Genomic DNA, 56,850 nt, shown 5'->3' with positions numbered 1-56,850 from the left:
GCCATCCAGGCGCCGATCAACCCGTTCAAGCCGCGCGAGCTGGACGAAGAGGGCATCCAGAAGCAGATCCAGGACTTCGTCACCTGCTCGGCCCTGGCCCAGCAGGCCGGCTACGACGGCGTCGAGATCATGGGTTCGGAAGGCTACTTCATCAACCAGTTCCTGGTCGCCCACACCAACCAGCGCACCGACCGCTGGGGCGGCAGCTACGAGAACCGCATGCGCCTGCCGGTGGAGATCGTCCGCCGCGTGCGCGAGGCGGTGGGGCCGAACTTCATCATCATCTACCGCCTGTCGATGCTCGACCTGGTGGAAGGCGGCAGCACCTGGGACGAGATCGTCCTGCTGGCCAAGGCCATCGAGCAGGCCGGCGCCACCCTGATCAACACCGGCATCGGCTGGCACGAGGCGCGCATCCCGACCATCGCCACCAAGGTGCCGCGCGCGGCCTTCACCAAGGTCACCGCCAAGCTGCGCGGCGAGGTGGGCATCCCGCTGGTCACCACCAACCGCATCAACACCCCGGAAGTGGCCGAGCAGGTGCTGGCCGAGGGCGACGCCGACATGGTCTCCATGGCCCGGCCGTTCCTCGCCGATCCGGACTTCGTCAACAAGGCCGCCGAAGGCCGCGCGGACGAGATCAACACCTGCATCGGCTGCAACCAGGCCTGCCTGGACCACACCTTCGGCGGCAAGCTGACCAGTTGCCTGGTCAACCCGCGCGCCTGCCACGAGACCGAGCTGAACTACATCCCCACCACCCACGTGAAGAAGGTCGCCGTGGTCGGCGCCGGCCCGGCCGGCCTGGCCGCCGCCACCGTGGCCGCCGAGCGTGGCCACCAGGTGACGCTGTTCGACGCCGGCGGCGAGATCGGCGGGCAGTTCAACGTGGCCAAGCGCGTGCCGGGCAAGGAAGAGTTCTACGAGACCCTGCGCTACTTCAAGCGCAAGCTGGAGACCACCGGCGTCGACCTGCGCCTGAACACCCGCGTGTCGGTCGACGACCTGGCCAAGGGCGGCTTCGACGAGATCCTCCTGGCCACCGGCATCGTCCCGCGCACCCCGGCCATCCCCGGCATCGACAGCCCGAAGGTGATCAGCTACCTGGACGCCATCCTCGAGCGCAAGCCGGTGGGGCAGAAAGTGGCGGTGATCGGCGCCGGCGGCATCGGCTTCGACGTCTCCGAGTACGTCACCCATGACGGCGAACCCACCAGCCTGGATCGCCACGCCTTCTGGAAGGAGTGGGGCATCGACGAGAACCTGGAGGCCCGCGGCGGCGTCGCCGGCATCCAGCCGCACCCGCATACCGCGGCGCGCCAGGTGTTCCTGCTGCAGCGCAAGAAGTCCAAGGTCGGCGACGGCCTGGGCAAGACCACCGGCTGGATCCACCGTACCGGGCTGAAGAACAAGCGGGTGCAGATGCTCAACAGCGTGGAGTACCTCAAGGTCGACGACGCCGGCCTGCATATCCGCATCGCCGAGGGCGAGCCGCAGGTGCTGCCGGTGGACACCGTGATCGTCTGCGCCGGCCAGGAGCCGCTGCGCGAGCTGCACGACGGCCTGGTCGCCGCCGGGCAGAATGTGCACCTGATCGGCGGCGCCGACGTGGCCGCCGAGCTGGACGCCAAGCGCGCCATCAACCAGGGCTCGCGCCTGGCCGCCGAACTCTGATCCCTTGCCTTTGCCGCCCGGATGCGCTGTCCGGGCGGCAAAGGGCGGAGCCCGTCACAGTTTTCCGTCTGTCGTACGTCGTTTTCTTACGAACGGCCGAGCGACTGCCAACCCAGTCACATTGCCTGCGACATCATTTCCCCTAGACTTGCCCCGGCACCGGTGCGCTCGAGGCCCGGCCGCCGGCCCCTGTGCGGGCCCAACCCTGTTCGCGACAGTCCAGAGGTCCCGTCATGAGCCTGCAGAAGAAGCCTCAGATGGTCGAGGCCGTGGCCTTCTTCGATGAGCGAGGCATCTGCAAGCAGATGCTCTATCCCGAATTCGAGGCCCTGCTCGACAACGTCGTGCAGATGCACGAGTTCGCCGACCGGCAGATGTGCCTGGCCTATGTGCTGATCAACGCGCGCCTGCAGGTCAAGGCCGCGGTGTTCTTCTACCTGGATTTCGACGAGAACGGCGAGGCCGACCGCGGCTGGAACCTGCCGCTGCGCCAGCTCGCCGACCGCGCCGGGCGCGGCCCGGACATGGGCGCCGGGCCCATCCGCCTGGCCTGCCGCAGCCAGTGCCCGGTGTCCTGGCACCAGATGCACCTGTGGGACCCGAGCCTGGTGACGGGCAACAACCACCTGGTGATGCTGCGCGACGCGATCCGGCGCAACCACCTCGGCCTGCTGGTCGAGGAGGAGCCCGTCGCCGTCGAGCCGCAGCGCCTGAAGGTCGCCGCCGAGCACCAGTGGTACGCGACGCCGGCGCAGGACCCGCAGGAGCAGGCCGAGAAGCTGGCCCAGGCGATGCTGGAAGAACACCGGCAGAAGACCGCCGAGCTGCTCGGCCAGCAGGCCTCGCGCCTGTCCACCCTGAGCCAGCAGCACGAGCAGGAGCTGCAGCGCCTGCGCCTGGGCGCCGAGGAACAGGTCAAGGTGCTGCAGGCCGAGCTGGCCGCGCTGCGCGAAGGGCTCAAGCGCGAGGAAGAGATCAATGCCGGCCTGCGCCGCGAGCTGGATGAGCGGGTGGACGGCTTCCAGCGCGGCCGTGAGGAACTGACCGCGCAACTGCGCAGCATCGAGCAGCAGGGGCGCGCGGAGCTGGAGGAACTGCGCACGCAGTTCGAGGGCGAGGCCGATGCGAAGGTCGCGGTGGTGATCGCCCAGTACAAGGAACAGCTGGCGCTGCGCGATGCCGAACTGAGCTACCGCAACGAACTGGACCGCCAGCTGCAGCAGGACAACGAGGCCCTGCGCCGCGAACTGGCCGCCCAGGCGGCGCGGGCGGAGAGCGATGCGCTGCTGGAGAAGTTGACCTCGCTCGGGGTGATCTTCGTGGTCTATCATCCCGGCGCCGGGCACCTGACCATTCCGCTGCAGGACATCCCGCGCTACCAGGAAAACCCCATGGCCTACGCCGCCGCCAAATGCTTCGTCTCCGAAGCCCAGTACTGCCAGTGGCTGGCCCATTACCAGCAGCCAACCTGCGACGGCCGCCTGTCCAACGGCGAACGCTGCGCGCTGCCGGTCGACCGCGTGGACACCCCGGGCCGCTTCGTCGACGGCGACAGCAACTGCTGTGCCCGGCACAAGACCAGCGGCGGCCTGCGTGGCGTGACCGCGGGCTAGGTGGCTGCCCTGCGATTCCCCGACTGGTGCCCGCTACCCCCTTTGCAACAGCTGCGCCTCGATTGGCTGGAACAAGCTGGCGTCGAGCTGGCGCTGTTGCGCCTGGACCTGGTCGATGAGCGGGTGTCCGGCAACAAGTGGTTCAAGCTGGCGCCCTACCTGCGCCAGGCCGCCGAACAGGGCCTGGAAGGCCTGATCAGCCTGGGCGGCGCCCATTCCAACCACCTGCACGCCCTGGCCGCCGCCGGCCAGCGCTTCGGCTTCGCCACCGTTGGCCTGCTGCGCGGAAACGAGCAGGACACGCCCACGGTGCGCGACCTGCGCGCCTGGGGCATGCAACTGCACTGGCTCGGCTACGCCGGCTACCGCGAGCGCCATGCCGAAGGTTTCTGGGCTCCCTGGCGCGAACGCTACCCGCGCCTGCTGGCGGTGGACGAGGGCGGCGGCGGTTTGCACGGCGCGCTGGGTTGCGCGCCGTTGGTGGAACAGTTGGGTGTGCAATTGCTGGGCATTGGCTGGAACGGTTACGACCAGCTCTGGGCTGCCTGTGGCACTGGCACCACCCTGGCCGGGCTGGTGCTGGGCGAGCAGGGCGCGCACCCGCTGATCGGCGCCCTGGCGGTACCTCCCGGCCATGGCGTGGAAGCCATGCTGCCGCGGCTGCTGGCCGAGGCGGGGCGTGAAGACGCCGGTTATCGCCTACTGGACGCCAGCCGCGGCGGTTTCGGCAAGGTGGATGCCGAGCTGGTGCGGTTCATGGCCGATTTCGAGGCGGCGACCGGTGTACCGCTGGAGCCGCTGTACACCGGCAAGCTGCTGCTGGTCCTGCATGATGAGGTAAGCGCCAGGCGGGTGCCCCGCGGCAGCCGCCTGGTTGCCGTGCACAGCGGCGGCCTGCAGGGTAGGCGGGCGATGGAAGAGCGCTTGGGGCGATTGCCGTAGGGCATTCGTTCGTGCCGGACGGATATATCGGCGCGGATCGCGGATGAGATCCGCTCCTACGACCCACCCACGTCATTCGCGCGCCCTGCGCGCGGAATCGCGGGCAGGGCCCGCTCCTACAGGTGTAGGCCGTACTCCACGGCGAACACGTAGGGCACGGATATAGGCGCGACTGTCTTGCCGACCGCGCCGCGGTGCTCTTCGTAGGAGCGAGCTTGCTCGCGAACAGATTCCCCAGCGGGGCTCATTCGCGAGCAAGCTCGCTCCTACGAGAAGCCATGCTCCTCTCAATGGGAATACCCGTTATGCACCCTTGGCCACTGGTCACCGACCAGGAACAGCCGTTCGGCCTCGTACCATTCCCCCTGCTGTTCCTCCAGACGCACCAGCAACTGCGGGAAAGCATCCGCCGGCAGTTGCGCCAACCAGGCATCGAAGCGTTCCGGCGTCCAGCTCTGCTCCGCGGCCTTGCGCGCCGGAGCCAGCCATTCGCTGCGCGGCAGCGGCTGCCAGCGCCCCGTGCCCTGGGCGCGGTACAGGGGCCAGTGGCGGCGGTGCAGCCAGGAGCCGCTCAGGTGCTCGGGGTTGGCGCCCTCCGGCGCCGCGCACTCGCCGGGCCAGGGGTAGAACAGGTAGCCGCCCAGCCAGAGCGCGGCTTGCACCGGGGCGCTGCTGAAACCGGCGATCAGGGCGCGGCCGCGTGGGGTGGAGGAGAGCGGCAACTGGTGCTCGCGCAGGTGGCGCAGCTTGTTCGCCAGGCGGTCCTCGGCGCCGGGGCCGAGCCAGTCGTCCGGGCCTTCGCGGCTGGGGCCCAGGTAGAGCTTGATGGCCAGTTCCAGGTGATGCAGGCCGTCGTCGTCCTCCAGCAGCAGGTCCAGCTCGCCCAGGGTGTGGCCGTTGTCGCGCACCGCCAGGTTGGCGCCGAGCAGGCGCAGGTCGGGGGCCTGCTGCAGGGCGAACTGCCAGAGGCGTTCGTAGTAGCGGCCCAGGCGTTGTTGCGGCGAACTCTGCAACCAGGCCTGCAACGCTTCGCTGTGCCTTTCCTGTTCGCGCAGCCAGTCGCCCAGAAGCCGCGGTTCGGCCAGCCAGCGGCTCGCCGCCAGCGGATGGCGCAGGGGCAGGGCGCCGGCATCCAGCAGGGGTTCGCCGAGCAGGGTCCAGGCGAGGTCGCGTACCGCGGGTTGGCGCAGTTCGGCTAGCAGCTCATCGAGCAGGTAGGCGGTCGACTTCATCCGTGCAGCCTAGCCGAACGCCCGCGCTGGTGCGCGGGTTTGCCGCTGTTCGGGGGTTTCCCCCATAATTCCGGGCACTACCCGCTCGCACCCGCCGCCTGGAGTCTCATGGAATCCTTTCGCAATATCGGCATCATCGGCCGCCTCGGCAGCACCCAGGTGCTGGAAACCATCCGCCGGCTGAAGCGCTTCCTGACCGAGCGGCACCTGCATGTGATCCTCGAGGACACCATCGCCGAAGTCCTGCCCGGCCACGGCCTGCAGACCTGCTCGCGGAAGATCATGGGCGAGATCTGCGACCTGGTCATCGTCGTCGGCGGCGACGGCAGCATGCTCGGCGCGGCGCGCGCGCTGGCCCGGCACAAGGTGCCGGTGCTGGGCATCAACCGCGGCAGCCTGGGCTTCCTCACCGACATCCGCCCGGACGAGCTGGAAACCAAGGTGGACGAGGTGCTCGGCGGCCAGTACATCGTCGAAAGCCGCTTCCTGCTCGACGCCCAGGTGCGCCGCCACGGCGAATCCATCGGCCAGGGCGACGCGCTCAACGACGTGGTGCTGCACCCCGGCAAGTCGACGCGGATGATCGAGTTCGAGCTGCACATCGACGGCCAGTTCGTCTGCAGCCAGAAGGCCGACGGCCTGATCGTCGCCACGCCCACCGGCTCCACCGCCTACTCGCTGTCCGCCGGCGGGCCGATCATGCATCCGAAGCTGGACGCCATCGTCATAGTGCCGATGTACCCGCACACCTTGTCCAGCCGGCCGATCGTGGTCGATGGCAACAGCGAGCTGAAGATCGTGGTGTCGCCGAACATGCAGATCTACCCGCAGGTCTCCTGCGACGGGCAGAACCACTTCACCTGCGCGCCGGGCGACATGGTCACGGTGAGCAAGAAGCCGCAGAAGCTGCGCCTGATCCACCCGATCGACCACAACTACTACGAGGTCTGCCGGACCAAGCTCGGCTGGGGCAGCCGGCTGGGGAGCAGCGAGTGAGCGAACTCGACCCGGGCCGTGGCTACGACCTGATCGGCGACGTCCACGGCTGCGCACACACCCTCGACCGCCTGCTGGAGCGGCTGGGCTACCAGCTGCACGGCGGCGTCTGGCGCCACCCGCGGCGCCAGGCGCTGTTCCTCGGCGACATCGTCGACCGCGGCCCGCGCATCCGCGAGGCCCTGCACCGGGTGCACGACATGGTCGCCGCCGGCGAGGCCCTGTGCATCATGGGCAACCACGAGTACAACCTGCTCGGCTGGTCCACCCCGGCGGCGCCGGGAAGCGGCCGCCAGTACCTGCGTGAGCACACCCCGCGGCACGCGCGGCTGATCCAGGAAACCCTCGACCAGTTCGAGGGCCACCCCGGCGACTGGCGCGACTTCCTCGGCTGGTTCCGGCGCCTGCCGCTGTTCCTCGACGCCGGGCGCTTCCGCATGGTCCACGCCTGCTGGGACAACGAGCTGATCGATTCGCTGCGCCGGCAGTTCCCCGACGGGCGCATCGACGAGGCCTTCCTGCAGTCCTCCGCCGAGCACGGCAGCTTCGCCTACCAGGTGTGCAACCGCCTGCTGCGCGGCACCGACATGCGCCTGCCCAACGGCATGACGCTGACCGGCAGCGACGGCTTCACCCGCGCGTTCTTCCGCACCAAGTTCTGGGAAGAGGACCGCGAGCCGGAGACCTACGGCGACATCGTCTTCCAGCCCGACGCGCTGCCCGACGAGGTGGCCGCCGAGCGCCTGAGCGCCGAGCAGAAGTCCAGCCTGCTGAGCTACGGCGCCGACGAGCCGATGCTGTTCGTCGGCCACTACTGGCGTCGCGGCACGCCGGCGCCGATCCGCCCGAACCTGGCCTGCCTGGACTACAGCGCGGTCATGTACGGCAAGCTGGTGGCCTACCGGCTGGACCAGGAAACGCGCCTGCAGCGCGACAAGTTCGTCTGGGTGGACGTGAAGCGTCCGGGAGAGGATGAGTGAGTGCAGTAGTGGCCATGCGCCTTCCCCTGGCGGCGGATCTCGCCGGTTTCGTCGGTCTGCTGCAACGCCTGAACGTGCCCTTCCGGGTCAGCGAGGAGGCCGGCGAACAGGTGCTCTGGGTGCCGGACGAAAGCCTGGCCGAGCAGGTGCGCGACCTCTACCGGCGCTACCCGCAGGGCGACCCCGAGCTGGCTTCCGCGGCCCAACCGCAGCGCCGCGGCCCGGGCTTCCTGGCCCAGGTGCGGGCCAGCAAGGTGACCGCCGCGGTGCTGCTGGTGACCTTCGCGGTCGCTGCTCTGACCCTGCTCGGCGGCAACCCGGACACCCTGCGCTGGTTCACCTTCCAGGACTTCCAACTGGTCGGCACCGACCGGGTGCTGTTCCAGCCGCTGGCCGAGGGCCTGGCGGCAGGGCAGTGGTGGCGCCTGTTCACGCCCATGCTGATCCACTTCGGCTGGCTGCACCTGGCGATGAACGCCATGTGGTACTGGGAACTGGGCCGGCGCATCGAATACCGCCAGGGCGGCGTCATGCTGCTGGGCCTGAGCCTGGGCTTCGGCCTGGTGTCCAACGTCGTGCAGTACCTGGCTTCCGGGCCGAGCCTGTTCGGCGGCCTGTCCGGCGTGCTCTACGGGCTGCTCGGGCACTGCTGGATCTTCCAGCTGCTGGCGCCGACCCCGGCCTACCGCCTGCCGAAGGGCGTGGTGGCGATGATGCTGATCTGGCTGCTGGTGTGCCTGTCCGGCGTCATCGACCTGCTGGGCTTCGGCTCCATCGCCAACGGTGCCCACGTCGGCGGGCTGGTGATCGGCTGCCTGACCGGCGCGCTGGGCGGCATGCTGGCGCGCGGGCGCGGCGCCTGATCCCACGCGCGCCGTAGGGCGTACAACCGTTCGCGGTTGTACGCCGTTACACCCGATTCGTCACCGGCGCCAGGGACGAACCGGGCCGACGGTTTCCCGCATGACCGCGAGCAGGCCGGCGGCCATGGCCAACCGGCGTATAACGCAGAGCGTTATACGCCCTACGTCCATGCCACCGTTTGACCTCTGTTCGTGCGCCAGGCCGCCCGGCCCGGTAGAATGCCGGTTTTGCCCCCAGCAGGATCCGGCCCCATGTCGTCCTTCGCCGAAACCATCGAGAACATCACCCCGGAAATCTACGAGAGCCTCAAGCTCGCCGTGGAGATCGGCAAATGGCCGGATGGCCGCAAGCTGAGCCTGGAGCAGAAGGAGCTGTGCCTGCAGGCGATGATCGCCTGGGAGCTGCAGAACCTGCCCGAGGACCAGCGCACCGGCTACATGGGCCCGCAGGAGTGCGAGTCCCACGCCGAGGCGATCCCCAACATCCTCTTCTCGTCCAATTCGCTGCACTGATGATCGAGCTAGGACGCGGCGCCCTGAGCAAGATGTCGGCGCGCCTTGAAAGCCCCGTGCAGTACGCCTTCCGCCTCGGCGAGGCGGAAGTGGCGGTCAACCCGCTGATCGGCAAGACCCTGCGCCTGGAGTACCTGGGTGCCATCCACTGCTGCCATTGCGGGCGCAAGACGAAGAAGAGCTTCAGCCAGGGCTACTGCTACCCCTGCTTCACCAAGCTGGCGCAGTGCGACAGCTGCATCGTCAGCCCGGAGAAGTGCCACTACGACGAGGGCACCTGCCGCGAGCCGGAGTGGGGCGAACGCTTCTGCATGACCGACCACGTGGTCTACCTGGCCAACTCCTCGGGCGTGAAGGTGGGCATCACCCGCGCCACCCAGGTGCCGACGCGCTGGATCGACCAGGGCGCGCGCCAGGCGCTGCCGATCCTGCGGGTGGCCACGCGCCAGCAGTCCGGGCTGGTGGAAGACCTGCTGCGCAGCCAGGTAGCCGACCGCACCAACTGGCGCGCCCTGCTCAAGGGCGAGGCCGAGCCGCTGGACCTGGCGGCCATCCGCGAGCGGCTGTTCGACCACTGCGCCGAGGGCCTGCGCGAGCTGCAGCAGCGCTTCGGCCTGCAGGCCATCCAGCCGGTGACCGACATCGAGCCGATCGAGATCCGCTACCCGGTGCAGGCCTACCTGGTCAAGATCACCAGCTTCGATCTGGACAAGACGCCGGTGGTGGAGGGTACCCTGCAAGGCATCAAGGGCCAGTACCTGATCTTCGACACCGGCGTCATCAATATCCGTAAGTACACAGCTTATCAGCTAGCCATCAGCTATAAGCCTCAAGCGGCAAGCTGAGCCGGCGAACCATGAACTTGCGGCTTGAAGCTCGAAGCTTGAAGCTGCCCGGAGGGCCACATGCGCACTGATCAACCGAAAGTCATCTACCTCAAGGACTACCAGGCGCCCGAGTACCTGATCGACGAGACCAACCTGACCTTCGAGCTGTACGAGGACCACACCCTGGTCCACGCGCAACTGGTCATGCGCCGCAACCCCGAGCGCGGCGAGGGCCTGCCGCCGCTGGTGCTCGACGGCCAGCAGCTGGAGCTGCAATGGGTGGCCCTGGACGACCGCGTGCTGGAAGAGGGCGACTACCAGCTGGACGAGAACCACCTGACCCTGCAGCCGACCGCGAAACAGTTCACCGTCGACAGCACCGTGCGCATCCACCCGGAGAAGAACACCGCGCTGGAAGGCCTGTACAAGTCCGGCAAGATGTTCTGCACCCAGTGCGAGGCCGAGGGCTTCCGCAAGATCACCTACTACCTCGACCGCCCGGACGTGATGAGCAGCTTCACCACCACCGTCTCGGCCGAGCAGCACAAGTACCCGGTGCTGCTGTCCAACGGCAACCCGGTGGCCAGCGGCTCGGAAGAGGACGGCCGCCACTGGGCCACCTGGCAGGACCCGTTCCGCAAGCCGGCCTACCTGTTCGCCCTGGTCGCCGGCGACCTCTGGGCGGTGGAAGACACCTACACCACCCTGAGCGAGCGCGAAGTCGCCCTGCGCATCTACGTCGAGCCGGAGAACATCGACAAGTGCCAGCACGCCATGGACAGCCTGAAGAAGGCCATGCGCTGGGACGAGAAGGTCTACGGCCGCGAGTACGACCTGGACATCTTCATGATCGTCGCGGTCAATGACTTCAACATGGGCGCCATGGAGAACAAGGGGCTCAACATCTTCAACTCCAGTTGCGTGCTGGCCAAGGCCGAGACCGCCACCGACGCCGCGCACCAGCGCGTCGAGGGCGTGGTGGCCCACGAATACTTCCACAACTGGTCGGGCAACCGCGTGACCTGCCGCGACTGGTTCCAGCTGTCGCTCAAGGAAGGCTTCACCGTGTTCCGCGACAGCGAGTTCTCCGCCGACATGAACTCGCGCACCGTCAAGCGCGTCGAGGACGTGGCCTTCCTGCGCACCAACCAGTTCGCCGAGGACGCCGGCCCCATGGCCCACCCGGTACGCCCGGACTCCTTCATCGAAATTTCCAACTTCTACACCCTGACCGTCTACGAGAAGGGTTCGGAAGTGGTGCGCATGATCCACACCCTGCTCGGCGCCGAGGGCTTCCGCAAGGGCACCGACCTGTACTTCGAGCGCCATGACGGCCAGGCGGTGACCTGCGACGACTTCGTCAAGGCCATGGAAGACGCCAACGGCGTCGACCTGACGCAATTCAAGCGCTGGTACAGCCAGTCCGGCACCCCGCGCCTGGCAGTGGAGGAAAGCTACGACGCCGCCGCCCAGAGCTACACCCTGACCTTCCGCCAGAGCTGCCCGCCGAGCCCGGGGCAGAAGAGCAAGCAGCCCTTCGTCATCCCGGTGGAAATGGGCCTGCTGGACAGCCTGGGCAACCCGCTGCCGCTGCGCCTGGCCGGCGAGGAACACGCCCACGGCAGCAACCGCGTGCTGCAGGTGACCGAGGCGGAGCAATCCTTCACCTTCGTCGGCCTGGCCGAGAAGCCGCTGCCGTCGCTGCTGCGCGGCTTCTCCGCGCCGGTGAAGCTGAGCTTCCCCTACGGCCGCGACCAACTGATGTTCCTCATGCAGTACGACGAGGACGGCTTCAACCGCTGGGAAGCCGGCCAGCAGCTGTCGGTGCAGGTGCTCCAGGAACTGATCGGCCAGCACCAGCGCGGCGAGCAGCTGGTGCTCGACGAGCGCCTGATCACTGCCTTCCACACCCTGCTGCAGGACAACGCCCTGGACCAGGCGATGGTCGCCGAGATGCTCTCGCTGCCCAGCGAGGCTTACCTCACCGAACTGAGCGAGGAAGCCGACGTCGAGGCCATCCACGCCGCCCGCGAGTTCGCCCGCAAGCGCATCGCCGAGGCCCTGCGCGAGCCGCTGTGGCAGCGTTACCAGGCCAACCGCGAGGCCTCGCGCAAGACGCCGTACGTGGCCGAGGCCGAGCACATCGCCCGGCGCAGCCTGCAGAACATCGCGCTGTCCTACCTGATGCTGGTGGGCGGCGACGAAGTGCTGGCGGCCTGCCTCGAGCAGTACGAGGCCTGCGACAACATGACCGAACGCCTCACCGCCCTGGCGGTGCTGGTCAACTCGCCGTACGACGACGAGAAGGCCAAGGGCCTGGAAATGTTCGCCGACTACTTCAAGGACAACCCGCTGGTGATGGACCAGTGGTTCAGCGTGCAGGCCGGCTGCACCCTGCCCGGCGGCCTGGAGCGCGTGCAGGCGCTGATGGGCCACCCGGCCTTCACCCTGAAGAACCCGAACAAGATCCGCGCCCTGATCGGCGCCTTCGCCAACCAGAACCTGGTCAACTTCCACCGCGCCGACGGGGCGGGCTACCGCTTCCTGGCCGACCAGGTGATCACCCTCAACGCGCTCAACCCGCAGATCGCCTCGCGCCTGCTGGCGCCGCTGACCCGCTGGCGCAAGTACGCCCCGGCGCGCCAGGCCCTGATGCGCGCCGAGCTGGAGCGCATCCTGGCCTCCGGCGAGCTGTCCAGCGACGTCTACGAGGTGGTCAGCAAGAGCCTCGCCTGACGCTGCTCCCGGCTGACGAAAAAAGGTGTTATCGGCCCTGCCGGTAACACCTTTTTTTCGCCTGTGGACTTGCGGGCGCAGCTGTCTCGCCAACAGCGCCGAGAGCTTTTCGTAGGATGGGTTGAGCCTGCGAAACCCATGCGGTGGTGGTGATGGGTATCGCTTCGCTCAACACCATCCTACGGCGGTGCTCCTCCTGCCATGCAGGCCGACAGCGCCCGTAGGAGCGAGCTTGCTCGCGAACCCGCCAGTCACTGGGTTATTCCCCTTCGGGCCAGCGCAAGCGCTGTTCGCGATGAAGCCGCGTCCCGCGTTCGCGGGAATGACGGGATATAGGACGGGATATAGATAGGCGTTTCAGGATGACTCTGGAGTTTCCGGCAACTCAGGACAGCCCCCTCTCCCGCTTGCGGGAGAGGGCTGGGGAGAGGGTGCTCTAAAGCCCAGCACCTAAAGTCCCCGGCAAACCCCATTCGCGAGCAAGCTCGCTCCTACGGGAAAGCACCCACGCGGCGAAAGCCACGCAGCAAATTCCCAAGTGTTCCCACGAGCACCTCCAGGTACCCGGAAATACCCGGAGTGTTACCGTCGGTATCTTTTTTCCTGTCCGCTGGAGGCCGCGTGGCTACTGGGCTGCAGCTTTCCATAGTCCTTTTGGATGACTCCCGCTGCGCTTAACAAAAGATAACGTGCCTTTAATTGTCAGGCTGCAGAAAGGCTGGCATATAACGACCACTCCCTATCCGCCTGCAATAAAAACAAAGAGGTAAGGCTATATGCGTGAGCATCTGCGGCACGCCACCGGCGAGCTGTCCGTGCGTTCGTCCGGGCTCTCGGTTTCCGCCACCCCGTCCCCCCTGCGCAAATCGCTTTCGCTGCTCGGCGCGTTCTCGCTGCTGTGGCTGGCGGCCGCCCCGTTGCATGCCGGTGCGAGCGAAGCGCCGGCCAGCGACACCGATGGCTACGCCATCGCCTCGGCCAAGGCCCCGAGCAGTCTGCTGCTGAGCGTCAGCCACGCCGGCAAGCGCCTGGTGGCGGTCGGCGACCGGGGGCACATCCTCTATTCCGACGACAACGGCAAGACCTGGGCCCAGGCCAAGGTGCCCACCCGCCAGCTGCTGACCGCGGTGTTCTTCGTCAACGACAAGAAGGGCTGGGCGGTCGGCCACGACGCGCAGATCCTCGCCAGCGAGGACGGCGGCGCCACCTGGACGCGCCAGTTCGAAGACCTCAAGCGCGAAGCGCCGCTGCTGGACGTGTGGTTCCAGGACGAGAGCCACGGCCTGGCCGTGGGCGCCTACGGCGCCATGCTGGAAACCCACGACGGCGGCAAGAACTGGGAAGACGTCAGCGAACGCCTGGACAACGAAGACCAGTTCCACCTCAACGGCATCGCCGCGGTGAAGGATTCCGGCCTGCTGGTGGTGGGCGAATCCGGCAGCCTGTTCCGCTCGAAGGACTGGGGCGCCACCTGGGAGAAACTGCAGGGCCCCTACGAGGGTTCGCTGTTCGGCGCCGTCGGCACCGCCCAGCCCGGCACCGTGCTGATCTACGGCCTGCGCGGGCACCTGTTCCGCTCCACCGATTTCGGCGACACCTGGCAACAGGTGGCGCTGCCCATCGCCGGTGACGGCACCCTGGAGTTCGGCCTGGCCGAAGGCTCGCTGCTGCCCGATGGCAGCATCGCCGTGGTCGGCAACAGCGGCAGCGTGCTGGTGAGCAAGGACGACGGCCGCACCTTCAACATCTTCAACCGGCCCGACCGCCTGGCGCTGGCCGGGGTCGGCGCGGCCGGCGACGGCAACCTGGTCCTGGTCGGCCAGGGCGGCATCCACCTGGCTTCGGCGACCGGCGCCGAGCTGACAGAACAACAATGAGCCGGGGAAGCCCTATGAACGCAGTCAACTCGCATCACCAGGACAAGGCGACCCTGCTCGAACGCCTGATCTTCAACAACCGCCCGGTCGTGATCGTCATCTGCCTGCTGGTGACCCTGTTCCTCGCCTTCCAGGCGACCCAGGTACGGCCGTCCACCAGCTTCGAGAAGATGATCCCGCTCAAGCACCCGTTCATCCAGAACATGCTGAGCCACATCAACGACCTCTCCAACCTCGGCAACACCGTGCGCATCTCGGTGGAAGCGGTGAACGGCGACATCTTCACCAAGGAATACATGGACACCCTGCGGCAGATCCATGACGAGGTGTTCTACATCCCCGGCGTCGACCGTTCCGGCCTGAAGTCGCTGTGGAGCCCCAGCGTGCGCTGGACCGAGGTGACGGAAGAGGGCTTCGCCGGCGGCGAGGTCATCCCGCAGACCTACGACGGCTCGGCCAAGGCCCTGGACAAGCTGCGCGACAACGTCCTCAAATCCGGCCAGATCGGCCGCCTGGTGGCGAACAACTTCAAGTCCAGCATCGTCGACGTGCCGCTGCTGGAGGTCTACCCCGACGCCCAGGACCAGAGCAAGCTGCTGAAGCTGGACTACCGCCAGTTCTCCCATGAGCTGGAAGAGAAGATCCGCGACAAGTACCAGGCGCAGAATCCGAACGTGAAGATCCACATCGTCGGCTTCGCCAAGAAGGTCGGCGACCTGATCGACGGCCTGGTCATGGTGGTGGGCTTCTTCGGCATCTGCTTCGTCATCACCCTGGTGCTGCTGCTGTGGTTCACCAAGTGCGTGCGCTCCACCATCGCCGTGCTCTCCACCACCCTGGTGGCGGTGATCTGGCAACTCGGCCTGCTGCACACCATCGGCTTCGGGCTGGACCCGTACTCGATGCTGGTGCCCTTCCTGATCTTCGCCATCGGTATTTCCCACGGGGTGCAGAAGATCAACGGCATCGCCCTGCAGTCCAGTGACGCGGAAACCCCGCTGCTGGCCGCTCGGCGCACCTTCCGCCAGCTGTTCCTGCCGGGCATGATCGCCATCCTCGCCGACGCCGTGGGCTTCATCACCCTGCTGGTGATCGATATCGGGGTGATCCGCGAACTGGCCATCGGCGCTTCCATCGGCGTGGCGGTGATCGTCTTCACCAACCTGATCCTGCTGCCGGTGGCGATCTCCTACATCGGCATCAGCAAGCGCGCCGTGGAGCGCAGCAAGAAGGACGCGGTGCGCGAGCATCCGTTCTGGCGCCTGCTGTCCAACTTCGCCAGCGCCAAGGTGGCGCCCATCTCCATCCTGATCGCCCTGGTGATGTTCGCCGGCGGCCTCTGGCAGGGCCACCACCTGAAGATCGGCGACCTCGACCAGGGCGCCCCGGAACTGCGTCCGGACTCGCGCTACAACCAGGACAACGACTTCATCATCCGCAACTACTCCACCAGCTCCGACGTGCTGGTGGTGATGGTCGAGTCGGCGGCCGAGGGCTGCTCCGCGCACCAGACGCTGCAGGCCATCGACGAGCTGTCGTGGAAGCTGGAGAACACCGAGGGCGTGCAGTCGGCCATCTCCCTGGTCACCGTGTCCAAGCAGGTGATCAAGGGCATGAACGAGGGCAACCTGAAGTGGGAGACCCTGTCGCGCAACAAGGACGTGCTGAACAACTCCATCAGCCGCGCCGACGGCCTGTACAACAGCGCCTGCTCGCTGGCGCCGCTGCTGGTGTTCCTCAACGACCACAAGGCCGAGACCCTCGACCGCGCCGTGCTCGCCGTGCAGGAGTTCGCCAAGGACCACGAGAAGGATGACCTGAAGTTCAAGCTGGCCGCGGGCAACGCCGGCATCGAGGCGGCCACCAACGAGGTGATCAAGCAGTCCGAGCTGATCATCCTGGTGCTGGTGTACATCTGCGTGGCGGTCATGTGCATGATCACCTTCCGCTCCTTCACCGCGACCCTCTGCATCGTCCTGCCGCTGATCCTCACCTCGGTGCTGGGCAACGCGCTGATGGCCACCCTCGGCATCGGCGTGAAGGTGGCGACGCTGCCGGTGATCGCCCTCGGCGTGGGCATCGGCGTGGACTACGGGATCTACATCTACACCCGCCTGGAGTCCTTCCTGCGCCAGGGCCTGTCGTTGCAGGAGGCCTACTACGAGACGCTGAAGTCCACCGGCAAGGCCGTGCTCTTCACCGGCCTGTGCCTGGCCATCGGCGTGGCCACCTGGATCTTCTCGGCGATCAAGTTCCAGGCCGACATGGGCCTGATGCTGACCTTCATGCTGCTGTGGAACATGTTCGGCGCGCTCTGGCTGCTGCCGGCCCTGGCCCGCTTCCTGATCAACCCGGAGAAGGTCCGGGCGAAGAAGGCCTCGATCCTGGTCCACTGATCCTGGCGTGACCCAGAAAACCGCGGCTTCGGCCGCGGTTTTTTTTGCCTGCCGGGGCGACGGCGGGCGGAGCCGCGGACGGGAAATATCCGAACGTGTAGGAGCGGGCCCTGCCCGCGAATCGCGCGCAGGGCGCGCTCCTACAAGGAAGCGCTGCCGAGGTGCTTTTCGTAGGAGCGAGCTTGCTCGCGAACGGGGTTTGCCGGTGGCGTAGGTGTTGGGCTCAAGAGCGCCCTCTCCCCAACCCTCTCCCGCAAGCGGGAGAGGGGGCTGTCCTGAGCGGCCGGAAAATCCGCAGCCATCCTGATACTCCTGGCTACGTCGCCACTCCCGCCGTTGGCCTTGGCAGCCCTCCGGGATTTCGTCGGAAATCCGCGCCACACCTGGCTCCGGCAAAGTTGGAACACTTCCTGCAAATACCCTGTCGGCGCCACTCTCGGCGTCAAAAGTTTGTTGTACCAGGGTAGGGGAGTTCGGGGTGGATCGTACGCAATTGATCGGAACAGTGCGCAGCAACCTGGCCGGCCTGGGCCGTGGCAACCTGGGTGTGCCGCTGCTGCTGCTGGCGATGCTGGGCATGATGACCCTGCCGATCCCGCCGTTCCTGCTGGACGTGCTGTTCACCTTCAACATCGCCCTGTCCATCGTCGTCCTGCTGGTCTGCGTGTACGCCCTGCGGCCGCTGGACTTCGCCGTGTTCCCGACCATCCTGCTGGTCGCCACCCTGCTGCGCCTGGCGCTGAACGTCGCTTCCACCCGCGTGGTGCTGCTCCACGGCCACGACGGCCATGCCGCCGCCGGCAAGGTGATCCAGGCCTTCGGCGAAGTGGTGATCGGCGGCAACTACGTGGTCGGCATCGTGGTCTTCGCCATCCTCATGATCATCAACTTCGTGGTGGTCACCAAGGGCGCCGGGCGTATCTCCGAGGTGAGCGCACGCTTCACCCTCGACGCCATGCCTGGCAAGCAGATGGCCATCGACGCCGACCTCAACGCCGGCCTCATCGAGCAGGCCGAGGCCAAGAAGCGCCGCGCCGAGGTGGCCCAGGAAGCCGACTTCTACGGCTCCATGGACGGTGCCTCGAAATTCGTCCGCGGCGACGCCGTCGCCGGCCTGCTGATCCTCTTCATCAACCTGATCGGCGGCGTCGCCATCGGCGTGATCCAGCACTCCATGTCGTTCGGCGACGCCGGCAAGGTCTATGCCCTGCTGACCATCGGCGACGGCCTGGTGGCGCAGCTGCCGTCGCTGCTGCTGTCCACCGCCGCGGCGATCATGGTGACCCGCGTGTCTTCCTCCGAGGACATGGGCCAGCAGGTCAACCGGCAGATGTTCGCCTCGCCCAAGGCGCTGGCCATCTCCGCCGCCATCCTCATCGCCATGGGCCTGGTCCCGGGCATGCCGCACGTGTCCTTCATCGGCCTCGGCGCCGTGGCCGCCGGCGGCGCCTGGATGATCGTCCAGCGCCAGCGCAAGGCGGCCCAGGCCGAGGTCCAGGAAGCCCAGCGCCAGCAGGAACTGCTGCCGGCCCAGCGCAGCCAGGAAACCAAGGAGCTGGGCTGGGACGATGTGACCCCGGTGGACATGGTCGGCCTGGAGGTCGGCTACCGGCTGATCCCCCTGGTGGACCGCAACCAGGGCGGCCAGCTGCTGGCGCGGATCAAGGGCGTGCGCAAGAAGCTGTCCCAGGACATGGGCTTCCTGATGCCCTCGGTGCACATCCGCGACAACCTCGACCTGCTACCCAACGCCTATCGTTTGACGCTCATGGGCGTCAGCGTGGCGGAAGCGGAGATCTACCCGGACCGGGAGCTGGCGATCAACCCCGGCCAGGTGTTCGGCACCCTCAACGGCATCGCCGGCAAGGACCCGGCCTTCGGCCTGGAAGCGGTGTGGATCGAGCCCGGCCAGCGCGACCAGGCGCAGTCCCTGGGCTACACCGTGGTGGACGCCAGCACCGTGGTCGCCACCCACCTCAACCAGGTGCTGCACAAGCATGCCCACGAGTTGCTCGGCCACGAGGAAGTCCAGCAACTGCTGCAACTGCTGGCCAAGACCTCGCCGAAGCTGGCGGAAGAACTGGTTCCGGGGCTGATTTCCCTGTCCACCCTGCTCAAGGTCCTGCAGAACCTGCTGCAGGAACAGGTGCCGGTGCGCGACATCCGCACCATTGCCGAGGCCATCGCCAACGTTGCCGCCAAGAGTCAAGATCCCGCCGCCATGGTGGCAGCGGTACGCGTGGCGCTGAGCCGCGCAATCGTCCAAGGCATTGTGGGACTAGAGCCGGAGCTGCCTGTGATCACCCTGGAACCCAGGTTGGAACAGATCTTGCTCAACAGTATGCAGAAGGCCGGGCAAGGTTCGGAAGACGGCATTCTGCTGGAGCCGGGCATGGCGGAAAAACTGCAACGCTCGCTGGTCGAGACCGCGCAGCGCCAGGAAATGCTCGGCAAGCCGGCGATCCTGCTGGTGGCCGGGCCGATCCGCGCGATGATGTCGCGTTTCGCGCGGATGGCGGTGCCGAGCATGAGCGTGCTGGCCTACCAGGAAATTCCGGATAACAAGCAAGTCACCATCGTCGCCACCGTTGGACAGAACTGAAGGACAGCGCCATGCAGGTTAAACGCTTCTTCGCCGCCGATATGCGTCAGGCCATGAAACTGGTCCGTGACGAGCTGGGCGCGGATGCCGCCATCATCGGCAACCGCCGGGTCGCCGGCGGTGTCGAGCTGACCGCGGCGCTGGACTATCAACCGCCGGCAGCGGCCAGCAAGCCGAACCCGGCGCTGGAGGCCGAGCTGCGCCAGACCCAGGCGCGCATCGCCCAGGCCCGCGCCGAGCTGGACAGCCCGGTGCGCGCCGCCGCCACCGCGCGCAAGGACCGTCAATTGTACGGCGCCGAGCCGGCCAAGCGCCCGAGCCTGGCCGAGGCCATGGCCGCCCCGGCGCCCGCCGCCGCGCCGGCCGCCGTCAGCCAGCAGGCGCTGGATGCCATGCGCTTCGAACTCAACGGCTTGCGCGAGCTGCTCGAAGTGCAGCTGGGCTCCATCGCCTGGGGCCAGCTGCAGCACCAGCGCCCGAAGCAGGCCGGCCTGTGGCGCCGCCTGCAGCGCATGGGCCTGCCGGCGGACCTGAGCCGCCAGCTGCTCGAACGCGTGGCCTCCATCGCCGAGCCCAAGCAGGCCTGGCGCATGCTCCTGGCCCACCTGGCGCGCTCGATCCGCACCCCCGAAGAAGACCTGCTGGAGCAGGGCGGGGTGATCGCCCTGGTCGGCCCGGCCGGCATGGGCAAGACCACCACCCTGGCCAAGCTGGCGGCGCGCTACGTCCTCAAGTACGGTGCGCACAACCTGGCGCTGGTCAGCATGGACAGCTTCCGCCTGGGCGCCCAGGAGCAGATCAAGTCCCTGGGCCGCATCCTCAACGTACCGGTGAGCCTGGTCGACCCTGGCCAGTCGCTGCTGCAGGCCATGGCGCCGCTGGCGGGCAAGCGCCTGGTGCTGATCGACACCGCCGGCCTGCCGGCCAGCGACCCGGCGCTGCGCATGCAGCTGGAAGCCCTGGCGGCGCAGAGCCTGAACGTGAAGAATTACCTGGTGCTGGCCGCGACCAGCCAGAGCCAGGTGCTCAAGGCTGCCTTGCACGCCTATCGCAGCTGCGGCCTGGCCGGTTGCATACTGACCAAGCTGGACGAGGCGGGCAGCCTGGGCGAGGCCCTGGCGCTGGCGATAGCACAACGCTTGCCGGTTGCCTATCTGGCGGACGGGCCGCGAATTCCGGATGATCTGCAGGTGGCGCGCGCGCACCAGCTGGTCAGCCGCGCGGTCAGCCTGCAGGCTCCTGAGGAGCCGTGCGAAGACACCATGGCCGGCATGTTCGCCGGCCTCTATCAGCAGCCGGCGCGACACGTCGGCTGACGGATTCCAGGGGCGCTCCCGCACGCGGGGGCGCCAGGCGGATACGGATGCTCGAGCAGATCCGTAAGCGCTGGTGGCGGGAGAGCACCGCGACCGGCAGACCCAGGCGCCAGCCGCGCCGGGGACGATGAAGAGACAAGGTAAGACTATGGGTATGCATCCCGTTCAGGTAATCGCGGTCACCGGTGGCAAGGGTGGCGTCGGCAAGACCAACGTCTCGGTGAACCTGGCGATGGCGCTGGCCGACCTCGGCCGCCGCGTCATGCTGCTGGACGCCGACCTCGGCCTGGCCAACGTCGACGTGCTGCTGGGGCTTTCGCCCAAGCGCACCCTGGCTGACGTCATCGAAGGCGAATGCGACCTGCGTGACGTCATCCTCCAGGGCCCCGGCGGCATCCGCATCGTCCCGGCGGCCTCGGGCACGCAGAGCATGGTGCAGCTCTCGCCCATGCAGCACGCCGGGCTGATCCAGGCCTTCAGCGACATCAGCGAGAACATCGACGTGCTGCTGGTGGACACTGCCGCCGGCATCGGCGATTCGGTGGTCAGCTTCGTCCGCGCGGCCCAGGAAGTGCTGCTGGTCGTCTGCGACGAACCGACCTCGATCACCGATGCCTATGCGCTGATCAAGCTGCTGAACCGCGACTATGGCATGACGCGTTTCCGCGTGCTGGCGAACATGGCGCACAGCCCGCAGGAAGGGCGCAACCTGTTCGCCAAGCTGACCAAGGTCACCGACCGCTTCCTCGACGTGGCGCTGCAGTACGTCGGCGCCATTCCCTACGACGAGTCGGTGCGCAAGGCCGTGCAGAAGCAGCGCTCGGTCTATGAAGCCTTCCCGCGCAGCAAGGCCTCGCTGGCCTTCCGCGCCATCGCCCAGAAAGTCGACAGCTGGCCGCTGCCGGCCAACCCGCGCGGGCACCTGGAGTTCTTCGTGGAGCGCCTGGTGCAGCATCCGACCACGGGTTCGACCGTATGATGAGCGGCTCCGGAGCGCTTATGTACAGCAAGACGCAGGCGCGCAATTCCCAGGAAGAGCTGATCCAGCGCTATGCGCCGCTGGTCAAGCGGATCGCCTACCACCTGCTGGGCCGGCTGCCGGCCAGCGTGCAGGTGGAAGACCTGATGCAGGCCGGGATGATCGGCCTGCTCGAGGCGGCGAAGAAGTACGACCAGGGCAAGGGCGCCAGCTTCGAGACGTACGCCGGCATCCGCATCCGCGGGGCCATGCTCGACGAGGTGCGCAAGGGCGACTGGGCGCCGCGTTCGGTGCACCGCAACACCCGCCTGGTGAGTGACGCCATCCGCACCATCGAGGCGCGGACCGGACGCGATGCTAAAGATCAGGAGGTCGCTGCCGAACTCAATATGAGTCTCGACGATTACTACGCGATCCTGAGCGACACCCAGGGCAGCCGCCTGTACAGCTTCGACGACCTGCTGCAGGAAGGCGCCCAGGGCCCGGCGGAAGACACCACGCACCTGGACAACGAGCCCTCCCACGGCCTGGAGGACGAGCGTTTCCAGCAGGCGCTGGCCGACGCCATCACCAAGCTGCCGGAGCGCGAGCGCCTGGTGCTGGCGCTGTACTACGACGAGGAACTGAACCTCAAGGAAATCGGCGAGGTGCTCGGGGTCAGCGAGTCGCGCGTCAGCCAGCTGCACAGCCAGTGCGCCGCGCGCCTGCGGGCCCGGCTTTCGGAGTGGCGGGCGCACTGAGCGACCGGTGGGCGCAAGGAAGTAACGGATTTTTCCGGCGGGGCGTATAGAATCCCGTCGGTTCGACACTGCTGGCCCTTTGCTATGAGGGCGGCGAAAAGGGCGGGGCATCCCGCCACCGACAAGCAACACGGCAGGCGCCGCCAAGGGCGCCCGCCCAAGGGTATTCAAGGCGCGCCCGCCACGGCGCGCCGGGACTGGACGGAGGCAGGTTTGGACAAGAACATGAAAATTCTCATCGTGGACGACTTCTCCACGATGAGGCGCATCATCAAGAACCTCCTGCGTGACCTGGGGTTCACCAACACCGCGGAAGCCGATGACGGCACCACCGCGCTGCCCATGCTGCACAGCGGCAACTTCGACTTCCTCGTCACCGACTGGAACATGCCCGGCATGACCGGCATCGACCTGTTGCGCGCGGTGCGTGCCGACGAGCGCCTGAAGCACCTGCCGGTGCTGATGGTCACCGCCGAGGCCAAGCGCGACCAGATCATCGAAGCGGCCCAGGCCGGGGTCAACGGCTACGTGGTCAAGCCTTTCACCGCCCAGGTGCTGAAAGAGAAGATCGAGAAGATATTCGAGCGGGTCGGCGGCTGAAGCCGACCAAGAGGGCGTCATGGATCTCGTCAACGAATCCAAGGGGGGCGACTTCGAGTCGACCCTGAAGAAACACGCGCGCGAATTGGTCGAGAGCCTGGAGCGCGGCGAAGTGCAGCAGGCCGTGCAGCTCATCCAGGAGCTCAACGAGGCCCGCGACCGCGGCCTCTACCAGGAGGTCGGCAAGCTCACCCGCGAACTGCACAACGCCATCGTCAATTTCCAGATCGACCCGCGCTCGCGCCACGCCGAGGAAATGTCGCAGATCGCCGACGCCACCGACCGCCTGTCGTACGTGGTGCAGATGACCGAGAAAGCGGCCAACCGCACCATGGACCTGGTGGAAGAGTGCACGCCGCTGGTCGGCCACATCGAGGGCGAGGCCAAGGAGCTGCAGGAACAGTGGTCGCGCTTCATGCGCCGCGAGCTGGGCCCGGAGGCCTTCCGCGAGCTGGCCAAGCGCGTCGAGGCCTTCCTCTACAGCAGCGCCCAGGACAGCCGCAAGCTCTCCGCGCACCTGAACGACATCCTGCTGGCGCAGGACTTCCAGGACCTCACCGGGCAGGTGATCAAGCGCGTCACCAGGCTGGTCACCGAGGTGGAGAGCAACCTGGTCAAGCTGGTCTGGATGGCCGGGCAGGTGGATCGCTACGCCGGCATCGAGCACGACCACGAGGGCCTGCGCACGGCCGTGGAAAAAGAAAGATCGTCCAAGGGTGAAGGTCCGCAGGTTGCTGCCGATAAGAGAGTGGACGTCGTATCCGGTCAGGACGATGTCGATGACCTGTTGTCCAGCCTTGGTTTTTGAGGTGTGTGAACACACCGTGGGGAGCACCGAATGAGCTTCGACGCCGATGATGAGATCCTCCAGGACTTTCTGGTGGAGGCCGGCGAGATTCTCGAGCAACTGTCCGAGCAACTCGTCGAGCTGGAAAGCCGGCCCGACGACATGGACCTGCTCAATGCCATCTTCCGTGGTTTCCACACCGTCAAGGGCGGCGCCGGCTTCCTCCAGCTGAACGCCCTGGTGGAGTGCTGCCACATCGCGGAGAACGTCTTCGACATCCTGCGCAAGGGCGAACGCCGCGTCACTTCCGAGCTGATGGACGTGGTCCTGCAGGCGCTGGACACGGTCAACGTCATGTTCGCCCAGGTCCGCGACCAGGAAGAGCCGACCCCGGCCACCCCGGAACTGCTCGCCGCGCTGGCGCGCCTGGCCGAGCCGGGCGACGACGACGCCGTCGAAGCCGCGTCCCAGGAAGAGGCCGCCGCGCCGGAGCCCGCCGCCGAGCCGGCCGCCTATGGCGACATCACCGACGCCGAGTTCGAGCAACTGCTCGACGCCCTGCAGCCGGGCAGCCAGGCCGCGCCGGCCGAACAGCCGCCGCAGGCTGAAGCGCCACAGGCCGAGGCCGCCGGCACCGGCGACGAGATCACCGACGACGAATTCGAGGCCCTGCTCGACCAGTTGCATGGCAAGGGCCAGTTCAGCGGCGCCAGCAGCCAGCCGGAAGAGCCGGCCGCCGCCGCGCCCGCTCCGGCCGAAGCGCCGGCCACTGGCGACGAGATCACCGACGACGAGTTCGAAGCCCTGCTCGACCAGTTGCACGGCAAGGGCAAGTTCGGCGGTGCGGCGGAAGAACCCGCTGCGCCGGCCGAAGCCGAGGCGCCCGCCGCCACCGGCGACAACATCACCGACGACGAATTCGAAGCGCTGCTCGACCAGTTGCACGGCAAAGGCAAGTTCAGTGCCGACGCTGCCGCCACGCCGACCCCGCAAGCCGTCCCCGCGCCGGCCAAGGCTGTCGAGCCGGCCGCCGTGGCCAAGCCCAAGCCCGCGCCCAAGCCGGCCGCCAAGCCCGCGGACAGCCCGCGCCCGGCCGCGGCTCCCGCGCCGGCCCACGAAAAGAGCGCCAGCGAGGCGGAAACCACGGTGCGCGTGGACACCGCGCGCCTGGACGAGATCATGAACATGGTCGGCGAGCTGGTGCTGGTGCGTAACCGCCTGGTGCGCCTGGGCAGCAACAGCGGCGACGAAGCCATGGCCAAGGCCGTGGCCAACCTCGACGTGGTCACCGCCGACCTGCAGATGTCGGTGATGAAGACGCGCATGCAGCCGATCAAGAAGGTCTTCGGACGCTTCCCGCGGCTGGTGCGCGACCTGGCGCGCAACCTGAAGAAAGAGATCAACCTGGAGCTGGTGGGCGAGGAAACCGACCTGGACAAGAACCTGGTCGAGGCCCTGGCCGACCCGCTGGTGCACCTGGTGCGCAACGCCGTGGACCACGGCATCGAGTCGCCCGAGGAGCGCGAGGCCTCTGGCAAGGCGCGTGGCGGCCGGGTGGTGCTGTCCGCCGAGCAGGAGGGCGACCACATCCTGCTGTCGATCTCCGACGACGGCAAGGGCATGGACCCGGACATCCTCCGCGCCAAGGCGGTGGAGAAGGGCCTGCTGGACAAGGACGCCGCCGAGCGCCTGAGCGAGTCCGACTGCTACAACCTGATCTTCGCCCCGGGCTTCTCGACCAAGACCGAGATTTCCGACGTGTCCGGCCGCGGTGTCGGCATGGACGTGGTGAAGACCAAGATTTCCCAGCTCAACGGCATCATCAACATCTACTCGGCCAAGGGCCAGGGCTCGAAGATCGTCATCAAGGTGCCGCTGACCCTGGCGATCATGCCGACGCTGATGGTGATGCTGGGCGACCAGGCCTTCGCCTTCCCGTTGGTCAACGTCAACGAGATCTTCCACCTCGACCTGTCGCGCACCAACGTGGTCGACGGCCAGGAGGTGGTGATCGTCCGCGACAAGGCCCTGCCGCTGTTCTACCTCAAGCGCTGGCTGGTGCCGGGCGCCGAGTGCGACGAATCCAGCGAGGGCCACGTGGTGATCATCTCGGTGGGCACCCAGCGCATCGGCTTCGTGGTCGACCAGCTGGTGGGCCAGGAAGAAGTGGTGATCAAGCCCCTGGGCAAGATGCTCCAGGGCACCCCCGGCATGGCCGGGGCGACCATCACCGGCGACGGGCGCATCGCGTTGATCCTCGATGTGCCGAGCATGCTCAAGCGCTACGCGCGGCGTATCTGATCCGGCGCGCGGGGACGCCCGCGCGCCCGCAAGGCTTTAATCAGGAGTGTTTATGGCTGTCAAAGTCCTGGTAGTGGACGATTCGGGATTCTTCCGCCGCCGCGTCTCGGAGATTCTTTCCGCCGACCCGCAGATCCAGGTGGTCGGCACGGCCACCAACGGCCGCGAGGCGATCGAGCAGGCGCTGGCGCTCAAGCCCGACGTCATCACCATGGACTACGAGATGCCGCTGATGGACGGCATCACCGCGGTGCGCAACATCATGCAGCGCTGCCCGACGCCGGTCCTGATGTTCTCCTCGCTGACCCACGAAGGCGCCCGCGTCACCCTCGACGCCCTGGATGCCGGCGCGGTGGACTACCTGCCGAAGAACTTCGAGGACATCTCGCGCACCCCCGAGAAGGTGCGCCAGCTGCTCTGCGAGAAGGTCCACAGCATCGCCCGCGCCAACCGCCGCTACGCGTCCTTCCTCAGCACGCCGAGCAGCAGCGCCAGCGCCCCGGCGCCGGCCAGCAGCGCGCCGCGAGCCTCCGCGCAGCCGGCGCCTGCCTCGGCCCCGGCGGCTTCCGCCGCGCCAAAGCGTAAGCCCTACCGGCTGGTCGCCATCGGTACTTCCACCGGTGGGCCGGTAGCCTTGCAGCGGGTGCTGACCCAGCTGCCGGCCAACTTCCCCGCGCCTCTGGTGCTCATCCAGCACATGCCGGCGGCCTTCACCAAGGCCTTCGCCGAGCGCCTGGACAAGCTCTGCAAGATCAGCGTCAAGGAAGCCGAGGACGGCGACCACCTGCGCCCCGGCCTGGCCCTGCTGGCGCCCGGCGGCAAGCAGATGATGATCGACTCGCGCGGGGTGGTGCGCATCCTCCCCGGCGACGAGCGACTGAACTACAAGCCCTGCGTCGACGTCACCTTCGGCTCGGCGTCCAAGGCCTACGGCGACAAGGTCCTGGCGGTGGTCCTCACCGGCATGGGCGCCGACGGCCGCGAGGGCGCGCGGATGCTCAAGCAGAGCGGCAGCCAGGTGTGGGCCCAGGACGAGGCCAGCTGCGTGATCTACGGCATGCCCATGGCCATCGCCAAGGCCGGCCTGGCCGACGCCGTGTACAGCCTCGACGACATCGGCCGGCACCTCTCCGAGGCCTGTGGCTGATGGATGTGCTGAGCCTCGTTGGCCTGATCCTCGCGCTGGTCGCCATCATCGGCGGCAACTTCCTCGAGGGTGGGCACATCAGCGCCCTGGCCAACGGTCCGGCGGCGCTCATCGTGGTCGGTGGCACCCTGGCCGCGGCCCTGGTGCAGACCCCGGTGCTGGTGCTCAAGCGCGCCCTGAGCCTGCTGCGCTGGATAGTGCTGCCGCCGAAGGTCGACCTGCCCGGCGGCATCAACCGCGTGGTGGGCTGGAGCATGACCGCGCGCAAGGAAGGCCTGCTGGGCCTGGAGACCATCGCTGACGCCGAGCCCGACCCCTACGCCCGCAAGGGCCTGCAGCTGCTGGTGGACGGCGTGGAGCCGGAGGCCATCCGCAGCATCCTCGAAGTCGACCTGTTCAACCAGGAAGGCCGCGACCTGCAGGCCGCCAAGGTGTTCGAAGCCATGGGCGGCTATGCGCCGACCATCGGCATCATCGGCGCGGTCATGGGCCTGATCCACGTGATGGGCAACCTGGCCGACCCCAGCCAGCTGGGCAACGGCATCGCCGTGGCCTTCGTCGCCACCATCTACGGCGTGGGCATGGCCAACCTGCTGCTGCTGCCGGTGGGCAACAAGCTCAAGAGCCTGGTGATGCGCCAGTCCAGCTACCGCGAGATGCTGATGGAAGGCCTGCTGTCCATCGCCGAGGGCGAGAACCCGCGCTCCATCGAACTGAAGCTGCAAGGCTTCGTCGGCTGAGGGGCGCTGCGCCATGGCCCGTCGACCGCCCCGCGAGGAGCACGAGAATCACGAGCGCTGGCTGGTGTCCTACGCGGACTTCATCACCCTGCTGTTCGCCTTCTTCGTGGTCATGTACTCCATCTCCTCGATCAACGAGGGCAAGTACAAGATCCTCTCCGAGACGCTGACCGGCGTGTTCAACCAGCCGGACCGTTCGATCAAGCCGATCCCGGTGGGCGACGACCGCCCGCGCACCACCCAGCAGCCCAACGACGCCATGCAGCAGGGCGGCGACGACAACGTCGACGGCGACCCGCTGACGCAGATCGCCGATGCCGTGCGTGAGCAGTTCGGCGACCTGATCGGCAGCGACCAGTTGAGCGTGCGCGGCAACGAGCTGTGGATCGAGATCACCCTCAACTCCAGCCTGCTGTTCCCCAGCGGCGACGCCATGCCGGCGGACGCCGCCTTCGGCATCGTCGAGAAGGTCGCCAGGATTCTGGCGCCCTACCAGAACCCCATCCACGTCGAGGGCTTCACCGACAACGTGCCCATCCACAACGCCCAGTACCCCACCAACTGGGAGTTGTCCACGGCGCGGGCAGCGAGCATAGTCCGCCTGCTGGCCCAGGACGGCGTCGCCCCCTCGCGCCTGGCCGCGGTGGGCTACGGCGAGTTCCAGCCGGTGGCGGACAACGCCAGCGCCGAGGGCCGCGCGCGCAACCGCCGGGTGGTGCTGGTGATCTCCCGCAACCTGGAAGTGCGCCGCAGCGTGAGCGGCGTGGGCAGCGCCAAGGCGCAGCCCGATGGCGCCCTGCGGCAGGCTGGCACGCAACCTGCACCGGTGGCTGCCAGTGGTGCGCCCGCGGCCGGAGGCGTCAATTCCCCGCCGCCGGCGCCGGCCCCTGGAAGCTGAGAAAGATGAAGTACATGAACCGAGCATACGGACCGGGGAGAGCAGCATGAAAGTCTGGGCGGTAGCCAACCAGAAGGGCGGCGTCGGCAAGACCACCTCGTCCATCGCCCTGGCCGGCCTGCTGGCCGACGCCGGCAAGCGCGTGGTGGTGGTCGACCTCGACCCCCACGGCTCCATGACCAGCTACTTCGGGCACGATCCGGACACCCTGGAGCACAGCGTCTTCGACCTGTTCCAGCACCAGGGCGCGGTGCCCGAGGGCCTGCCGCGGCAACTGCTGCTGCCCACCAGCCACGAGAAGATCGCCCTGCTGCCGTCGAGCACCGCCCTGGCCACCCTGGAGCGCCAGTCTCCCGGGCAGAACGGCCTGGGCCTGGTGATCTCCAAGGCCCTGGCGCAGCTGTGGCAGGACTTCGACCACGCCATCATCGACAGCCCGCCGCTGCTGGGCGTGCTGATGGTCAACGCCATGGCTGCCAGCCAGCACCTGGTGATCCCGGTGCAGACCGAATTCCTCGCCCTGAAGGGCCTGGAACGCATGGTCAACACCCTCAACATGGTCAACCGCTCGCGGCGCCAGGCGCTGCCCTTCACCATAGTGCCGACGCTGTTCGACCGCCGCACCCAGGCCTCCATCGGCGCCCTGCGCATGCTGCGCGACACCTACCCGGAGACCCTCTGGCCGGCGTTCATCCCGATCGACACCCGCCTGCGCGACGCCAGCCGCCACGGCGTGGTGCCGTCGCGCCACGATGCCAACAGCCGCGGGGTGATCGCCTACCGCGCGCTGCTCAAGCACCTGCTCGGCCAGGTGCCGGCGAGCCAGGTGGCCTGAGCGATGTTTTTCCGACGGCTGCCTTCAAGTCCGGGCCCGGTCCAGCCGATAGACTGGGTGAACCCTTTGCGCGGATTTTCTGCATGAGCCGTTCCGCTACCGCCACACGCCCCCAGCTCGCGCTGCAGTCCTACCTGGACGCGCTGCTGCAGGAGGCCACATTCGACGATTTCGAGGTCGAGGCGCCGGCCCCCGCGCCGGCCGCCCCGGTCCTGGCCGCCGTGCCGGCTCCCGCGCCGGCGCCGGTCGCCGAGCCCGTCAGCAGCGTCAGCCTCGACGAGTTCGAGGCCGCGGTGCTCGAGGAACAGGTGCGCGATGCCCACCGCGTCACCCGCGCCGCTGTCCCGCTGCCGGTGGCCGAGGCGCCGTTGCCCGTCGCGCCGGTGGTCGAAGCCGCTCAGCCGGTGGAGGCTGCCGACGAGGTGATCGACCTGCACCGCCCGGGCAGCGCGCAGATGCCCCCGGCGCCGCTGGCGCTGCTCGACGACGGCCGCCCGGAGTGGGCCGCCGAGCCCTTCGAGTGCCTGCTGTTCGACGTCGCCGGGCTGACCCTGGCGGTGCCGCTGGTGTGCCTGGGCTCCATCTACCCGCTGGCCGGCAAGGAACTGACGCCGCTGTTCGGCCAGCCGGACTGGTTCCTCGGCATCCTGCCCAGCCAGTCGGGCAACCTGAAGGTGCTGGACACCGCGCGCTGGGTGATGCCCGAGCGCTACCGCGACGACTACCGCGAGGGCCTGCAGTACGTGATTTCCGTGCAGGGCTACGAATGGGGCCTGGCGGTGCACCAGGTCAGCCGCTCGGTGCGCCTGGACCCGTCCGAGGTGAAATGGCGCAGCCAGCGCCAGCAACGCCCGTGGCTGGCCGGTACGGTGATCGAACAGATGTGCGCGCTGCTCGACGTCTCGGCCCTGGCCGGGCTGATCGACAGCGGCGCGCTCCGCAGCCAGGCCCGTCACTGACGGGCCGGCAACGCAATTGAACGACAACCGCCGCGCTACCCTTGAAGCGTGGCCGAACACGAGAGGCTAGGGATATGAACAAGACGTCTGCGCAAGGTGCCGAGGATCCGATCCTGCAGTGGGTCACCTTCCGTCTGGACAACGAGACCTACGGCATCAACGTGATGCAGGTCCAGGAAGTGCTGCGCTACACCGAGATCGCCCCGGTGCCGGGCGCGCCCAGCTACGTGCTGGGGATCATCAACCTGCGCGGCAACGTGGTCACCGTCATCGACACCCGTCAGCGCTTCGGCCTGGCTCCGGCGCCGGTCTCGGACAACACCCGCATCGTCATCATCGAGGCGGACAAGCAGGTGGTGGGCATCCTGGTCGACAGCGTCGCCGAGGTGGTCTACCTGCGCCAGTCGGAGATCGAGACCGCGCCCAACGTCGGCAACGACGAGTCGGCCAAGTTCATCCAGGGCGTGTGCAACAAGAACGGCGAGCTGCTGATCCTGGTCGAGCTGGACAAGATGATGACCGAGGAAGAGTGGTCGGAGCTGGAGAGCATCTGAGGTGCTCGAGCTCGTCATCCTGCTCGCCGTCGCCTGCCTTGGGCTGGGCGGCTTCTGCGCCTGGCTGCTGCAGGGGCAGCGCCGCCAGGCCGCGCAACTGGCCGAGCAGGCCACGCGCCAGGCCGCCCTGGAACAGCGCCTGAAGGAGCTGGCCAAGCGCAGCGAGGCCTACCAGCGCGTCAACGTGCGCATGGGCGAGGAACTGGGCGAGCTGCGCAAGCAGCTGGCCAACCTGCCCGAGCGCCTGGCGCGCCTGGAGCAGCGCGACCCCACCAGCCTGTCCTTCAGCCAGGCCGCGCGCCTGGCCGGGATGGGCGCCTCGGCCTCCGACCTGGCCCAGGCCTGCGGGCTGTCCCAGGCCGAGGCGGAGCTGATCACCCGCCTGCACAGCGGCCACAGGCCCGAGGAATGATGCCGGGCGGCCGCTCGGTATACCCTTAGGTGCTTTTCGGATTTGTCCGATCTCTTTCCTCGGAAGCTGTCTTTACAGTGGCTGCTGTCGCCATCTTCGAGGAAACCGCCATGTTGCCGCTGTCGCGCCGCACCCTGGTGTTCTGCCCGCATCCCGGCTGCCTGCAGCAGTACGGCATCCTGCTGAACCGCCTGGAAGTCTTCCACCTGAGCCTGTGCGTGAGCCTGGCCGAGGTGGACCAGGCGCTGTCCGGCGGGCAGCACTACAACCTGTTCATCTACGACAAGTTCAGCCTCTGCGAGGACGACCTCGCAACCCTGCTGCACCTGAGCCGCAACCCGCAGATCCAGCAGTTCCTGCTGGTCGGCAGCTTCAGCGACACGCAGCGCCGCGAACTGCTGGACTGGGCCTGGAACCAGCACGTGCCGCTGCTGCAGGTGCTGGAGCGGCCGTTCAGCCTCGGCCAACTGCGCGCGGTGGTCGCCAGCCTCGTCGACTATTCCGAAGCCGACCAGGGAAGCTTCCCGGGTGCCCATCCGCTGGTTCCCAGCGAAGCCCCGTCGCTGAAGCCGGTCCACGGCATGCCGGAGTGGCCGGCGCGCGGATAGGGCTGGCGTTCGCAAAGCCATGCCATCGATAGCGAAGGCACTTCACCCCGAAGTGCCTTCGTTGTTTCTCTAGGGCCGCAACATCAAGGCCTTCGCGGCGTCCTGCGGCGCTCGCGGCGGCGGGCTCTTGCCCTTGAGGTACCAGGCGAAGGCGATGATCTCCGCCAGGGTGCGGTACAACGGCTCGGGGATGGCGTCGCCCAGTTCCAGGCGGGCCAGCAGGCGCACCAGTTCGCCGTTCTCGTAGATCGGCACTTCGTGTTCGCGGGCGATGGCCAGGATGGCTTCGGCCAGTTCGGCGTCGCCCTTGGCGCTCAGCGTCGGGGTGTTCTGCCCGTCGTAGTTGAGGGCGATGGCCTGGCGCGGCGCGGTCTGTCTGTTCATGCCTTTTCGTCCACCCAGCGTTGTTCCAGTGCGGTGCGTGCGCCTTGTGGCGCGCGGCCTTTGTTGCAGCACAGCTCGCGCACGGTGAAGCCGGCGTCCTGCAGGCGCTGGCGCAGGTAGCCGAGTTCGCTTTCCATCAGGTTCGCGGTGCTTTCGCGTTCAGCCCAGAACTGGCTGCTCAGGCCCAGCGGCGCCAGGGTGGCCTGGACCTGCAGCGGCCCCAGCGGGTCGAGGTCGAAGGCCAGGTCGATGCGCCACAGGCTTTCCCGCGGCTGTTCCGGGTCGTTGGATTCGCGCCGGTCCTCGTGCTGGATGCGCACCTGCAGCGGTACCAGCGAATCCTCGGTGCGCATGGGCACCTCCATCTGCCAGGTGTGCAGTTGGCCGCCGCCACGCAGCGGCTCGCTCTGCACCAGGCTGCTCAGCTGGTGCGTCTGCAGCCGCGCCACGGCGGCCGCGGCCAGTTTCAGCAGCGACTCCAGGTCGTCTTCGTCTTCCAGCTTCTGCAGCATGCGCGAGGGCAGCGGGAAATCCGCCTGCTGCAGGCGCGGGCTGCCGTTCTGGTTGAGCGCGCCCAGGGCGTTGCGCACGAACGCCGGCAGGCTGCTGGCCAGGTTGGCGGCGGCGTTGTTGGCGAGGTTCGCCAGCAGGCCTGGCGTGGCGTTGCCCTGTTCGGCGGGCAGCAGTTGGCCGAGCAGGCGCAGCAGGTTGGCCTTGAAGTCGCCCGGCAGCGGCGCCAGTCCCTGGAGCAGGCGCGCCTCGAGGAAGCCGCCGCTCTGTTGCAGGGCCTGGGCCAGGCCCTTGGCGTCGCTCAACTGGCGCACGTCGGGCAGGCCGGCGAGCAGGCGCTCGACGGCGCCGCGCAGGGTCTCGGGCAACTGGTTGCCGGCCTTCAGCGCCAGCAAGTTGTCGAGCAGGCCCTCGGTCGAGGCCTGGCGGGCCTGCTGGGTGCCCAGCTGGCTGGTCAGTTCGAGGCGGTCGAGGCGCCCGGCCAGGGGCAGGAAGAGCAGGGCGCGGCTGTCCTGGACCTGAGCGCTGAGCAGGCTGCCGGCCTTCAGCGGGCGCGCCGAGTCGATGTCCAGCAGGCGGCCGGCCAGGGGGCCGCCGAGCAGGCTGAGCAGTACCCGGTAGCTGGCCGGCTGCGCCGGGGTGCCGCCCTGGGGCGTGCTGGACAGCACCTTGCCCTGCAGCAGGCTGCCCACCGGCAGTTGTTCCAGGTCGAGGCTGTCCAGCGGCGGCAGGTCGCCCAGCGCCTGCTGGGCGCTGGAGAGCAGGGTGGCGGCCAGGCTGGTAGCGCTCAGGGCGGAGATGTTCAGGGTGCTGCCCTGGGGCAGGGCCTGCGGGCTCTCGGCGGTGACCAGCGTCTGCTGGCCGCCGGCCAGGGTCAGGCGCAGCAGCAACTGGAAGTTGTAGGCCGCCTGCTTCACGCCCAGCACCTCGGCCTGGGCGCTCTGCCCGGGCGGCAGCAGGTCGCCCAGGCTGCGGGCGAGCGTGAGCGACAGCTGCGCGGCGTTCTGCACGGAGCGGCTGGCCGTGGCCATGGGGAGCGGGCGGGAAGCGCCAATCTCGCTCGGCATCTGCGTCCTTCAGGGCTTGCGGCGCATCGTCGCGGGGGCGGCGAATGCCTGAAAAGCCTTAACAAGCTGTCGAAATTGCCGGCGCCGGGGCCGGAAACAGGCGTGTATAATGCGCCGCCCGTGGCCACTATAGCGGCCTGCGCTGCACCGACTTTAGCCTGAATTCGATTTTCCCGATGGGTGCCGATGCCTTGACCAGCCCGCTTCTCGAAACCGTGGCGCTCGCCTGCGAGCGGGACTGGCGCATGCTCTTCGAGCGCCTGGACCTGCGCCTGGGCGCCGGCGAGATGCTGCAGGTGGTCGGCCCCAACGGCAGCGGCAAGACCAGCCTGCTGCGCCTGCTCTGCGGGCTGATGCAGCCCACTGCCGGGCAGGTGCGCCTGAACGGCCGGCCGCTGGAGGAACAGCGCGGCGAACTGGCGCGCAACCTGCTGTGGATCGGCCACGCCGCCGGCATCAAGGGCCTGCTCAGCGCCGAGGAGAACCTCGCCTGGCTCTGCGCCCTGCACCAGCCGGCGGACCACGCGGCGATCTGGCGCGCCCTGGAGGCGGTCGGCCTGCGCGGCTTCGAGGACGTGCCCTGCCACACCCTGTCGGCCGGCCAGCAGCGCCGCGTCGCCCTGGCGCGCCTGTACCTGGAGGCGCCGCCGCTGTGGATTCTCGACGAACCCTTCACCGCCCTCGACAGGCAGGGCGTCGCCCAGCTCGAGGAACACCTGGCGCGGCACTGCGAGGACGGCGGCCTGGTGGTGCTCACCACCCACCACACGTTGAGCCGCATGCCCGGCGGTTATCGTGACCTGGACCTCGGCCAGCACGCCCGCGAAACGGCCGGGGAGGGCGCATGAGCAACGTCTTCGGCCTGCTCCTGGCGCGCGAGGCGCGCCTGCAGTTCCGCCGCCCGGCGGAGCTGGCCAACCCGCTGGTGTTCTTCGCCATCGTCATCGCCCTGTTCCCCCTGGCCGTCGGCCCGGAAACCCGGATGCTGCAGGACCTCTCGCCCGGCCTGGTGTGGGTGGCGGCGCTGCTGGCGGTGCTGCTGTCGCTGGACGGCCTGTTCCGCAGCGATTTCGAGGACGGCTCCCTGGAGCAGTGGGTCCTTTCGTCGCACCCCCTACCTCTTCTGGTCCTGGCCAAGGTGCTGGCACACTGGCTGGTTTCGGGGCTGGCCCTGGTCCTGCTGTCGCCGCTGCTGGCCCTGATGCTGGGTTTGCCGGTACGCTGCCTGCCGGTGCTGCTGCTGTCGCTGTTGCTCGGCACCCCGGTGCTGAGCCTGCTCGGCGCGGTCGGCGCGGCGCTGACCGTGGGGCTCAAGCGCGGAGGGCTGCTGCTGGCGCTGCTGATCCTGCCGCTGTACATCCCCGTACTGATTCTCGGCAGCGGTGCCCTCCAGGCCTCGCTGCAGGGGCTGCCGACCGCCGGGCACCTGCTCTGGTTGGCCAGCCTGACGGCGTTAGCATTGACGCTGACGCCCTTCGCCATCGCTGCCGGCCTGAAGATCAGCGTGGGCGAATGACGCCTGCCGGTGCCGCTGGAGCGGCGCCGGCACTAGAAAAAAGTGCCCTGACACACAGAGCCTGATGATGAACTGGACTTGGTTTCACAAGCTTGGGTCGCCCAAGTGGTTCTACGAGATCAGCGGACGCTGGCTGCCCTGGTTCGCCGTCGCCGCGGCGTTGCTGATGGCCGTCGGCCTCATCTGGGGCCTGGCCTTCGCGCCGCCGGACTACCAGCAGGGCGACAGCTTCCGCATCATCTACATCCACGTGCCGGCGGCCTTCCTGGCGCAGTCCTGCTACGTGATGCTGGCGGTGGCCGGCGCCATCGGCCTGATCTGGAAGATGAAGATCGCCGACGTCGCCGTGCAGTGCGCCGCGCCCATCGGCGCCTGGATGACCTTCGTCGCCCTGGTCACCGGGGCCATCTGGGGCAAGCCGACCTGGGGCGCCTGGTGGGTGTGGGACGCGCGCCTGACCTCGATGCTGATCCTGCTGTTCCTCTATTTCGGCGTGATCGCCCTCGGCCAGGCCATCGGCAACCGCGACAGCGCGGCCAAGGCCAGCGCGGTGCTGGCCATCGTCGGGGTGGTCAACATCCCGATCATCAAGTTCTCCGTGGAGTGGTGGAACACCCTGCACCAGCCGGCCACCTTCACCCTCACCGAGAAGCCGCCGATGCCGCCGGAGATGTGGATCCCGCTGCTGCTGATGGTGCTCGGCTTCTACTGCTTCTTCGCCGCCGTGCTGCTGATGCGCATGCGCCTGGAAGTGCTCAAGCGCGAAGCCCGCGCGTCCTGGGTCAAGGCTGAGGTGGAGCGCGCGCTATGAGTTTCCATTCCTTCGGCGAATTCCTCGCCATGGGCCACCACGGCCCCTACGTGTGGTCGGCCTACGCCATCAGCCTGGTGGTGCTGGCGATCAACGTGGCCGCGCCCATCCTGGCGCGCAAGCGTTACCTGCAAGAAGAGGCGCGCCGTCTGCGCCGGGAGGCCAGCAAGTGAATCCGGTCCGCAAGAAGCGTCTGTACATCGTCCTCGCCATCGTCGCCGGCGTCGGTGTCGCCGTGGCCCTGGCGCTGTCGGCGCTGCAGCAGAACATCAACCTGTTCTACACGCCGACGCAGATCGCCAACGGCGAAGCGCCGCACGATACGCGCATCCGCGCCGGCGGCATGGTGGAGAAGGGCTCGCTGAAACGCTCGGCCGACTCCCTGGACGTGGAATTCGTGGTCACCGACTTCGCCAAGGAAGTCACGGTGAAATACCGCGGCATCCTCCCGGACCTGTTCCGCGAAGGGCAGGGCATCGTCGCCCTCGGCAAGCTCGACCAGAACGGCGTGCTGACCGCTGACGAGGTGCTGGCCAAGCACGACGAGAAATACATGCCGCCGGAAGTCACCAAGGCGCTGAAGGACAGCGGCAAGCTCGGTGAATACCAGCAGGGCGGCCAGCCCGGCGCCGCGGCCCAGGGGAGCAACTGACGATGATCCCGGAACTCGGCCACCTGTCGTTGATCCTGGCGCTGTGCATGGCGCTGGTGATGTCCTTCTTCCCGCTGGTCGGCGCCTGGCGCGGCGACCGCCAGTGGATGAGCCTGGCGCGCCCGGCGGCCTGGGGGCAGTTCGCCTTCCTGGCGTTCGCCTTCGCCTGCCTGGCCTGGGCCTTCCTGCATGACGACTTCTCCGTGGCCTACGTGGCCAGCAATTCCAACAGCGCGCTGCCCTGGTACTACAAGTTCAGCGCCGTGTGGGGCGCCCACGAGGGCTCGCTGCTGCTCTGGGCGCTGATCCTCGGCGGCTGGACCTTCGCCGTGTCGATCTTCTCCCGCGAGCTGCCCGAACCCATGCTGGCGCGGGTGCTGGCGGTGATGGGGATGATCAGCACCGGCTTCCTGCTGTTCCTGATCATCACCTCCAACCCCTTCAGCCGCCTGCTGCCGCAGGCGCCGGCCGACGGCAACGACCTCAACCCGCTGCTGCAGGACCCGGGCCTGATCATCCACCCGCCGATGCTCTACATGGGCTACGTCGGCTTCTCGGTGGCCTTCGCCTTCGCCATCGCCGCGCTGCTCGGCGGCCGCCTCGACGCGGCCTGGGCGCGCTGGTCGCGGCCCTGGACCCTGGTGGCCTGGACCTTCCTCGGTATCGGCATCGTGCTTGGCTCCTGGTGGGCCTACTACGAGTTGGGCTGGGGCGGCTGGTGGTTCTGGGACCCGGTGGAGAACGCCTCCTTCATGCCCTGGCTGGTGGGCACCGCGCTGATCCACTCGCTGGCGGTGACCGAGAAGCGCGGGGTGTTCAAGAGCTGGACGGTGCTGCTGGCCATCGCCGCCTTCTCCCTCAGCCTGCTGGGCACCTTCCTGGTCCGCTCCGGGGTGCTGACCTCGGTGCACGCCTTCGCCTCCGACCCGGAGCGCGGGGTGTTCATCCTGGCCTTCCTGCTGGTGGTGGTCGGCGGCTCGCTGACGCTGTTCGCTCTGCGCGCGCCGGTGGTCAAGAGCCAGGTCGGCTTCGCCCTGTGGTCGCGCGAGACCCTGCTGCTGCTGAACAACGTGGTGCTGGTGGTGACCGCCGCGATGATCCTGCTCGGCACCCTCTACCCGCTGGTGCTCGACGCCATCAGCGGCGCCAAGCTGTCGGTCGGCCCGCCGTACTTCAACGCGCTGTTCGTGCCGCTGATGACGGGGATGATGCTGGCCCTGACCGTGGGCGTGCTGGTGCGCTGGAAGGACACCCCGACGCAGTGGCTGCTGCGCATGCTGACGCCGGTGCTGATCGGCGCCGTGGTGCTCGGCGGCGTCGCCACCTTCCTCTACGGCGACCTGTACTGGCCGGTGCTGGCGGTGTTCCTGCTGGCCTTCTGGGTGATCCTCGGCGGGGTGCGCGACTTCCTCGACAAGGTCCGCCACAAGGGCCTGGTGGCCGGCGCCGCGAGCCTCAACCGCAGCTACTGGGGCATGCAGGTGGCGCACCTGGGCATCGCCGTGTGCGCCATCGGCATCGTCCTCACCAGCCAGTTCAGCGCCCAGCGCGACCTGCGCATGGCCCCGGGCGAGAGCGTGGAGCTGGGCGGCTACCAGTTCGCCTTCGAGGGCACCAGGCACTTCGAAGGCCCCAACTTCACCTCCGACAAGGGCACCATCCGCGTCACCCGCAACGGTAGCGAAGTGGCCGTGCTGCACCCGGAGAAGCGCCTGTACAGCGTGCAGCGCTCGATGATGACCGAGGCCGGCATCCACGGCAGCCTGACCCGCGATCTCTACGTCGCCCTGGGCGAGCCGCTGGACGACGGCGCCTGGGCCGTGCGCCTGCACATCAAGCCGTTCGTCCGCTTCATCTGGCTGGGCGGCCTGCTCACCGCCCTGGGCGGCGTGCTGGCGGCGTGCGACCGGCGCTACCGGCTGAAAGTGAAAACCAAGGTGCGCGAGGCGCTGGGCCTCGCCGCCGGACAGGGAGCCTGAGTGTGAAGCGTGCGATCCTGCTGTTGCCGCTGGCGATCTTCCTGGTCGTCGCGGTATTCCTGTTCCGCGGCCTGTGGCTCGACCCCAGCGAGCTGCCCTCGGCGTTGATCGACAAGCCGTTCCCGGCCTTCGCCCTGCCCGGCGTGCTGGAGCCGGGCAAGACCTACACCCAGGCCGACCTCAAGGGCCGCCCGGCGCTGGTCAACGTCTGGGGCACCTGGTGCCCGACCTGCCGCTTCGAGCACCCGGTGCTGGCCAAGCTGGCCGAGCAGGGCGTGGTGATCGTCGGCATCAACTACAAGGACGACAACGCCGCCGCGCAGAAGTGGCTGCAGGACCTGCACGACCCCTACGTGCTGAACATCGCCGATGCCCAGGGCACCCTGGGCCTGGACCTGGGCGTGTACGGCGCGCCGGAGACCTACGTGATCGACAAGGACGGCATCATCCGCCACAAGCTGGTCGGCGCCGTCGACGAGAAGGTCTGGCGCGAGCAGCTGGCGCCGATCTACCAGCGCCTGGTGGACGAGGCGGGGGGCAAATGAAGCGATTCCTCGCCGCGGCCCTGCTGGGCCTGAGTCTCGCCGGCGTGGCCCACGCCGCCATCGACACCTACGAATTCCCCAGCGAGGCCGAGCGCCAGCGCTTCCGCAGCCTGACCACCGAGCTGCGCTGCCCGAAGTGCCAGAACCAGGACATCGCCGACTCCAACGCGCCCATCGCCGCCGACCTGCGCAAGCAGATCTACGAGCAGCTGCAGCAGGGCAAGAGCGACGAGCAGATCGTCGACTACATGGTCGACCGCTACGGCGACTTCGTGCGTTACAAGCCGCCGGTCAACGCTCGCACCTGGCTGCTCTGGTTCGGCCCGGCGGCCCTGCTGGGCCTGGGTGTGCTGGTGGTGGGCGTGCTGGTGGCGCGCCGCCGCCGCAGCGCCGCCGGTCCGTCCGCCAGCCTGTCCGCCGAGGAACAGGCCCGCCTGAATCAATTGCTGGATAACCAAGACAAATGATCGACTTCTGGCTCGCCGCCGGCCTGCTTGCGCTGGTGGCCATGGCTTTCCTGCTGATTCCGCTGCTGCGTGGCCGCCGCGCCCAGGCCGAGGAAGACCGCACCGCCCTCAACGTCGCCCTGTACCAGGAACGCCTCGCCGAGCTGGACGCCCAGCACGCCGCCGGCACCCTGGACGACGCCCAGCTGCAGGCCGGGCGCGCCGAGGCCGCCCGCGAACTGCTGGCCGACACCGAAGGCGAGGGCGAGCGCCGCTCGCGCCTGGGCCGCGCCGCGCCGCTGCTGGCGGCCGTGCTGCTGCCGCTGCTGGGCCTGGGCCTGTACCTGCACTGGGGCGCCAGCGAGAAGCTGGCGCTGTCCCGCGAGTTCGCCGAGCCGCCGCACTCCATGGCGGAGATGACCGAGCGCCTGGAGAAGGCCGTGCAGGCCCAGCCGGATTCCGCCGAGGGCTGGTACTTCCTCGGCCGCACCTACATGACCCAGGAGCGCTTCGAGGATGCCGCTAAGGCCTTCGAGCGCGCCGCCAACCTGTCCGGGCGCCAGTCCGAAGTGCTCGGCCAGTGGGCCCAGGCGCTGTACTTCGCCAACGGCAAGAAGATGGCCGGCACCGCCCAGGCCCTGGCCGACGAGGCGCTCAAGCAGAACCCGGAGGAAGTCACCACCCTCGGCCTGATGGGCATTTCCGCCTTCGAAGACCAGCGCTACGCCGATGCCGTGGACTACTGGCAACGCCTGGTCGCCGCGCTGCCGGCCGACGACCCGTCGCGCGCGGCCATCCAGAGCGGCATTGAGCGCGCCCGTCAGCACCTGGTCGAGCGCGGCGAGAAGCTGCCGGAAGCGCCGGCCGCGGCAGCGACCGCCGGCGTGACACTGAAGGTGCGAGTGGACCTCAGCGACGCGGTGAAGGGCCAGGTCAAGCCGGACGACAGCGTGTTCGTCTTCGCCCGCGCGGTGAACGGCCCGCCGATGCCGCTGGCGGTCAAGCGCCTGAAGGTGGCCGACCTGCCGGACGAGGTGTCGCTCAGCGATGCCGACGCCATGATGCCGCAACTGAAGCTGTCGGCCTTCCCGAAGGTGGAGCTGGTGGCGCGGGTGTCGCGCGCCGGCAATGCCATCAGCGGCGAATGGATCGGACGCAGCCAGCCGTTGTCTACTGCCGGCGCGGGCGATCAGGCGGTGACCATCGACAGCCCGGACCAGCATTGACCGAACCCTTCCTGGAGGTGCGCCCGTGAAAGGCCGAATCCTCGCCCTCGCGGCCCTGCTCGCCCTGGCCGGTTGCGCCGGCCAGCAGCCCCACTCGCAAGCCCCGGCGCCGGCCCCGCAACCCGGCGCCAGCGGCCAGGTGCCGGCGGCCACGCCGTCGAACAAGCCGGCGCCGCGCACGGCCATCACGCCGAACCCGCAGAACCCCTCGAACAAGCCCCGCAGCACCCACACCCAGTTCGCCCCGCCGCCGGGCGGCAAGGGCCGCTGGGACCCGAACCTGGGCGTCTACGTGATCCAGGGGCAGCAGGACCTGTACTACCGCCAGCGCACCTACTACCACTGGGACGGCGCCTGGTACTGGGGCGTGAGCCCGCAGGGCCCCTGGACCGCCACCGACGCCAACGGCGTGCCGCCGGGGTTGAGCCGCCGCTACGCGCAGCCCTGAGGTTAGGGGATTTTCGTAGGAGCGAGCTTGCTCGCGAATGAATTTCCCGGCTGCTGCGACGTTTGGGGTTGACGCCGTACCCTCACCCCAGCCCTCTCCCAGAGGGAGAGGGGGCCGTTCGGAGCGAGCGGCGAATTCGGAGTCATCCTGAAACTCCCATCTATTTCCTCCATTCCCGCGTTCGCGGTTATGCGCCCTACGGGCTGGCAGTCCCAAAGCAAGAACTGGCACGGCTCTTCGTAGGAGCGAGCTTGCTCGCGAATGGTGTTTCCCGGCGGCATAGATGTTGGGTTCAAGAGCGCCCTCTCCCCAACCCTCTCCCTGAAGGGAGAGGGGGCTGTCCTGAGCGGCCTGGAAGTCAGGCGCGATCCTTCTCCCTCGTCATTTCCGTGAACGCGGGAATGGCGGGAATAGATGGGAGTGTCAGGATGACTCTGGATTCGCCGCTCGCTCCAAACGGCCCCCTCTCCCTCTGGGAGAGGGCTGGGGTGAGGGGGCGGAGTCAACCCCAAACACTGCAGCCACCGGGAAACGCTGTTCGCGAGCAAGCTCGCTCCTACACAAAAGCTCACTCCAACGTCCCATGGGGCGCTGCATCCATCACCTCCACCCGGTTGCGCCCGCTGGCCTTGGCCCGGTACAGGGCCTGGTCGGCCGTGCTGTAGAGCCTCTCGTAGGTGCTCGACACACCACTGGCCAGGCCGGCGATGCCGAAGCTGGCGGTGAGGTAGAGCAGGCCGTCCTTCATCGGCAGCGGGGTGTCTTCCAGCAGCTTGCGCAGCTTTTCGGCGATCACCCTGGCCTGGGGCGCGGCGGTGTCCGGCAGCAGCAGGAGGAACTCCTCGCCGCCCAGGCGCGCCACGCTGTCGCTGCTGCGGGTGTGCTTGCGCAGCAGGGTGGCGGTGTGGCGGATCACTTCGTCGCCCAGCGGGTGGCCGTAGCGGTCGTTGATGAACTTGAAGTGGTCCAGGTCGATCATCAGCAGGCTCACCGGCATCGGCTGGCGGTCGCAGCGCGCCAGTTCCTGCTTCACCAACTGGTCGAACTGGCGGCGGTTGAACAGCCCGGTCAGCGGGTCGTGGCCGGCCAGGTATTCCAGCTGCAGGTTCTTCTCTTCCAGCTCCTTGCGCTGCCGGCGCAGGTGCTGGCGCTGGCGCAGGTTGCGCAGGTGGCCGAACCAGAGGATCTGCGACAGCAGCAGGCCGATGCCGCAGATGGTCAGGCCGCCCATCTGGTTGGACAGGCGCAGCTGCGGGTCCGGCTGGGCCATTTCCATGGCCAGTTCGAAGGCGATGAACAGCACGACGTAGAGCAGCGTGGCGAACACCGGGCGCAGCAGCAGGATCAGCGCCGTGGCCACCGCGCCCATGAGGAAGGGCGTGATGCTGCTGGTCACCTCCTGGTCGAAGCAGGTGATGACCAGGCCGAAACCCAGCAGCACGCCGGCGCCCAGCAGCGCCAGCAGCTCGCAGTACCACGGCGGCGGCGCCTGCGGGCGCTGGCGGGCCTGCCAGGCGAGCAGGCCGAGGCCGAGCAGCAGCACGGCCACCACCGCGTGGGTGAGGATGATGTGCTGGCGCCAGCCGTCGAACTCCGGGAGGCTGCCCTGCAGGTTGAGCCAGAACACCAGGATGTGCACCAGGCCGAAGGGCACCGCCAGCAGCGCCAGCCAGGCCAGGCGCCTGAGGTTCTCGGTGGCCACCGGTCGCGCCAGGGAGCGGGCGAGCCGGAATTGCTGGCGAAGGCGTTGCGGGAACGGCTGGGACACGGGACTCGTCCTGTGCGCGATGGCATCCGGCTATGAGCATAGCCATATGCCGCCAGGCTGTCCCGCCGCCTGCCGGGGGAGCGCGGCTTTTCGCTTGCAGCCTGGCGTGGCGGCTGGGCATAGTCCGCTACCTGTCAGGCAGCACGGCGAGAGGAGTAGGACATGGGCGAACGGGTATTGCGGTTTTCCGCGCAAGACGGCCTGGATGCCGAACGCGCCGCCCTGGACCAGGTGTTCAGCGGCCAGGCCGACAGCCGCCTGCTATTCTGGCGCCCGCTGCAGCAGGCGCTGGTGATGCCGCGCCGGCTCAGCCGCCTGGCCGGTTTCGCCGAGGCCGAGGCGCGCTGCGCCGAACTCGGCTGGCCGATCGCCCTGCGCGACACCGGCGGCGAGCCGGTGCCGCAGTCGCCGGCGGTACTCAACGTCGCCCTGTGCTACGCGGTGCCCGACGGCGACAACGAGCAGACGCGCATCGACACCGCCTACCTGCGCCTGTGCCAGCCGCTCTGCGACTGGCTCGCGGCCATGGGCCTGGACGCCGGCGTGGGCGAGGTCGACGGCGCCTTCTGCGACGGCCGCTACAACGTCAACATCGGCGGCCGCAAGCTGGTCGGCACCGCCCAGCGCTGGCGCCGCCGGCAGAGCGACGGGCGCTACGTGGTGCTGGCCCACGGCGCCATCCTCATGGAGAACCAGCGCGAGGCCATGGCCGAGGTGGTCAACGCCTTCTACCGCGCCGTCGAATTGCCGGCCGACATCCGTGGCACCAGCCACGTCGCGCTGGACGAACGGCACTCGCAGCCCTGGCAGCAGGTCGAAGCACTCGCCGGGCAGTTCCAGCGCCACCTGATCAGCCAGGGCCTGCCGCCGGTCTGATCGACACCCTTTCCGTTCCACCCGCCCGGCCGCGCGCCGGGCCCCATCCTGCCAAGGAGCGTTCCGGCATGGAGCATGGTTCCAACTATCTGCAATCGGCGGTGGTCTTCCTCATCGCCACCGTCTTCATGGTGCCGCTGGCCAAGCGCCTGCAACTGGGCGCGGTGCTCGGCTACCTGTTGGCCGGGGTGCTGATCGGGCCTTCGGTGCTGCGCCTGATCGATGATCCGGAAAGCGTCTCCAGCCTGTCCGAGCTGGGCGTGGTGCTGCTGCTGTTCATCATCGGCCTGGAACTGTCGCCCAAGCGCCTGTGGGTGATGCGCAAGGCGGTGTTTGGCATCGGCCTGGCCCAGGTGCTGCTCACCGCGCTGGTGATCGGCGTGCTGGCGCACCTGGCCTTCGAGCTGCCGCTGAACACCTCGGTGGTGCTCGGCGGCGGCCTGGCGCTGTCGTCCACCGCCTTCGGCCTGCAGATCCTCGCCGAGCGCAAGGAGCTGGCCAGCCCCCACGGCCGCCTGGCCTTCGCCATCCTGCTGTTCCAGGACATCGCCGCCATCCCGCTGATCGCCGCCGTGTCGTTGCTCGGCGCGCGGGCCGACGAGGCCGCGCCGGGCGGCGACTGGCGCCACTTCCTCGAAGTGGTGGGGAGCATCGCCGTGGTGGTGGTCGGCGGGCGCTACCTGCTGCGCCCGGTGTTCCGCACGGTGGCGCGCACCGGCATGGCCGACCTGTCCACCGCCACCGCGCTGCTGGTGGTCGTCGGCACCGCCTGGCTGATGGAGCTGGCCGGGGTGTCCATGGGCCTGGGCGCCTTCCTCGCCGGCCTGCTGCTGGCCGACTCGGAGTACCGCCACGAGCTGGAGTCGCAGATCGAGCCGTTCAAGGGCCTGCTGCTGGGGCTGTTCTTCATCAGCGTGGGGATGAGCGCCGACCTCGGCCTGCTGTTGCATTCGCCGCTGCTGGTGCTGGGCCTGACGCTGCTGCTGATCGGCCTGAAGCTGCCGCTGCTGTACCTGCTCGGGCGCCTCACCGGCGGCCTCGACGGCCACTCGGCGCTGCGCCTGGGCATCGTCCTGGCGGCCGGCGGCGAATTCGCCTTCGTGGTGTTCAAGCTGGCCCGCGCCGAAGGGCTGCTGGACGCCAACCTGCACAGCCTGCTGGTGCTGTGCATCACCCTGTCGATGGCGGTGACGCCGCTGCTGGTGCTGCTGGCCGCGCGCCTGATGAAGCCCGAGCCCGTGCCGGTGCGCGAGGCGCCGGAGGAGTACAAGCGCATCGAGGGCGACGCGCCGCGGGTGGTGATCGCCGGCATGGGCCGCATGGGCCAGGTGGTCGCGCGGATCATGCGCGCCCAGCGCGTGCCCTTCATCGCCCTGGACACCTCGGTGGACACCATCGAGCTGAGCCGCAGCTATGGCAGCATCCCGATCTTCTACGGCGACCCGCTGCGCCCGGAAATCCTCCGCGCGGCCCAGGTGGACAAGGCCGAGTTCTTCGTCGTCGCCACCGACGACCCGCAGACCAACATCGACACCGCGCGCCTGGTGCGCAAGCTCTATCCGCACGTGAAGATCATCGCCCGCGCGCGCAACCGCCAGCACGTCTACCACCTGCTCGACGCCGGGGCCAGCCCGGTGCGCGAGCTGTTCCACTCCAGCCTGGAGATGAGCCGGCGGGTGCTGGTGGAAATGGGCCTTTCCGAGGAGCAGGCGCTGGCGCGCATCCGCCGCTTCCGCCGCCACGACGAGGAAGTGCTGATGGCCCAGTACAAGGTCTACGACGACGCCTCGGCGGTGATCCAGACCGCCCGCGAGGCGCGCCAGGAACTGGAGACGCTGTTCGAGGGCGACCAGTTGGAAGACCGCGGCGTGGGCAAGCCCTGAGCGGGCCGGCCGCGCTTCAGCCGCGGATGCGGCGGCGCGGCGGTTCGTCGATGCGGATGGGCTCGCCGGGCGAGCGCAGGGTGAACACGCCGATGGCGGCCAGCAGCAGGGTCGCGGCCAGGCCGATGGCCGCCAGCGCGACGTAGAGCAGCAGCTCCGCCAGGGAACCGATGATGAGCAGAAAATCCAGCGCGGCCTGCATGGTGCGTTCCTCCTCCTTCAGCCTCGTGGTCAGCGGGGCGTTCCGGGGAGTGCACGCTCAGGCCGCCTCGCGGCCCCGGGGTTCGCGGGGCCATGGGCTCATGCTCGCGTCCGCGCGCGGCGAAGGGAATTGAATCCGCCTGCTGGTGACTATCGACGCTATCGATGCCCCGGCGGCAGGGGCGCCAGCAGTTGCATGGGGCGCACCGGCATACCGTCGCTCCAGTTGCCCATGGACAGTTGCGCGCGGGTGCCGCCCAGGGCCCAGTCGCGGTTGCGGCCGGCGAAGGCGGCGTCGCACAGCGCATCGAACAGCTTCCAGGGGCCGTACCAGTCCAGGGCGTCGGTATCCAGGGCGTTGTGGTTCGTCGACGCGCGGCCTTCGGCCTGGCGCCGTTGCTGGCGCTCCTGCACCCGTTGCAGCAGCCAGCTGCCGGAGTCCGAAGGCGGGTAGCGCGGGTCGAAGCGCGGCGCGGTGGGCCCCGCATGGTTGGCCAGCAGCGGCGGGCTGCCGTGGCGGTCGCTGCGCAGTAGCAGGAGGTTCTTGTCGGCGCCGTCGACCTGGGTGCTCTCGCTGTAGATGCGCCGGGCGTCGTCGCAACCCACGCGCTCGTCCTCGTCGCCGCACAGGGCCAGCAGCAGGGTGCCCGGCGGGATGCCGGACAGCGGCTCCAGCGGCACCTGGCGCCAGCGCGGGCCCTGGCTGCGCCCCGGCTCCACGGCGAACAGGGCGCGTGGCCGGGGCAGGCCCAGGCGCTGGTAGCCGGCGGCCAGGCCGCTGGCGATCAGGCCGCCGGCGGAATGCCCGACATAGGCCAGGCGCTGCAGGTCGGCGCGTACCCCGAGCCGCCCGGACTGCAGCTCGGCGATGCCCTGGCGCACCGCCTCGGCGGCATTGGGCAGGAACTCGCCGGCCGGCGTCTTCAGGTTCTGCTGGTAGCGCGGGTAGAGGACGATGGCGCCGCGCCGCACGATGTGCTCGATCCAGGCGCGGTAGAGGTCCGGCTGCATCACGCTCCAGCCATGGACGAAGACCACCAGCGGGGCCTGCGCCGGCACTGGCGCGGCGGGGGTGAACAGCCAGTATTCGCTGCCCTGTTCGCCGCCGCGCCATTGGCGCAGGTCGGCGTGGGCCAGGCGCGAGCCGCCGGGGCCGTCCAGCGGCTGCTGCGGCGGGGCCGCGGAGCCGGCCTGGGCGCCGCGGGCCAGCAGGCCGCAGAGCAGCAGGGTGGCGAGCCGGCACGGGCGTTCGGCCATGGGTCTGCCTCTTGCCAGGGAGTTTTCCTCAGCCTAGCCGGCGTGGCTCAGCGCGGGTAGAGCGGTGGCAGGCTGTTGCCCTCGGCCGTCGCCGCGCCGCCGCCTTCCGCGGCGGGCAGGGTGCGGATCGCCCGCCAGAGGTCCTCGCCTTCCCAGTTGTGGCCACCCTCGCTGTCGCTGTAGAGCGCGCCGTTGAGGCCGTCCATGGCGTCGGACAGCGGCACGAAGCGCGCCGCCATGTCGGCCAGGGTTTCCGGCTGCTGGCGCGCCCAGGCGTCGAGGGCCTGGCGGGTTGCATGGGGGTCGTTGGCCTGGCAGCAGCGGCGCAGTTCGTCGAGCAGGGTGCGGGCGCTGGGCGCGTTGGCCGCGGCGCGGACGATGGCCGGCTGGCGCCGGGCGCGCCACCAGAGGCCGAAGCCGAGCAGGCTGGTCAGGGCCAGCAGCAGGGTCGCCAGCTGCCACGGCCAGAGGCGCTGGCCGTCGGGGCTCACGGCGCCTTCCAGCGGCGCCGGGGGCGGGGCCGCCAACTGCGGGTTGGCGCCGACGTCGAGGCTGCGGCCGGGCAGGGTGGTGTGCTCCAGGCGGTCTTCCTGGGTGTTCCACCAGGTGATCTCGATGTCCGGCAGGCTCAGCTGGCCGGCCTGCTCCGGGATCAGGGCCTGGCGCTCCTCGCGGCTGCCGATCACTCCCTGGTCGCCCTGTTCCTCGGCCAGCTGCGGCTGGTCGGGGTAGTGCCGCAGCCCGGCCGGCAGGGCCTGGGGCAGCGGCGGCAGCTGGGCGCTGGAGAGGCCTTCCACGCGCAGCATCAGGTTGCGCGTCAGGGCTTCGCCGGCCTTCGCCTGCTCCGGTTGCGGCGCCCAGCTTTCGCTGAGGCTGACGGCGCGGGCCGGCAGCCAGGGCGCGTCGGCCGGGTAGTCGGCGGGCTTGGGTTTCACTTCCAGGGGAATCTCCGGCGAGCTCACTCGCAGGCGCTTGCCGGGCAGCACGCCGAAAGTGTCGCCGGGGCTGTTGCGCGCCACCCGGGTGGCGCTGAAGTTCAGCGCCGGGATGGTCAGCTCGCCGCTGTGCTGCGGGAAGATCGCGAAGCGCACCTCGATGACGCCGTGGCGCACGCCATTGATTTCCTTCTCGTAGGTGCGCGGCTGGCCGAGCTGCTCGACCTTGGCGTCGTCGATCTGCAGCGGGCTGAGGCTGCTGTCGTCGTACAGCGACACCGAGTGGTAGATGCGCAGGGTGAGGATGGCCTGGGCCTGCACGTAGACCGACTCGTGGTCGAGGCTGGCGTCGATGAACACCGGTGAGAGTTTCTGCTGCTCGTCCGCGTCCTCGGCCTTGAGCACCTGCAGGGCGATCGGCTGGGTCTGCCCGTTGCCCATGCGCAGCGCCGGTATCTGCAGGGCGCCGCTGCGGGTGGGGCGCAGGGTGATGATCCAGCGCGTGGTGGCCTGGGCCTGGCCGTCGAGGGTGGTCAGGCGGTTGACCTGGCGGGTGCCGAGGATTTCGAAAGCGTCGCCCAGGGGCGTGAGGTCCGGCTTGCCGAACTGCGTGGGGTCGTCGGACTCCAGCGTCAGGTCCAGGCTCTCGCCCTCGGTCAGGCGCGCGCGGTCGACGCTGGCGGTGAAGCTGGCCTGCGCCTGGAATGCGAGCAGGCTGAGCAGGATCAGGCAGATCATCCGTTTCATGGCAGGTTTTCCTGGCGCTGCTGCTGTTGGTACCAGAACTTGCGGCGCAGCAGTTCGGAGGGTTCGTCGGGAATCTGCCGCAGCCACTGTTCCAGGGCCTGGCGGCTTTCGTCGCTGAGTTTCCCTTCGTCCGCCGTGGGGGCGGGGAGTTCCGTCGAATCGGCGGGCGGCTCGTCGTCCGGGTCCGTGCTCTGCAGGTGCTCGACGTTGGCCTGTTGGCGGTTCTGCAGGGCCGCGGAGGGGCGGGTTGGCCGTTCTTCCAGGTTCTGCTGCTCCGAAGGCTTGGCCGCTGTCGTTGGCGCCGCTTCGGTTTCGCCGCTGCGGCTGGCTTGCGAGTCGTTGGGGCGCTGCTGGGCGGCGTCCTGCTCGCGCTGGCGCAGCAGGTCCTCCAGCAGCGCCTTGTTGCGCTGGGCCTGTTGCAGGTCCGGCTGCAGTTCCAGCGCCCGGTCGTAGGCGTCGATGGCGGCCTCGTACTGCTCGGCGCGGGCCAGGGCGTTGCCGCGGTTGTAGTGGTCGGCGGCGCTGTCGCCCAGGGCGAAGGCGCGGGCCGCGCCGTCGTAGTCGCCGGCCTGGTAGAGGGCCAGGCCGCGCCAGCGGAAGTCGGCGAAGCGCCGGGCGGCGTCGGCCGGGCGCTGCTCGGCGAGCAGTCGCTGGCCCTGCTGGTCGGGGCGCAGCCAGAGGTCGGCGAACTCGAAGGCCATGGCCGGTTGCGGCGCGCCCAGCCACAGCGGCAGCAATAGCGGCAGGCTGAACAGCCAGCCGCGGCGCCCGGCGCAGGCGGCCAGCAAGAGCAGCGGCAGGAGCAGCCAGTAACCCTGGTCGGCCCAGCGCTGCAGGCGCAGCACGGCGTCGTTGCCGGCGGCTTCCAGGCCGCGGTTGGCGTCCAGCAGGCCGAGGGCCCTGAGGTCGCGGTCGCTGGCGCCCAGGCGCTGGTAGCCGGCGTCGAGGCTGGTGGCGAACTGGCGCAGCCCGGCTTCGTCGAGGCGTGGCAGGAGGATGCCGCCCTGGTCGTCCTTCAGGTAGGTGCCGTCTTCCTGGGGGATGGGCGCGCCGCCGACAGTGCCCACGGCGAGGATGGCGAAGTCCCGGCCGTGGCCGTGCAGGGCCTGGCGGATGCCCTGCTGTTCGCTTTCCTCCAGCCCGCCGGTGAGCAGCAGCAGGCGCCCGTTGCCCTGGGCGCCCTGGTCGAGCAGGCGGCGCGCCTGCTGTACGGCGAGGTCGGCGCGCTGCCCCGGCTCGGGCATGATCGACGGCTTGAGCGCATCGAGCAGGTTGCGCGCGGTGAACAGGTCGTTGGACAGCGGCACCAGGGTGTGGGCGCTGCCGGCGTAGACGACGATGGCGGTCTGCGCGTCGGGGCGCGCGCGCAGCAGGTCGAGGAGCTTGCGCCGGGCCTGTTCCAGGCGGCTGGGCGGCAGGTCGCCGGCGAGCATCCGCGGCGTCAGTTCGAGGATCACCACCAGCGGGTCGCTGCGCTGCATGGCCGGCTGCTCGACGCGCTCCCAGCTCGGCCCGAGCAGCGCCAGCACCGCCAGCAGCCAGGCCAGGCCCAGGTACAGCCAGGGGCGGCGGTCGGGGCGGCCGCTGCCGCCCTGCAGCAGCCAGGGGTGGAAGGCCGCCGGCAGCAGCAGTTGCCAGCGCCCGGCGCGGCGCTGGCGGTGCAGCAGCTTCCACAGCAGCCAGGCGAGCAGCGGCAACAGCAGCAGCCAGCCTGGGTAGAGCAGGTGCGGCCAGAGGCTCATGGGCGCCTCCACGGCCAGCGCCAGTGCTGCGCCGGCCAGAGTTCTGCGGCCACCAGCAGCAGGCTCAGCAGCAGCGCGGCGGCCAGCGGCCAATGGTAGAGGGCCAGGGCCGGGCGCGCCTGGGTGGGCTTCTGCGTCACCGGTTCGAGGCTGTCCAGGGTGCTGGAGACGGCCTCCAGCTCGGCGCCGTTGCGGGCGCGGAAGTATTCGCCGCCGGTGAGGCCGGCGATCGCCTTCAGGGTGGCTTCGTCCAGGTCCAGGCCGGGGTTGAGGCCGAGCATGCCGAGCACGCCGCCGGGCTGCGGGTCGGCGCCGATGCCGATGGTGTAGATCTTCACGCTTTCCTCGGCGGCCAGGCGCGCGGCGGTCAGCGGCGGGATCTCGCCGGCGGTGTTGGCGCCGTCGGTGATCAGTACCAGCACGCGGCTTTGCGCCGGGCGCTGGCGCAGGCGCTTGACGGCAAGGCCGATGGCGTCGCCCAGGGCGGTATCCTTGCCGGCGATGCCGATCAGCGCCTCGTCCAGCCAGACGCGCACGGTGTGGCGGTCGAAGGTCAGCGGCGCCTGCAGGTAGGCCTTGCTGCCGAACAGGATGAGGCCGACGCGGTCGCCGCGGCGCGCCTCGATGAAGTCGCCGAAGAGTTTCTGCACCAGGTTCAGGCGGCTGATCTCGCTGCCCTGCCAGGTGAGGTCGGCGGTGTCCATGGAGCCGGAGACGTCCACCGCCAGTAGCAGGTCGCGGCCGCTGGCGGGGATCGGCAGCGGCTCGCCGACCCACTGCGGGCGCGCCGCCGCCAGCAGCAACAGCAGCCAGAGCAGCACGAAGGGCGCCTGCAGGCGCCAGGCCGGCAGTTGCGCGCGGGCGCGGCGGCCGGCCAGGCCTTCGAGTTCGGCGAGGAAGCCGACCTTCAGCGCTGCCTCGCCGCTGTCGGCCGGCGGCAGCAGCACGCGCAGCAGCCAGGGCAGCGGGGCGAGCAGGAAGACCCAGGGCCAGGCGAACTCAAACATGCTTGCGCACCCAGGTTTCCACGGCGGCGGCGAGGCCGTCGATGGCCTTGTCGTCGAGCTTGCATTCGGCGCGGTAGCCGCCTTCCACGAGGATCATCCAGCGCGTCAGACCGGCGGCCGGGCAGCGGTTGTCGAGGAACGCCAGCCAGGCGCGGCCGCTCAGGGTGTGGCAGCTGTCGTCCGGCCAGCGCGCCCGCGACAGGCGCTTGAGCAGGGCGTTCTGCGCCTGCAGCCAGGGGCCGGCGGGGGCGCCGTCGTAGGGCCGCGGCAGGCGCGCCAGTTCTTCCAGGGCGGCGACGCGGATGGGCTCCAGCGGCGCTTCCGCCGGGGCCTGCGCGCGGCGGCGCGGCAGCAGGCGGTGGCGCCAGCGCCATAGCGCCCAGGCCAGCGGCGGCAGCAGCGCGGCCAGCAGCCACCAGCCCGGCGCCGGCGGCCACCAGGGCACGGCGGCCGGCTGGATCAGCGGTTCCAGGGCGTCGAGGGGATTCACGAGCGCAGCCTCGCGGTGGGCTGTTCGAGGTGGTCGAGCAACTGCTCGACCAGGTCCAGCTGGGTGCTCAGCGGCAGCAGCGGCACGCCCAGGCGCTGGCTGACCCGCGCCCAGCGCTCGCGGCGCGCCTCGCCCAGGGCGCGGTAGGCCAGGCGCTGTTCGTCGACGTGGGTGTCCACTTCGAGCAGGGCCTGGCCTTCGGCGAAGCGCATCAGCCCGGCGGCCGGCAGGGCGTGGTCGAGCGGGTCGGACACCGGCAGCAGGACCAGGTCGGTGTGCCGCGCCAGCAGGCCCAGTTGCTGCTCGGCCAGGTCGCCCTGGGGCGAGTGGGCGAGGGCGCGTTCGTCGCAGACGATCATCACCAGGCTGCCCGGCCGCAGCACCTCGCGGGCGCGGCGCAGGGCCAGGCCGAAGTTATCGCCGGAGGACGCCGCGGCGCCGTCGGCGAGCAGCGCGTGGTTGGCGCGGACGATCAGGTTGAGCAACTGCAGCTGGCTCTGCTTGCTGCGCCGCGGCTTGATCTCGTGGGTGTCGTGGTCGCTCAGCACCAGGCCGCCGATGCGGTCGTTGTGGGCCAGCGCGGCCCAGCCGAGCAGGGCGGCGGCGCGCGCGGCCAGCACTGACTTCAAACACAGGCCGGAGCCGAAGAAGGTCCGCCGGCTCTGCTCGACGAGGACGAACACCGGGCGTTCGCGCTCCTCGTGGAACAGCTTGGTGTGGGGCTCGCGGGTGCGCGCGGTGACGCGCCAGTCGATGGTGCGCACGTCGTCGCCGGGCTGGTACACGCGCACCTGGTCGAAGTCCACGCCGCGCCCGCGCAGGCGTGAGTGGTGCAGGCCGATCAGCGGGCTGCGCCGGGCCGGGGTGGAGAACAGCTGCACCTCGCGCAGGCGATGGCGCATGTCGATCAGCTCTTGCAGGCTGACCGTCACGCCGTTGCTGGCGGTGTCCGGCATCAGGCCACGGCGACCACGTCGAGGATGCGCTGGACCACGCGGTCCTGGTCGATCCCCGCGGCTTCCGCCTCGAAGGAGAGGATCAGGCGGTGGCGCAGCACGTCGAACAGCACCGCCTGGATATCCTCGGGGCTGACGAAGTCGCGCCCGCCCAGCCAGGCGTGGGCCCGTGCGCAGCGGTCCAGGGCGATGGAGCCGCGCGGGCTGGCGCCGTAGGCGATCCACTCGGCCAGCTCGGGGTCGAACTTGGCCGCGGTGCGGGTAGCCATGACCAGCTGCACCAGGTATTCCTCCACCGCGTCGGCCATGTACAGGCCGAGGATTTCCTTGCGCGCGGCGAAGATCGATTCCTGGGTCACCTGGCGTTCCGGCCGCGTCTCGCCGTTGAGCGCCTCGCCCCGGGCCTGCTGGAGGATGCGGCGCTCCACCGAGGCTTCCGGGTAGCCGATCTTCACGTGCATCAGGAAGCGGTCGAGCTGGGCCTCGGGCAGCGGGTAGGTGCCTTCCTGCTCGATGGGGTTCTGCGTGGCCATCACCAGGAACAGCGGCGGCAGGTCGTAGGTGCTGCGGCCGATGCTGACCTGGCGCTCGGCCATGGCTTCGAGCAGTGCCGACTGCACCTTGGCCGGGGCGCGGTTGATCTCGTCGGCCAGCACCAGGTGGTGGAAGATCGGCCCCTGCTGGAAGCAGAAGGTGCCGTTCTCCGGGCGGTAGATCTCGGTGCCGGTGATGTCCGCCGGGAGCAGGTCGGGGGTGAACTGGATGCGATGGAACTCGGCCTCCAGGCCTTCGGCGAGGTCCTTGATGGCCTTGGTCTTGGCCAGCCCGGGCGCGCCTTCCACCAGCAGGTGGCCGTCGGCGAGCAGGGCGATGAGCAGGCGCTCGACGAGCTTTTCCTGGCCGAGGATCTGGCTGGAGAGGAAATGTCGCAACGCGAGGAGCGACTCACGGTGTTCCATCGAATGCGGGTTCCTGGAATGGGGAAGGCGGCGTGCCGGGGCCGCCGGGGGCATTACTTTACTGCATCGGCGCAGGCGCGTGCAGGGTGGCGTGGAGCCGCCGCGCGGCTCCACGCTTCCACGGGCCGACGAGGAGGCTTCCCACGGGACAAGGACGCGTTTCCGAAGCGCACTGCCACTAATTTGGGAAGCTCCTCATGGACAACGTGGAGTAGATGGACATGGAACGCAATGCTCTGCATTTCCCGGCCGTCCTGGCCGGTCTGCTGTTCTTCGCTCACCCGCACGCCGCGGCCGCGCCGCTGAGCCTGGACCCCGGTTCCGGCAACGCCGGCCTGGGTTCCGCCGGCAACGGCGTGCCCGTGGTCAACATCGCCACCCCCAACGCCAATGGCCTGTCGCACAACAGGTTCGGCCAGTTCAACGTCGGCCGCGAAGGCCTGATCCTCAACAACTCGCCGGGCGGGGCGCAGTCGCAGCTGGGCGGTGCCATCGCCGGCAATCCCAACCTGGGCAAGGGCGCGGCGCGCAAGATCCTCGGCGAGGTCACCGGCGGCAGCCCCTCGCAGCTGCGGGGCGCCATCGAGATCGCCGGGCCGGGCGCGCACTTCATCCTCGCCAACCCCCACGGGGTGACCTGCAACGGCTGCGGCTTCATCAACATGCCGCGGGCCACCCTGACCACCGGCAAGCCGATATTCGATGGCAACCGCCTGGCGGGCTACGACGTCGACGGCGGGCACATCGGCATCGAAGGCGCCGGGCTCGACGCCCGCGAGGTGGGGCGCTTCGAGCTGATCACCCGCAGCGCCACGCTCAACGCCGCGCTGCATGCGCGGCAGCTCGACGTGGTGGCCGGGCGCAACCGCGTGGATGGCGAAAGCCTGGCGGCCAGTGCCAAGGCCGACGATGGCCGCCCGCGGCCGCGCCTGGCCATCGACAGCTCGGCGCTGGGCGGGATGTACGCCAACGCCATCCGCCTGGTCGGCACCGAGCAGGGCGTGGGCGTGAAGCTGGCCGGGGAACTGGCCGCCAGCGCCGGCGACATCCGCATCGACGCCAACGGCCGCCTGGAGCTGGCGCGCCTGCAGAGCGCCGGCGGCGTGCGCCTGAAGGCCGGGGACATGCACCTGAGCGGGCCGGTCAGCGCAGGGGGCGACACCGAGCTGTGGGCTTCCGGGAGCCTGACCAACCAGGGCCGGCTGGACAGCGCCGGCGGCCTGTTCATGCGCCTGGGCAGCGGCCTGGTCAACCGGGGCGGCGAGCTGCGCGCCCAGAGCATGGACCTGAGCCTGGCCGGGGCGCTGGACAACAGCCGGGGGCTGATCGAAAGCCGCGGCGGCCTGCGCCTGCACGCCGCGTCCCTGAGCAACGGCCAGGGGCGCATCCGCGCCCGTGGCTGGGAGGGCGGCACCGACATCGGCATCAGCGGCGTGCTGGACAACCGCAACGGCAGCCTGGAGACCTACGCCCGCGACCTCGACCTGCGCAGCGGCAGCCTGCTCAACGACAACGGCTGGGTCTGGCACGGCGGCAACGGCCGCTTCGGCATCGACCTGGCGCAGCTGGGCCTGGCCGGTGGCCGCTTCGTCACCCGTTCCGTGCTGCACATCAAGCGCGATCACTGGCTGAACAACAGCAGCCTGCAGGCCCGCGAGCTGATCCTGGAGGTGGGTGAGCTGGAGCAGGGCGCCAGCGGGCGCCTGAACGGCACCCTCGGCGTGCGCGGCAGCGGCCACGACTGGCGTAATGCCGGGTTGATCGCCAGCGAGTCCGGGCTGTCGCTGGAGCTGAGCGGGCGCTACAGCGGCAGCGGCCGGTTGCTCAGCCAGGATGGCCTGAGGATCAGTGCCGACTCTCTGGAGCTGGAGCGTGGTGGCAGCTTGATAAGTGGGATGTATGCCCAGCTCGATATCCGCAACGCATTCGTCAACCACGGCACTCTTCTGGCCTATGACGAGATCTGGCTGAATGCTGGGCGGTTGGTCAACTATGGTGTGCTGGGCAGTGGTTCCGAGCTTTATCTGGACGTGGGGAGCCTGGAGGATGAGGGGGATATCTTCAGCAACGGCGATGTCGAGTCGCATATTCCCTGGAAGTGGATGCTCTAGGCCGGTGCTGCGAGCCTGATGCTGTTTGCTTGAGAAAGAGTGCCGTTTCTCTGTCTGGGGAAACGGCATTTTTCATATGGGTTGGGGGGCGACTTGGCTCGCGAGCTTTGATCCTTTGCACCCAACCTAACCCCGTCATTCCCGCGAACGCGGGACGCGGCTCCATCGCGAACAGCGCTTGCGCTGGCCCGAAGGGGAATAACCCAG

General features: G+C 68.9%; 51 protein-coding genes (1 of these 51 only partly in view). 39 read left to right on the top strand and 12 right to left on the bottom strand.

Annotation, left to right across the window (positions count from 1 at the left end; all coding sequences use genetic code 11):
* From BM060_RS26820 to BM060_RS26810, 3 genes are all read left to right on the top strand, one after another.
* A protein-coding gene (locus tag BM060_RS26820) for an NADPH-dependent 2,4-dienoyl-CoA reductase (RefSeq protein ID WP_074984765.1) crosses the window boundary here: on the top strand, positions 1-1,674 show its 3' portion. 363 nt of this gene lie to the left of the window's left edge; 1,674 of the gene's 2,037 nt are visible here — the last part of the coding sequence; the start codon falls outside the window, past its left edge; the stop codon is at positions 1,672-1,674.
* A gap of 233 nt (positions 1,675-1,907) precedes the next feature.
* The gene (locus BM060_RS26815) at positions 1,908-3,287 is read left to right on the top strand and encodes a chromosome partitioning protein ParA (RefSeq protein ID WP_074984763.1); all 1,380 of its coding nucleotides are present in this window, start codon (positions 1,908-1,910) and stop codon (positions 3,285-3,287) included.
* Between the two features lie 42 nt (positions 3,288-3,329).
* The gene (locus tag BM060_RS26810) at positions 3,330-4,229 is read left to right on the top strand and encodes a 1-aminocyclopropane-1-carboxylate deaminase/D-cysteine desulfhydrase (protein WP_083426850.1); all 900 of its coding nucleotides are present in this window, start codon (positions 3,330-3,332) and stop codon (positions 4,227-4,229) included.
* 287 nt (positions 4,230-4,516) lie between these two features.
* Here the strand turns inward: BM060_RS26810 and BM060_RS26805 are convergent, their stop codons facing one another.
* On the bottom strand, positions 4,517-5,461 hold the full coding sequence (locus BM060_RS26805; RefSeq protein WP_074984761.1) for a DUF1853 family protein: 945 nt from the start codon (positions 5,459-5,461) through the stop codon (positions 4,517-4,519).
* 108 nt (positions 5,462-5,569) lie between these two features.
* Between BM060_RS26805 and BM060_RS26800 the strand changes: the two genes are divergently transcribed.
* The 23 genes from BM060_RS26800 (at position 5,570) to BM060_RS26690 (ending at position 32,127) form a co-directional block, all read left to right on the top strand.
* A complete protein-coding gene (locus tag BM060_RS26800) occupies positions 5,570-6,457 on the top strand; it encodes an NAD(+) kinase (protein ID WP_074984758.1) in 888 nt (295 codons plus the stop codon).
* On the top strand, positions 6,454-7,437 hold the full coding sequence (locus BM060_RS26795; protein WP_074984756.1) for a metallophosphoesterase: 984 nt from the start codon (positions 6,454-6,456) through the stop codon (positions 7,435-7,437). The genes BM060_RS26800 and BM060_RS26795 overlap by 4 nt, the downstream gene beginning before the upstream one ends.
* A complete protein-coding gene (locus BM060_RS26790; protein ID WP_074984754.1) occupies positions 7,434-8,300 on the top strand; it encodes a rhomboid family intramembrane serine protease in 867 nt (288 codons plus the stop codon). Before BM060_RS26795 ends, BM060_RS26790 begins: the two co-directional genes overlap by 4 nt.
* 252 nt (positions 8,301-8,552) lie before the next feature.
* On the top strand, positions 8,553-8,813 hold the full coding sequence (locus tag BM060_RS26785) for a YeaC family protein (RefSeq protein WP_074984751.1): 261 nt from the start codon (positions 8,553-8,555) through the stop codon (positions 8,811-8,813).
* Positions 8,813-9,658, top strand: a complete 846-nt coding sequence (locus BM060_RS26780; protein WP_074984749.1) for a DUF2797 domain-containing protein — start codon at positions 8,813-8,815, stop codon at positions 9,656-9,658. Before BM060_RS26785 ends, BM060_RS26780 begins: the two co-directional genes overlap by 1 nt.
* 60 nt (positions 9,659-9,718) lie before the next feature.
* Positions 9,719-12,376 (top strand): aminopeptidase N, encoded by a 2,658-nt coding sequence (gene pepN / locus BM060_RS26775; protein WP_074984747.1) that lies wholly within the window; start codon positions 9,719-9,721, stop codon positions 12,374-12,376.
* A gap of 776 nt (positions 12,377-13,152) precedes the next feature.
* A complete protein-coding gene (locus BM060_RS26770; RefSeq protein WP_116425723.1) occupies positions 13,153-14,253 on the top strand; it encodes a WD40/YVTN/BNR-like repeat-containing protein in 1,101 nt (366 codons plus the stop codon).
* A gap of 14 nt (positions 14,254-14,267) precedes the next feature.
* Positions 14,268-16,649: an efflux RND transporter permease subunit gene (locus BM060_RS26765; protein ID WP_074984745.1), complete on the top strand. Its 2,382-nt coding sequence runs from the start codon at positions 14,268-14,270 to the stop codon at positions 16,647-16,649.
* 478 nt (positions 16,650-17,127) lie between these two features.
* Complete coding sequence (gene flhA, locus BM060_RS26760) at positions 17,128-19,251, top strand: flagellar biosynthesis protein FlhA (protein ID WP_009621090.1); 2,124 nt, start codon at positions 17,128-17,130, stop codon at positions 19,249-19,251.
* Between the two features lie 11 nt (positions 19,252-19,262).
* The gene (flhF, locus tag BM060_RS26755) at positions 19,263-20,567 is read left to right on the top strand and encodes a flagellar biosynthesis GTPase FlhF (RefSeq protein ID WP_074984743.1); all 1,305 of its coding nucleotides are present in this window, start codon (positions 19,263-19,265) and stop codon (positions 20,565-20,567) included.
* Between the two features lie 127 nt (positions 20,568-20,694).
* Entirely contained in the window at positions 20,695-21,546 is an 852-nt protein-coding gene (gene fleN, locus BM060_RS26750; RefSeq protein ID WP_370311049.1) for a flagellar synthesis regulator FleN, read from the top strand.
* Entirely contained in the window at positions 21,543-22,286 is a 744-nt protein-coding gene (gene fliA, locus BM060_RS26745) for an RNA polymerase sigma factor FliA (protein WP_074984740.1), read from the top strand. The genes fleN and fliA overlap by 4 nt, the downstream gene beginning before the upstream one ends.
* Before the next feature lie 225 nt (positions 22,287-22,511).
* A complete protein-coding gene (locus BM060_RS26740) occupies positions 22,512-22,886 on the top strand; it encodes a chemotaxis response regulator CheY (RefSeq protein WP_009621098.1) in 375 nt (124 codons plus the stop codon).
* A 19-nt stretch (positions 22,887-22,905) separates the two neighbouring features.
* Positions 22,906-23,694, top strand: coding sequence for a protein phosphatase CheZ (locus BM060_RS26735; protein ID WP_009621100.1), 789 nt, complete (start codon positions 22,906-22,908; stop codon positions 23,692-23,694).
* Between the two features lie 30 nt (positions 23,695-23,724).
* The gene (locus BM060_RS26730; RefSeq protein WP_074984737.1) at positions 23,725-25,974 is read left to right on the top strand and encodes a chemotaxis protein CheA; all 2,250 of its coding nucleotides are present in this window, start codon (positions 23,725-23,727) and stop codon (positions 25,972-25,974) included.
* Between the two features lie 52 nt (positions 25,975-26,026).
* A complete protein-coding gene (locus BM060_RS26725) occupies positions 26,027-27,121 on the top strand; it encodes a protein-glutamate methylesterase/protein-glutamine glutaminase (protein WP_074984735.1) in 1,095 nt (364 codons plus the stop codon).
* On the top strand, positions 27,121-27,861 hold the full coding sequence (locus BM060_RS26720; protein WP_074984733.1) for a flagellar motor protein: 741 nt from the start codon (positions 27,121-27,123) through the stop codon (positions 27,859-27,861). Before BM060_RS26725 ends, BM060_RS26720 begins: the two co-directional genes overlap by 1 nt.
* 13 nt (positions 27,862-27,874) lie before the next feature.
* Positions 27,875-28,759, top strand: coding sequence for a flagellar motor protein MotD (motD, locus tag BM060_RS26715; protein WP_069863804.1), 885 nt, complete (start codon positions 27,875-27,877; stop codon positions 28,757-28,759).
* Positions 28,760-28,805: 46 nt separating this feature from the next.
* Positions 28,806-29,594, top strand: coding sequence for a ParA family protein (locus BM060_RS26710; protein WP_074984731.1), 789 nt, complete (start codon positions 28,806-28,808; stop codon positions 29,592-29,594).
* Between the two features lie 83 nt (positions 29,595-29,677).
* The gene (locus BM060_RS26705) at positions 29,678-30,553 is read left to right on the top strand and encodes a CheW domain-containing protein (protein ID WP_074984729.1); all 876 of its coding nucleotides are present in this window, start codon (positions 29,678-29,680) and stop codon (positions 30,551-30,553) included.
* Positions 30,554-30,627: 74 nt separating this feature from the next.
* Entirely contained in the window at positions 30,628-31,107 is a 480-nt protein-coding gene (locus tag BM060_RS26700) for a chemotaxis protein CheW (protein ID WP_009621111.1), read from the top strand.
* Between the two features lies 1 nt (position 31,108).
* Entirely contained in the window at positions 31,109-31,519 is a 411-nt protein-coding gene (locus BM060_RS26695) for a DUF2802 domain-containing protein (protein ID WP_074984727.1), read from the top strand.
* A 77-nt stretch (positions 31,520-31,596) separates the two neighbouring features.
* Positions 31,597-32,127: a hypothetical protein gene (locus BM060_RS26690; RefSeq protein ID WP_135499773.1), complete on the top strand. Its 531-nt coding sequence runs from the start codon at positions 31,597-31,599 to the stop codon at positions 32,125-32,127.
* Between the two features lie 69 nt (positions 32,128-32,196).
* Here BM060_RS26690 and BM060_RS26685 read toward each other — a convergent pair whose 3' ends face one another.
* Positions 32,197-32,511, bottom strand: a complete 315-nt coding sequence (locus tag BM060_RS26685; RefSeq protein WP_074984725.1) for an EscU/YscU/HrcU family type III secretion system export apparatus switch protein — start codon at positions 32,509-32,511, stop codon at positions 32,197-32,199.
* On the bottom strand, positions 32,508-34,088 hold the full coding sequence (gene fliK, locus BM060_RS26680; protein ID WP_074984723.1) for a flagellar hook-length control protein FliK: 1,581 nt from the start codon (positions 34,086-34,088) through the stop codon (positions 32,508-32,510). Before fliK ends, BM060_RS26685 begins: the two co-directional genes overlap by 4 nt.
* 176 nt (positions 34,089-34,264) lie before the next feature.
* On the opposite strand from fliK, the gene ccmA reads away from it, so the two are divergent.
* From ccmA to BM060_RS26630, 10 genes are all read left to right on the top strand, one after another.
* Positions 34,265-34,936 (top strand): cytochrome c biogenesis heme-transporting ATPase CcmA, encoded by a 672-nt coding sequence (ccmA, locus tag BM060_RS26675; RefSeq protein WP_135499772.1) that lies wholly within the window; start codon positions 34,265-34,267, stop codon positions 34,934-34,936.
* Positions 34,933-35,604: a heme exporter protein CcmB gene (ccmB, locus tag BM060_RS26670; protein WP_043267427.1), complete on the top strand. Its 672-nt coding sequence runs from the start codon at positions 34,933-34,935 to the stop codon at positions 35,602-35,604. Before ccmA ends, ccmB begins: the two co-directional genes overlap by 4 nt.
* A gap of 64 nt (positions 35,605-35,668) precedes the next feature.
* Positions 35,669-36,415 (top strand): heme ABC transporter permease, encoded by a 747-nt coding sequence (locus tag BM060_RS26665; RefSeq protein WP_135499771.1) that lies wholly within the window; start codon positions 35,669-35,671, stop codon positions 36,413-36,415.
* Positions 36,412-36,588, top strand: a complete 177-nt coding sequence (ccmD, locus tag BM060_RS26660; RefSeq protein ID WP_009621127.1) for a heme exporter protein CcmD — start codon at positions 36,412-36,414, stop codon at positions 36,586-36,588. The genes BM060_RS26665 and ccmD overlap by 4 nt, the downstream gene beginning before the upstream one ends.
* A complete protein-coding gene (gene ccmE, locus BM060_RS26655; protein ID WP_043313581.1) occupies positions 36,585-37,067 on the top strand; it encodes a cytochrome c maturation protein CcmE in 483 nt (160 codons plus the stop codon). Before ccmD ends, ccmE begins: the two co-directional genes overlap by 4 nt.
* A 2-nt stretch (positions 37,068-37,069) precedes the next feature.
* Positions 37,070-39,046: a heme lyase CcmF/NrfE family subunit gene (locus tag BM060_RS26650; protein ID WP_074984718.1), complete on the top strand. Its 1,977-nt coding sequence runs from the start codon at positions 37,070-37,072 to the stop codon at positions 39,044-39,046.
* 2 nt (positions 39,047-39,048) lie between these two features.
* The gene (gene dsbE, locus BM060_RS26645; protein WP_009621133.1) at positions 39,049-39,591 is read left to right on the top strand and encodes a thiol:disulfide interchange protein DsbE; all 543 of its coding nucleotides are present in this window, start codon (positions 39,049-39,051) and stop codon (positions 39,589-39,591) included.
* The gene (gene ccmH, locus BM060_RS26640) at positions 39,588-40,058 is read left to right on the top strand and encodes a cytochrome c maturation protein CcmH (protein WP_074984717.1); all 471 of its coding nucleotides are present in this window, start codon (positions 39,588-39,590) and stop codon (positions 40,056-40,058) included. Before dsbE ends, ccmH begins: the two co-directional genes overlap by 4 nt.
* Positions 40,055-41,263 (top strand): c-type cytochrome biogenesis protein CcmI, encoded by a 1,209-nt coding sequence (gene ccmI / locus BM060_RS26635; RefSeq protein WP_074984715.1) that lies wholly within the window; start codon positions 40,055-40,057, stop codon positions 41,261-41,263. The genes ccmH and ccmI overlap by 4 nt, the downstream gene beginning before the upstream one ends.
* 25 nt (positions 41,264-41,288) lie before the next feature.
* Positions 41,289-41,711 (top strand): hypothetical protein, encoded by a 423-nt coding sequence (locus tag BM060_RS26630; protein WP_074984713.1) that lies wholly within the window; start codon positions 41,289-41,291, stop codon positions 41,709-41,711.
* Positions 41,712-42,279: 568 nt separating this feature from the next.
* Here BM060_RS26630 and BM060_RS26625 read toward each other — a convergent pair.
* Positions 42,280-43,479, bottom strand: a complete 1,200-nt coding sequence (locus tag BM060_RS26625; RefSeq protein WP_074984711.1) for a GGDEF domain-containing protein — start codon at positions 43,477-43,479, stop codon at positions 42,280-42,282.
* A gap of 162 nt (positions 43,480-43,641) precedes the next feature.
* Here BM060_RS26625 and BM060_RS26620 point away from each other — a divergent pair, with 162 nt between their 5' ends.
* Both BM060_RS26620 and BM060_RS26615 read left to right on the top strand, forming a co-directional pair.
* Positions 43,642-44,355, top strand: coding sequence for a lipoate--protein ligase family protein (locus tag BM060_RS26620; RefSeq protein WP_074984709.1), 714 nt, complete (start codon positions 43,642-43,644; stop codon positions 44,353-44,355).
* A 68-nt stretch (positions 44,356-44,423) separates the two neighbouring features.
* On the top strand, positions 44,424-46,238 hold the full coding sequence (locus BM060_RS26615) for a monovalent cation:proton antiporter-2 (CPA2) family protein (protein WP_074984706.1): 1,815 nt from the start codon (positions 44,424-44,426) through the stop codon (positions 46,236-46,238).
* Positions 46,239-46,254: 16 nt separating this feature from the next.
* Here BM060_RS26615 and BM060_RS26610 read toward each other — a convergent pair whose 3' ends face one another.
* The 8 genes from BM060_RS26610 to BM060_RS26575 all read right to left on the bottom strand — a co-directional run bounded on the left by BM060_RS26610 (position 46,255) and on the right by BM060_RS26575 (position 54,532).
* The gene (locus BM060_RS26610) at positions 46,255-46,440 is read right to left on the bottom strand and encodes a hypothetical protein (RefSeq protein ID WP_074984703.1); all 186 of its coding nucleotides are present in this window, start codon (positions 46,438-46,440) and stop codon (positions 46,255-46,257) included.
* 158 nt (positions 46,441-46,598) lie between these two features.
* Positions 46,599-47,696, bottom strand: coding sequence for an alpha/beta hydrolase fold domain-containing protein (locus BM060_RS26605; RefSeq protein WP_074984701.1), 1,098 nt, complete (start codon positions 47,694-47,696; stop codon positions 46,599-46,601).
* A 47-nt stretch (positions 47,697-47,743) separates the two neighbouring features.
* Positions 47,744-49,378 (bottom strand): BatD family protein, encoded by a 1,635-nt coding sequence (locus tag BM060_RS26600; protein WP_064582465.1) that lies wholly within the window; start codon positions 49,376-49,378, stop codon positions 47,744-47,746.
* Positions 49,375-51,120, bottom strand: coding sequence for a VWA domain-containing protein (locus BM060_RS26595; RefSeq protein ID WP_074984699.1), 1,746 nt, complete (start codon positions 51,118-51,120; stop codon positions 49,375-49,377). Before BM060_RS26595 ends, BM060_RS26600 begins: the two co-directional genes overlap by 4 nt.
* The gene (locus BM060_RS26590) at positions 51,117-52,127 is read right to left on the bottom strand and encodes a vWA domain-containing protein (RefSeq protein WP_074984698.1); all 1,011 of its coding nucleotides are present in this window, start codon (positions 52,125-52,127) and stop codon (positions 51,117-51,119) included. The genes BM060_RS26595 and BM060_RS26590 overlap by 4 nt, the downstream gene beginning before the upstream one ends.
* Entirely contained in the window at positions 52,120-52,617 is a 498-nt protein-coding gene (locus tag BM060_RS26585) for a DUF4381 domain-containing protein (RefSeq protein WP_074984695.1), read from the bottom strand. Before BM060_RS26585 ends, BM060_RS26590 begins: the two co-directional genes overlap by 8 nt.
* Complete coding sequence (locus BM060_RS26580; protein ID WP_074984693.1) at positions 52,614-53,573, bottom strand: DUF58 domain-containing protein; 960 nt, start codon at positions 53,571-53,573, stop codon at positions 52,614-52,616. The genes BM060_RS26585 and BM060_RS26580 overlap by 4 nt, the downstream gene beginning before the upstream one ends.
* Positions 53,573-54,532, bottom strand: a complete 960-nt coding sequence (locus tag BM060_RS26575; RefSeq protein WP_074984691.1) for an AAA family ATPase — start codon at positions 54,530-54,532, stop codon at positions 53,573-53,575. The genes BM060_RS26580 and BM060_RS26575 overlap by 1 nt, the downstream gene beginning before the upstream one ends.
* A 221-nt stretch (positions 54,533-54,753) precedes the next feature.
* Here BM060_RS26575 and BM060_RS26570 point away from each other — a divergent pair, with 221 nt between their 5' ends.
* A complete protein-coding gene (locus BM060_RS26570; protein WP_074984687.1) occupies positions 54,754-56,643 on the top strand; it encodes a filamentous hemagglutinin N-terminal domain-containing protein in 1,890 nt (629 codons plus the stop codon).
* Positions 56,644-56,850: the final 207 nt, after the last annotated feature.

Source organism: Pseudomonas citronellolis (assembly GCF_900112375.1).
GTDB lineage: Bacteria > Pseudomonadota > Gammaproteobacteria > Pseudomonadales > Pseudomonadaceae > Pseudomonas > Pseudomonas citronellolis.
This window is presented reverse-complemented; position numbering and strand designations above follow the sequence as displayed.

Excerpts from the sequence above, each read along its gene's own strand:
- fliK (WP_074984723.1), bottom strand. The coding sequence starts at position 34,088 with ATGCCGAGCGAGATTGGCGCTTCCCGCCCGCTCCCCATGGCCACGGCC.
- BM060_RS26780 (WP_074984749.1), top strand. The coding sequence starts at position 8,813 with ATGATCGAGCTAGGACGCGGCGCCCTGAGCAAGATGTCGGCGCGCCTT.
- BM060_RS26730 (WP_074984737.1), top strand. The coding sequence starts at position 23,725 with ATGAGCTTCGACGCCGATGATGAGATCCTCCAGGACTTTCTGGTGGAG.
- ccmB (WP_043267427.1), top strand. The coding sequence starts at position 34,933 with ATGAGCAACGTCTTCGGCCTGCTCCTGGCGCGCGAGGCGCGCCTGCAG.
- fliA (WP_074984740.1), top strand. The coding sequence starts at position 21,543 with ATGATGAGCGGCTCCGGAGCGCTTATGTACAGCAAGACGCAGGCGCGC.
- pepN (WP_074984747.1), top strand. The coding sequence starts at position 9,719 with ATGCGCACTGATCAACCGAAAGTCATCTACCTCAAGGACTACCAGGCG.
- fleN (WP_370311049.1), top strand. The coding sequence starts at position 20,695 with ATGAAGAGACAAGGTAAGACTATGGGTATGCATCCCGTTCAGGTAATC.
- BM060_RS26570 (WP_074984687.1), top strand. The coding sequence starts at position 54,754 with ATGGAACGCAATGCTCTGCATTTCCCGGCCGTCCTGGCCGGTCTGCTG.
- BM060_RS26815 (WP_074984763.1), top strand. The coding sequence starts at position 1,908 with ATGAGCCTGCAGAAGAAGCCTCAGATGGTCGAGGCCGTGGCCTTCTTC.
- BM060_RS26650 (WP_074984718.1), top strand. The coding sequence starts at position 37,070 with ATGATCCCGGAACTCGGCCACCTGTCGTTGATCCTGGCGCTGTGCATG.
- BM060_RS26620 (WP_074984709.1), top strand. The coding sequence starts at position 43,642 with ATGGGCGAACGGGTATTGCGGTTTTCCGCGCAAGACGGCCTGGATGCC.
- BM060_RS26765 (WP_074984745.1), top strand. The coding sequence starts at position 14,268 with ATGAACGCAGTCAACTCGCATCACCAGGACAAGGCGACCCTGCTCGAA.
- BM060_RS26575 (WP_074984691.1), bottom strand. The coding sequence starts at position 54,532 with ATGGAACACCGTGAGTCGCTCCTCGCGTTGCGACATTTCCTCTCCAGC.
- ccmD (WP_009621127.1), top strand. The coding sequence starts at position 36,412 with ATGAGTTTCCATTCCTTCGGCGAATTCCTCGCCATGGGCCACCACGGC.
- ccmI (WP_074984715.1), top strand. The coding sequence starts at position 40,055 with ATGATCGACTTCTGGCTCGCCGCCGGCCTGCTTGCGCTGGTGGCCATG.
- BM060_RS26735 (WP_009621100.1), top strand. The coding sequence starts at position 22,906 with ATGGATCTCGTCAACGAATCCAAGGGGGGCGACTTCGAGTCGACCCTG.
- motD (WP_069863804.1), top strand. The coding sequence starts at position 27,875 with ATGGCCCGTCGACCGCCCCGCGAGGAGCACGAGAATCACGAGCGCTGG.
- BM060_RS26705 (WP_074984729.1), top strand. The coding sequence starts at position 29,678 with ATGAGCCGTTCCGCTACCGCCACACGCCCCCAGCTCGCGCTGCAGTCC.
- BM060_RS26700 (WP_009621111.1), top strand. The coding sequence starts at position 30,628 with ATGAACAAGACGTCTGCGCAAGGTGCCGAGGATCCGATCCTGCAGTGG.
- BM060_RS26610 (WP_074984703.1), bottom strand. The coding sequence starts at position 46,440 with ATGCAGGCCGCGCTGGATTTTCTGCTCATCATCGGTTCCCTGGCGGAG.
- BM060_RS26785 (WP_074984751.1), top strand. The coding sequence starts at position 8,553 with ATGTCGTCCTTCGCCGAAACCATCGAGAACATCACCCCGGAAATCTAC.
- BM060_RS26740 (WP_009621098.1), top strand. The coding sequence starts at position 22,512 with ATGAAAATTCTCATCGTGGACGACTTCTCCACGATGAGGCGCATCATC.
- BM060_RS26665 (WP_135499771.1), top strand. The coding sequence starts at position 35,669 with ATGATGAACTGGACTTGGTTTCACAAGCTTGGGTCGCCCAAGTGGTTC.
- BM060_RS26590 (WP_074984698.1), bottom strand. The coding sequence starts at position 52,127 with ATGTTTGAGTTCGCCTGGCCCTGGGTCTTCCTGCTCGCCCCGCTGCCC.
- ccmA (WP_135499772.1), top strand. The coding sequence starts at position 34,265 with ATGGGTGCCGATGCCTTGACCAGCCCGCTTCTCGAAACCGTGGCGCTC.
- BM060_RS26580 (WP_074984693.1), bottom strand. The coding sequence starts at position 53,573 with ATGCCGGACACCGCCAGCAACGGCGTGACGGTCAGCCTGCAAGAGCTG.
- BM060_RS26710 (WP_074984731.1), top strand. The coding sequence starts at position 28,806 with ATGAAAGTCTGGGCGGTAGCCAACCAGAAGGGCGGCGTCGGCAAGACC.
- BM060_RS26725 (WP_074984735.1), top strand. The coding sequence starts at position 26,027 with ATGGCTGTCAAAGTCCTGGTAGTGGACGATTCGGGATTCTTCCGCCGC.
- BM060_RS26605 (WP_074984701.1), bottom strand. The coding sequence starts at position 47,696 with ATGGCCGAACGCCCGTGCCGGCTCGCCACCCTGCTGCTCTGCGGCCTG.
- BM060_RS26800 (WP_074984758.1), top strand. The coding sequence starts at position 5,570 with ATGGAATCCTTTCGCAATATCGGCATCATCGGCCGCCTCGGCAGCACC.
- BM060_RS26720 (WP_074984733.1), top strand. The coding sequence starts at position 27,121 with ATGGATGTGCTGAGCCTCGTTGGCCTGATCCTCGCGCTGGTCGCCATC.
- BM060_RS26685 (WP_074984725.1), bottom strand. The coding sequence starts at position 32,511 with ATGAACAGACAGACCGCGCCGCGCCAGGCCATCGCCCTCAACTACGAC.
- flhF (WP_074984743.1), top strand. The coding sequence starts at position 19,263 with ATGCAGGTTAAACGCTTCTTCGCCGCCGATATGCGTCAGGCCATGAAA.
- BM060_RS26805 (WP_074984761.1), bottom strand. The coding sequence starts at position 5,461 with ATGAAGTCGACCGCCTACCTGCTCGATGAGCTGCTAGCCGAACTGCGC.
- BM060_RS26595 (WP_074984699.1), bottom strand. The coding sequence starts at position 51,120 with ATGAGCCTCTGGCCGCACCTGCTCTACCCAGGCTGGCTGCTGCTGTTG.
- ccmH (WP_074984717.1), top strand. The coding sequence starts at position 39,588 with ATGAAGCGATTCCTCGCCGCGGCCCTGCTGGGCCTGAGTCTCGCCGGC.
- BM060_RS26600 (WP_064582465.1), bottom strand. The coding sequence starts at position 49,378 with ATGAAACGGATGATCTGCCTGATCCTGCTCAGCCTGCTCGCATTCCAG.
- BM060_RS26615 (WP_074984706.1), top strand. The coding sequence starts at position 44,424 with ATGGAGCATGGTTCCAACTATCTGCAATCGGCGGTGGTCTTCCTCATC.
- BM060_RS26770 (WP_116425723.1), top strand. The coding sequence starts at position 13,153 with ATGCGTGAGCATCTGCGGCACGCCACCGGCGAGCTGTCCGTGCGTTCG.